Origin of the sequence: Nocardia sp. NPDC051981, from assembly GCF_040680715.1 — a bacterium.
Classification (GTDB): Bacteria; Actinomycetota; Actinomycetes; order Mycobacteriales; family Mycobacteriaceae; genus Nocardia.
In genome coordinates, this window is sequence record NZ_JBFAXK010000006.1 from 283,683 (window position 1) to 339,052 (window position 55,370).

Genomic DNA, 55,370 nt, shown 5'->3' on the forward strand with positions numbered 1-55,370 from the left:
CGGACGCGGCGGCGCGCCTGAAGGCCGCCGACTACTATCGGTTCGCGGTGGCGAACAAGCCCTCCTGGCAGAGCTTCTGAACCCTACGCGCCCTGCTGCATGGCGGCGAACGGGGCCATGTCGAAGTAGTCGCGCCACGCGGCGATCCGGCCGTCGCGGACCTCGAACACCCCGGTCACCGGCAGCGCGATGTGCTTGTCGCCGAGGGTGAATCGGTCGGTGCGCTCGTTGAGCACGACAGTGCCGGTGACGGCCTGGTGGTGGATGGTGAAGTCGATGCCGCCGAACGCGCCGATGAAGCCGCGCAGGAACTGCAGGATCGCGGCCTTGCCGACGAACGGCTGCATCGGAATGTTGTGGTAGACGGCGTCCTCGGTGAAGAACTCGGCGATGGATTCCGGTGTGCCGGTGCGCCATTCGGCGCACAGTGCGGTGACGACCTCGGCGGGGGACAGGGTCGTGTGGTCGATGCTCACTGCGGTGGGAGACCTTTCGTGCGGGTGACCTGAACAGCAGGGGTCAAATTTCCCGGCGGCCACGACGGTGTCAAGGGTGGTCTCGCAGTGAGACTTTCACCCGTCCGTGTCTCGGTGTTTCAGGACGTCAGGGCGCCACCCAGGATCGCGGTCACCATGGCGTGCACAGCCTCGGTCTCGGGCCGGGGCGCGGTGCGGTCGGCGAAGAGCAGGTGTCCCGATCCGATCAGCGTGCGAGCGAGTAGATCGGTGTCGCAGGTGGCCGCGAGGCGGCCGGTGTCGACCTCGGCGGCGAGGTATCCGGCGATCAGCTCGGTGGCCTCGGTCAGGACGGGGACACCGACCGGCCGGCGCTGCCGCAGCCGGGCGCGCAGCTCGTCCCGATAGGTGACCAGGCTGACGATGGCCACCGCCACCGTCTCGAACACGGCGGTCAGCGCCTCGGTGAGGTTGCCCGGTACCGTGGCCTCCCCGGCCCGGTCGCGCAGTGCGGCGCCGAGCCGCTCCACCCGGACGATCCGGTCCTCGACCAGTTCGGCGAGGAACCCGTCGAAGTCGGCGAAATGCCGGTGCAGCACGCCTTTCGCGCACCCGGCCTCGGCGGTGACGGACCGGCTAGTCAGCCCGCTCGGCCCGTCCCGCAACAGAATCCGCTCGGCCGCGTCGAACAACTGCTCCCGTACATCCCGAATGGCCACCCCGGTGGGCACCCCGCACTCCTTCACGTCGGCCGGACCCAATCCATTTGCGGAGTGGGCAAGTGCCCACTTAAAGTGGGCGCATGGTCACTCTACCGCCCTCGGGCCCCGAACCCGCAGACCAGAGCCCTCATCGAGCCCGGCACATCGCGGAGTCGTTCGGTATCGACGCCGCCCGCTATGACCGCACCCGCCCGGCGTATCCCACCGCCATGATCGAGCGCATCCTCGCGGCGAGCCCCGGCAAGGACGTCCTCGACGTCGGCTGCGGAACCGGTATCGCGACCAGGCAGTTCCGCGATGCCGGATGCACGGTGCTCGGCGTCGAACCCGATGCCCGCATGGCCGATTTCGCTCGCGGAACCGGCGTCGACGTGGAGGTCGGCACCTTCGAGGAGTGGGATCCGGCCGGCCGCACCTTCGACGCGGTGATCGCCGGAACCGCTTGGCACTGGGTCGATCCGGTGCGGGGCACGGCCCGGGCGGCGCAGGTCTTGCGCCCCGGCGGCCGGCTCGCCGCCTTCTGGCCCCTCGCCCAGCTGCCGCCCGACGCGGCCGCGGCCTTCGCCGCGGTCTATCGCCGCCTGCTGCCGGACACACCCGTCGCGAAGGTCGCGGACCGCCCGGCCCTCGAGATCTACCAGCCGATACTCGACACGGTGGCCAAGGGAATCCGCGAATCCGGGGCCTTCACCGAACCCCAGCAGTGGCAGTTCGATTGGCGCCACACCTACACCCGCGACGAATGGCTCGACCAGATCCCCACCCACGGCACTCTCACCCAGGCCCCACCCGACACGCTCACCGCCGTCCTCGACGGCATCGGCGCGGCCATCGACGCCCTGGGCGGTACCGTCACCGCCTCCTACGCCACGGTCGTCGTGACAGCCGCACTGCGACCCGGCCGATCCGCCCCGACCGCACCCAGCTGATCCGGAAAAGCCTGCGCGAGTTCGTGATCGAGCAGCTCGACGCAGTCCGGTCACATGCTCGGATGTGCGGTGCGACCCCTGCGGCCTGCGTCCGGGAGCGTCGGCCTTGCCGGATCCGTGCTCACCGCGCCCGTGTGCGTGCCCCCGGTGCGGTGACTGTCCGGCGTGCCATCAGGTGATCCGGGATAGCTTGTGCGGGTTCTTCGTCGACAGCCCGCTCTGGCGCGAATCCCGGATCGACCCGGCGGCGGGCGAACGGGGGCCGCAGCGCCGATAATGAACCGGTGACCGAGCGTGCAGCGAGCCGGACCGCGGTCCTGGTTTGCCAGGGCCGCGCCGTGGCGAACGGGCGCATGGGCGTCGGGCGGTTCTCCGACCCGGTCGCGGTCGAATTATTGGTCGACGGCGAACGCGAACTGGTCGATCTCGTGCGCGCGGGCGCGGTGCCGAAGGGGTTCGGCGCGCGGCTGGAGTACGAATTGCTCTCCGCCACTTCGGAAGTGCTGGCGGCCCGCACGGTCGCCATCGACGAGGCGGTGCGGGAGAGCGCGCATCCGCAGCTGGTGATTCTGGGCGCGGGGCTCGACGCGCGCGCTTGGCGTATGCCCGAACTGGCGGGAGTCGCCGTGTTCGAGGTGGATCATCCGGCGTCCCAGACCGAGAAGCGGGACCGGCTGGGGGAGCGGGAAGCCCTGGCGGACGTCCATTTCGTCCCGGTCGATTTCGGTAGGGACTCCCTCGGGGCCGCCCTCACCACGGCCGGCCACGACGAGACCGGGTGCACCACCTGGATCTGGGAGGGCGTCGTCCCTTACCTGACGCCCGCCGAGGTCGCCGAGACCGTCACCGAGGTGGCTAGGCGCAGTGCGCCCGGCAGCCGCTTGATCATCACCTACCCGACCCCCAATCGGGTGTACCACTACGGCCGCAGAGCCATGGAGCTGTTGCTGTCCGTCTCCGGGCACACCAATCCCATGGCCGGTGAACCGCAGCGTTCGAGCTGGACTCCAGAGGCGATAGCCGCATTGCTCGCCGAGCGCGGCTTCTCCGTCACCGCCGACCGCGACCTGCAATCGGTCGCGGTCGAGGCGGGAATCGAAGGCAAACGCACCTCGGTCCGCGCCGACGGTCACATCGTCATCGCCGATCGGCGTTGACCGGGGTCAGTTCAGCGTGACGACCCAGGAGCCGTTGCAGCCGCGGTTGGTGTCGCGGTTCGGGTCGTAGTTCCACACCGCCTGCAGGTCCGAGTCCTTCTGAATGTCGAAGTCACCCGTCGGCGACTGCACCGGCTCATCGTTGTACAGCAGCAGGCTCAGGTCGTTCGGGTAGATCGTCCAGGACCCGCTGTAGCCCGCCGGGTAGTTCATGGTCACCGTGGTGGTGCGGCCGGCGTGGTTCTGCACCACGATGCACGAATTCGGATGATTGGCCTGAGCCTGGGCCGGTGCCGCGGCCAGCACGATGGCCCCCACCCCGACCGCAGCCGCGGCCGCCGGTGCCGCTGCCTTCGCCACCAGACCACGCCCGCCGTTGGGAACGTTCCACATGATGCCTGACCTCGGTTTGAATTCCACCGCCCGAATGGCTGATTGGATGAGACGAAGTTATCCACCGCACCCAGCGGGTCTCTTATGAAATCCTTGTCGCCGCGACCCGGCGATTGTCGTCCCCTTCCATCGGATCCGCAGCGATCAGACCCAGCCGTTCCCGCACCGCGGGCACCGAGATATCCACGTGCCCAATCGCGATCTCGCGAGTCCGTTCTTCACAATCCGTGAGGCATTCGACGCCCCGACCGCGCGGGAATTCGGCCGAGCGGCGGCTCAACGCCTCGGCACACCGGATCCGGAGATAGGAATGGACAGTGGAGTCGAAGATCGCCTCGACGACAGGGACAGCGGGCACATAGTCGAGCCGGGCCAGAGCATCGACCAGACTGCACTGGCAATAGATGTAGTCGTTGCCGCCGCTATGGGCGGCCTCCAGATAACCGAACAACCTTGGTACATCTGACTTTTCGCCGATATCTGTGAGCACTGAAAGCGCTGCGCCACCGATCGAGCTGTCCAGGTCTGCGCGTGCCCGGGCACTCCAACGCCCGAGGTGACCGCAGCCGCCGCAACTGCCGGCGCATCGCGACCCGCACAGCCGGCGTGGCGGCCCCTCCGCGAGCACCGTGGGTGCGACGTCCCAGAGCACCTCTTCACGCGAGTTAGGGTCTGGACCGTGGGCGACGACTTCCCGCAGGAGAAGGAGTTCTTCGTCCGCGTCCTGGACCGCGCAATCCACCGAACAGGATGGGGCGCACTGCACTACCGTCCCGCCATCGACGACAATCTCGACGCCTTCACCCGGATGTTCACGGCCTTCGTCCCCGCCGCAAAGACGAACTCGCCGTTCGGCGACTGGACCACCCTGCCGCCGCCGTTCCACCTCGACCTGTGCGCCCGTCACGGCGTTTTCCATGGTGAGTTCCAATGCCGCCTGTGCGACACCGCGATTCAACCCTGCGACGCGCCCACCGTCTGGGAGCGCTCCGCGTTGCACTCCGACGGCGCGACGACTGTCGGTCGAGAGATACACGAGATTCCCGAGGACGTTGCCGCGCGGATACTAGCCGTCACCAGGCGCCCCGGAAACTGCGGGGGCGGCAACTCGAATCGAATCGCACGATCTCGCTCGAGTGTCGGCCATCGTGGGCACACGTCTCGATTCGAGCACCCGTCATTGGCTCTACGAGGCGATAGCCTGACCGTCATCGACCGATCGGCTGTCTGGTGAACGGGGAGATGTCGATTCATCAGACGGGGATCGTTCGGCGGGGCCGGAGGGGTGTGCGGTCGCGGAATGCTTCTATTGCCGCGGCGACTTCGAATGGTGTTGTGGCGTGCGCGATGTCGTCGCGGTAGAGCACCCGCTCGGCGACGGTGTCCAGGTCGAATCCCCAGACCATCGACATGAGGGGATTGATGAAGAGTTCGGCACTTTGGGCGCGGGTGCGGGCCAGGGAGTGGTGATCACCGAATTCGCCGCGGGCGGCGTCGCTGATCGACGCGCAGACGATGCTCTCCTTACCCGGGGTGTGCTGCTGAACCCAGTCGACGGCCGCCAGCCAGGCATCGACGGCCGCGATGCCTGGTGTGAGAGCGAAGACGCCGTGATATGCGCCGAGTCCGGCAAGTGCGGCAACGTTCTCCAGGAAATGCGCGTGGCAGACACCGTGGTGGGCATCGACGCCGAACCCGACACATATGGCCAGCTTGACGGGAAGGTCGAGCGCCTGCGCAGCCAACAGGCTGGTCGCATCCTCGACCGGCGTACCCAATCCGGCCTCATCACCGGTCATCAGGAGATCCGTACCCCCATCGACCAACACCACCCCGTCGAGCCGGAGTTCGCGAGCCAACCACGCGTAGGCCGCCCGGACATCGGCGGGCCCACCCTTGCGAATCAGGAACACCCGATCCGGAAAGCCGTGGTCGCGCAACCACACCGCGAGGTGCTTCTCCGGAAAGTACGCGTTCGCACCCTCGGTTTCCGCATCGATTTCGAACAGCCCGGGCGCGACCTGCCGGGCCGTGGTCCGCGTGACCGGTGTGAACGTGAGATTCGCGAGCACCACCGACTTGCCCTGCTCCTGCAGTGCGAACGCCACCGGCAGGCCACTGAGCACGTCGAACCCGCCCCCAGCGCCAGCGACCAGGACCCGCTCGCAATCCCGCAGTCGATGCAGTGCCAGTGTGTCGAACAGCGAGAGCGCACCCATCTGTCAAAGTATTCAGCACCTTCGCCGTCCGTGCCCGATCTCGCGGGGTGGATCAGCCGACCGCCGTACCCGAATTCGACTGTGCGACTCCGCTACTCACCCGTCGGCTCGTATGCGGACAACGGATTCGACACCGGGGGATCGATGACACCGGCGATTTCGCTGCGGTTGCAGGCGTGCTTATTGGCCGCCGAGGTGGTCGCAGCAGCCTCCGAACTCGACAGCGCCCTCACTGAACTTGCCGCAGACGCCCAGAATCGCCAATTCACTGTCTCCACTGGGCAACAGCGCGAGTCTAACCGCGCACAGCCTTCGAGGGCTTGATCCACTCCGCACGCCGCGAACTCTCCCCGCCCGCCGTATCCGCGACTCTCATCATCGACGACTGACAGAGCGCACCGGCAAGATCAGCGAGTCTCTACCGTGGCACTCCGGACAAAATTCCGCGCTGAGAGCTCCCTGATCTTGATGGGTGCCGCACCTCATTTCGTCGACGGGCTGGCTCCCGGTGTCGCGTATGCGGATTCGATGAATGGGCGGACGACGTCCAGGAACTGCTCGGGGGCGGTGGAGAAGGGCAGGTGGCCGGTGGGGAGGACCCGGAGTTCGGAGCCGGGGATCAGGGCGTGGGCTTTCCTGCCGTAGCGGAGGGGGAGGACCGGGTCGCGGCGGCCCCATACGATCAGGGTCGGTGCAGCGATTTCGGTTGCGCGGCCGGTGAGGTCGTAGCGGGGATCGTTGAAGCTGTGCCACAGGGCGGAGTAGGTGGCACGGCCGATGTCGTTGCCCGCCACGCGGATCGCACGCTCTACGACGGCCTCGTCATGTGGGGTCACGGGTTTCATGTAGTTGCGGATGCTGCGCGGGAGCCGGAGCCGAACCTCTGATCGTTGACGAGGTGACGGCTCGCAACACCCACAACGCCGCGCTGATCGAACCCGATTTCGAGGTCCTGGGCTGGCAGCACCCGGAGGCAGGCGCCCGGTTGTGGGTCGGCTTGGTGGCCGAAGCCGCCCTGCTGGAGTTGCGGGCCGGCCACGAGCAGGGTTCGGTGCGAAACGCCCTGTGGCAGTTTCTCCCCGCCTGAGCCCCGCCCGGCCCCGGTCTCGCCCTCGCCGCGGTAGTCTGGCCGGCACTAGCAAACTCTCTGCAATCCTGGGTGCGGCTCTGGCGCTGCGCGGCGCGCGGCCGATCGGCGCGGGGCTCAGTCGGCTGCGCAGAGCGCGGTGTCGAACGCGTTCTGGAGAGCAGCGGTGACGGTGGGATCCGAGGGCCGGAGATTGGCGATGAGGGTGACCGTGCGGCCCTCCGGGGTGACGGCGTTGAAGGTTCGGAACCCAGGGATGGAACCGCCGTGCCCCCACACCTGGATGCCGCACGGTGCGGTGGCGGTGGTCAATCCGAGGCCGTACGAGTAACCCGGGCGGTTGGTCAGCGGTTTCGGATCGGTCCGCATGGCGGCCACCTGGGCCGGGGGCAGCAGGTTCCCGGTGAGGAGCGCACTGAAGAACCGATTCGCGTCGGAGCCGGTGGAGATCAGCGCGCCGGCACTGCCCGCCCACGACGGATCGAAACGGGTGACGTCGGTCGGCTTCCCGTCGACCGCCTCGTAGCCCTCCGGATGGGGACTGCGGAGGTCGGTGTCGCCGGCGGCCGGGAAGTAGGTGTCGCGCAGCCCCAGCCGGTCGATGACGCGGTGCGTGACTTCCTCGCCCACCGGGTGCCCGGTCACGCGTTCTACGATCATGCCGACGATGAGGTAATTGGTATTGCTGTATTCGGCTTTCGCGCCCGGCTCGAAGTGCGCGGGCAGGGTCATGGCGCGACGGACCAGGTCCGCCGTGTCGAAGTGCATGGTCAGCAGATCGGGCGAATCACCTTGCAGCTCGGGCAGTTCCAGATACTCGGGCAGACCGCTGGTGTGCTGCATGAGATTCCGGACCGTGATCCGGCTGCCGTCGATGCCCGTGCCTTGGACGACGCCGGGCAGATAGCGCTCGACAGGTGCGCCCAGATCCACCGCACCCTCCTCGACGAGCTGCATCATGACGGTCGCGACGAACGTCTTGGTATTGCTGCCGACGCGCACATGCGCGCCCCCCGGAAAGGCCGCGCCGGTAGCGACGTCACCGACACCCGAGGTCGCACTCCACTCTCGGCCGTGCTCGGTCACGACCACCTGCACCCCGGGAACTCCCGCCGCGACGGCGGCGTCCAGGGCGCGCCCGACCTCCGTACGCGCATCGGCCGACAACGGCCCTCCCGGCTGTCGCGCCGCATCATCACCGCAGGCCCCAAGCGCGCAGACCACTCCGGCGACCGCGACCGCAGCGGCAATCCGGCGAACGAGCCTCATATGGTCTCCTTCTGGCGTAGTGGCCGCGAGCGCTCGGCCGGAATGCGCTGCTGCGCAGCCGGGTTCGCGCCTCACGGAAGTCAATAACCGGATGGTAGCTCCGAGCCGCGTTCCGGGCATCAGCCGCAGCGCTCACCCGAGCTCATCCCTGAGGCGTAGGGCTGGTCAGGGAAAACCCGCGGTCCCATCCTGCGCGAGCGAGCTTCGATCGGTGCACCGTCAGAGCCGGTAATGAGAGGCGACGGCGTCTCGGCCGGTGTAGTTCGGGCCGACGTGGGCATCGGCTCCGGCGTAGGTGAATTCCCAGCGTGGGAGGGCCCGGCCGCTGCGGGTGAGGCGGCGACTTCGCGCCGTGGACAGCGTTTGCGTTTCGTCCGACTCGAAGAGGGCGTGGGCGCTGCCACATCCGACATCCAGCCAGTGCTGGGGTGCGGGATGGGCCGCCAGCCAGGCAACGGGTCGAAGCCGAGTTCGCGACGGTAGGCGGGCGGACAGTCGGCGGTCGCGGTTCATGGCGGAGTTCGCCACTACCGCAGTCTGTTCCAGGTGGGCGTTGTCGAGTAGCTCGGGCACACAGGACATCCTGCCCGGTGCGGTCGACGGCGGTGCGGAGCCGCCGCCGACCGATTCAGGCGGCGGCCTTGTCCACGGGCGCCGGAGCCGAGGTGGGGAGGGTTTCGCGGGTGCGCATGGCGGCCCAGAGGGCGGCGGTGGCGGCGGTGCAGGCGGCGGCCCCGCCGACGTGGACGGCGACCAGGGCGGCGGGGACGTGGGTGAAGTACTGGACGATGCCGACCAGGGCCTGCGAGCACACCAGCGCGATCACCAGGACGAGGCGGTTGCGGATGGTCTTGTTCATGCCGACCGCGGCCAGGCCGCAGGCGAGGCCGACGAGCAGGGCCAGGTAGGCGACCAGGAGTTCGGCATGCAGGTGGACCAGGGTGACGATCTCGACCTGCAGGCGTTCGACCGGCTTCTCGACGCTCTTGTCACCCGCGTGCGGACCCGCGCCGGTGACCAGGGTGCCCGCGATCAGCGTTCCGGTGAGGGCCAGACCGGACAGGGCGGTGAGCAGCCGCAGCGGCTTGGGAACCTGAACCGTGTCGATGCCTTCGTCGGGTTCCCCGACCTTGGCCCACAGCAGCGTCGCCAGCCACACCATCAACATGGACGCGAGCAGGTGCACCGCGACCGTCCACCACAGCAGCCCGGTGCGCACGGTGATACCGCCGATCACCGCCTGCAGCACGGTGCCGCCGGGCATCAGCCACGCGTACACCTGGACTTCGCGCCGCCGCCGCGCCCGGGTGACCGCGAGCACGATGGCCGCCGCGGCCAGCGACACCACGAAAGTGAGCATGCGGTTGCTGAATTCGACCACCTGGTGCACCACCGGCACCTCGGCCACCGCGGTCGGCACGAAGCTGCCGGGGAAGCACTGCGGCCAGGTGGGGCAGCCCAGGCCCGACGCTGTGACGCGGACGACCGCGCCGGTTACCGAGATTCCGGCCTGGGACAGGATGACCAGGAAGGCGAGGAGTCGCTGCACCCGCAGGGAAGGCATCGGGAACAGGTCGGCAAGTCGCTGGAAGGCGCGAGACAGCACGCACCGATGGTAGCGGGGCCGCATTTCGCCCCGTCACCGGCCCTACTACAACGTGTCGTTAAACACCCGGGCGGGCGCGAACTTTCGAGGTGGCCGCGGCCCGGACGGCCTCAATCGAACTTGAAGAACCGGGTGGCCAGCCACCCCGCGAGCCCGCCCCAGCCGGCCAGCACCGCGAGCCCGTACCAGTCGATGCTGATGCGCATCGCCTGCTCCAGGCACTCCGACAGCGCCCCGGACGGAATGATGCGCGCGATCAGGCTCACCGCGTGCGGCAGGTCGTCGGACATGAAGACCAGGCTCGCGGTCCCCAGCATGACGAACCACAGAATGTTGGCGAGCGCCAGCACCACCTCGGCCTTGAGCGTCCCGCCCAGCAGCAGCCCCAGCGCCGCGAAGGTCGCGGTCCCGAGCGCGATCACCACCGCGCCCAGCACCAGCCCGGTCAGTGACGGCCGCCAGCCGAGCGCGAACCCGATGGCCCCCAGCAGGATCGACTGCAGCACCACCACGATCAGCACCGCCGAGCACTTGCCCGCGACAATGCCCCACCGCGGCAGCGGCGTCGCCCCGAGCCGCTTCAATGCCCCGTACCGCCGATCGAAGCCGACGGCGATGGCCTGCCCGGTGAACGCGGTCGACATGATCGCCACCATCATCACCGCGGGCACCACCCGGTCCACCCGGTGCTCACCGAGCCCGCTCATCGGCAGCAGGGTCAGTCCGATCAGCAGCGTGATCGGAATGAACATGGTCAGCAGCAGCTGTTCCCCGTTGCGCAGCAACAGGATCAGCTCCATGCGCGTCTGCGCCGCCAGCATCTTGGCCCGCGTGGTCGGCTGCGGCGCGGGGGAGAAGGTGCCCGCCGCGAATCGGTTCACGGTCTCGGTCATCCGCGCAGCTCCCGCCCGGTCAGTTCGAGGAACACGTCTTCCAGCCGGCGCTGGTCGATGCGAATGTCGGTGGGCAGCACGTCGATTCGCGCGCACCAGGCGGTCATGGTGGCCAGCACCTGCGGGGTGATGTCGCCCTGCAGCAGGTACGACCCGGGCGTGGTTTCGCGCGGGGTGAACCCTTCCGGCAGTGCGGCTTCCAGCAGCGACAGGTCGAGTTTGGGTGGTGCGGTGAACGCCAGCCGCCCTTCGGCCCCGTGCGAGGTGACCTCGGCGGGCGTGCCCTGCGCGACGATCTGTCCGTGGTCGATGATCACCAGCTGATCGGCCAGTTGCTCGGCCTCGTCCATCATGTGCGTGGTCAGCAGCACACTGACCCCGTCGCGGCGCAGCGCGTCGATGAGTTCCCACACCAGATGCCGTGCCTGCGCGTCCAATCCGGCGGTCGGCTCGTCGAGGAACACGATCTCCGGCCGCCCGACCAGCGCGCACGCCAGCGCGAGCCGCTGCTGCTGCCCGCCCGAGAGCCGCCGATACGGCGTTCGCCGAGCGTCTTTCAGTCCGAGCGTGTCCAGCAGCCAGGCCGGGTCCAGCGGATTCGCCGAATACGAGGCGACGAGATCGAGCATCTCCCCGGCCTTGGACCCCGGATACGCACCACCGCCCTGCAGCATCACGCCGATGCGCGGTCGGAGCTGATCGGAGTCGGCGATCGGGTCCAGGCCCAGCACCCGCACGGTCCCGGCGTCGGGAGTCACGAAGCCTTCGCACATCTCGGTGGTGGTGGTCTTGCCGGCGCCATTGGGTCCGAGCAGGGCCAGCACCTGTGCGCGTTCGATATCGAAGCTGATGCCGTCGACCGCGATGGTCTCGCCGTAGCGTTTCACGACGCCGTCGACGCGTACGGCGGGTCCGGAAGCTGCGGTCACGATGAGACACCGTAAGGCGTGGGCTGCTGTGACCGAGCCGACACCCCCGGCTGATTGCGCCACGGCAGCACATTTCGGGTGAGGAAGATCAGCGACAGGCCCACGATCACGGTGGCGATGGCGGATTCGACGATCTGGAAGACGTAGAAGTCCGCGCCGCGCGGCATGACCATCACCGACACCACGACCGACAGCACCACCGCCGGCACCCGGAACGCGGGCCGGTTGGCCCAGGCGGCGAGGGGCACGATCGCCCACAGCAGGTACCAGGGTTGCACCACCGGGAAGAGCAGCACGATCGCGCCGAGCGAAACCCCCAGCGCGCCGATCGCATTCAAGCGCCCGGTCCAGGCGGCGATGAGCATGCGCAGGGTCACGAAGCCCGCGATGAGTTCCGCGATGGGCCGGGTGATGTCGAGCAGGGCGGTGGTGTGGTCGCCGAGTCCGAGCAGCACGCCGCCGAACCCGGTGATGATCCCGACCGCGGTCGGTAGTGAGAGGTAGCTGCGCACAGAGGTGGCGGTGCCGACGGTATTGACCCAGCCGAATCCGAGTCCGCTGGCATAGCTCACCGAAAGTGTCGTGACCACGGCGATGACACCGAGTACACCGCCGGCGACGAGTACCGGTTTGAGCCCGCCCCCCCACCGCCGCGCCAGCGCCATGCCCACGAATCCGAGGCTCACCAGGGAGATGATCTTCACCGACGAGGACAGTGTGATCAGCACGGCACCGAAAACCAGCAGCGCCCAAGCCCTTTGATTGAACTGCGGGCAATCGTCGATGGCGCGCAGGCAGAATTCCATTCCCGCCAGCATCAGCCCGAGCATGAGCGCGTCATTGTGCACCCCGCCGACCAGGTGGAACAGCACCAGCGGGTTGGCCGCGCCCAGCCACAGCGCGCTCACCCCCGCGATTCCGCAGCGTCGCGACAGCCGCGGCAGCGCCCAAACCATCAGTGCCACGCCCGCCAATGCCAGCAACCGATGCAGCCACACCCCGAGAAGGATGTTGTCGCCGGTGATCTGCGCGATGCCGCGTCCCACCCACAGGAACAGCGGCCCGTAGGGCGCGGAGGTGTCCCGCCAGATGGTGGGGACATTGTTGGTGAGCACGTTGTTGAGCCCGAGCCCGGCCACCGGGCCGACCGAATACGGGTCCATGCCCCGGGCCGCGATCTCGCTCTGTGCCAGGTACGAATAGACGTCGTTGCTGAACATGGGCGGCGCGACGCTGAGCGGAATGATCCACAGCAGCAGCGTTCGATCCATCTGCGAGCGGCTGAGCCGGTGGCGTGGATCCCCGCCCCACCCGCCGACGGCGAAGCGGCCCAGCAGCAGCCACGCCATGATCACCAGGATGGTGCCGATCATGCACATGGCCAGCGTCGAGGTGCCGGCCCGCGCGAAGAACCCGAGCACCCGCATGCCGGAGATCGGATTCTGGTGCACCGGTTGGGCTCCGACACCCAGCGCGGACACCGCCATGATCACGGCCCCGGTCGCGCCGAGCAGCCGGATCCGCATCAATTGCAGGGTTTCGCGCCGGTCAAGGCCGGGCCGGTCGGCGTCGACTCCGTGCAGGACAGCGACGGTGTGATCGGCGGCGGGAACGTCCAGGCCCAGGGCCCGGCGTCCGATATCGATGACTCTGCGCCGCGCGCCTTCCACTACCGCCACAGCTGCGAAGCCTAGTCCGGAGCCGCGGGTCGGACGCCGATCGCATGGCCGTAGCGCGGGTTCGCCCGGTGTGCTCGTGAGTTGCCGATCGGCACCCACACTTGCGTTTGATACCCCGGGGGGTATAGTCGTGACATACCCCAGGGGGTATGGAAGGAAGTCAGATGCGAAGTACCACAGTCGGCGTCGCCGACGCTTCTCCGATCACGACCGCCCCCGGCGGTCTGCTGGGCCGCCTCGGGGCCCGCATGGCCGATCACGCCCGCTGGGTGTTCGGCTTCTGGTTGATCCTGTCGGTCGCCCTCGGCGCGGCCGCGCCCACGGTGTTCGACTCGCTCGCGGGGGCGGGCTGGCAGGCCAATGGATCCGAGTCCGTGCGTGTCCGCGAACTCGCGCAAGAGCACTTCGGTGGCAACTCGGCCGCGGCGGTGCAGGTGGTGATCCATTCGGACACCGCGACCATGGACAGTCCGCAGGCGCACCGCCTGGTGGGGGATCTCACCGGAATCCTGCAGGCCGACAGCCGATTCGGCGCGATCGTCGCACCCGTGCCGGGCCAGTCGGTCAGCCGCGACGGCCACACCGGCATCCTGCTGGCGGGCGCGAACGCGAACACCGACGAGATGGTTGCCGCCGTCACCGACGTCGGCCCGAAACTGCAGGCCCTCTCATCCGACGGCTTCGAGATCTATCCGACCGGCGCCTCGGCGCTGTGGAGCGACTTCAACAAGGCCAATCACGAGGCCATGATGAAGGCCGAGATGTTCTCGTGGCCGGTCACATTGGCGATCATGGTGCTGGCCTTCGGCTCGCTGGTGGCGGCCGGACTGCCGCTGCTGCTGACGCTCACCGGCCTCATCGCCTCGGCGGGTGGTCTGGTGTTGCTGAACCATGTGACGCCGATCTCGGTGTGGGCCATGAACTTCGCCATGATGTTCGCGCTGGCGCTGGGTATCGACTACGCGCTGTTCCTGGTCTCCCGCTTCCGCGACGCTGTTCGCGGTGACACGCCACCGCGCACCGCCGTCGCCGTCACCATGGCGACCGCCGGCAAAGCGGTGCTGCTCTCGGGCCTGACCGTGCTGGTGAGCCTGTCGGCCGTGCTCGTGGTGCCCGCGCCAGCGGTGCGGACCATGGCGGTCGGCATCATGTTCGCGGTCTCGTTCGTGCTGCTGGCCACGCTGACCCTGCTGCCCGCCGTGCTCGGCGCGCTGGGCCGGCGCGTGAACGCGGGCTCGCTGCCGTACGTAGCCCGGCAGCAGCATCGTTCGCCGGTCTTCGCGAAGTGGGGACAACTGCTGCACCGCCGCCCGTGGCCGTTCGCCATCGGCTCCCTGCTGGTGCTGGTCGCGCTCGCGATTCCGGTGACGAGCCTGAAGGTGGCCATGCCGTCCATCCAGGTGGTGCCCGCGGACGCGTCCGTGCGTCAGGGCTACGAGCTGGTCCAGCGCGAATTCGGCCCGGGTGCGCCCGGCATGCTGCAAATCGTGGCCCCCGCCTCCGACGGCGCGGATGTCCAGCGAATCGCGGCCTCGGACAATCGGATTGCGATGGTCACCCCGCCGCAGCCCGCCGCCGACGACAGCGGCCTGGTCATGCTCCAGGCGACCCCGACGGTCGACCCCTCGGATCCGGCCATGGGCGATATCGTCCATTCGCTGCGCGCCGCGCTCCCCGCGGGTGCGCTGGTCGGCGGGGCGGTTGCCGAGAACCTGGACCTCCAGCAGGCCTTGAACGACTACTTGCCCCTGGTGGTCGGCATCATCCTGGTGCTGGGCTTCCTGCTCCTGCTGGTCGCCCTGCGCGCCCCGCTGATCGCCCTGCTCGGAGCGGGTGTCAGCCTACTGTCGACCGCGGCGGCGTTCGGTGTGGCGAAGCTGGTCTTCCAGGACGGCCACGGTGCGGGCCTGCTCGGTTTCACGCCGCAGGGCTTCCTGGACGGCTGGGGTCCGGTGTTCTTCTTCGCCATGATCTTCGCCATCGCCATGGACTACACGGTCTTCCTGCTGGCCACGGCGAAGGAGCACTACGAGCGCTCGGGTGATCCGGAGGTGGCCCACATCGACGGCATCGCCCACTCGGGCCGGGTGATCGCGGCCGCGGCGGCGGTGATGGTGGCGGTGTTCTTCACCTTCGCCCTGGCCGATCCGCTGCCGCCGAAGGAGATGGGCATCATTCTCGGTGTCGCCGTCCTGCTGGACGCCGTGCTGATCCGCCTGATCCTGCTGCCGGTGCTGCTGCGCCTGACCGGGCACGCCGCGTGGTGGTCGCCGCGCTGGCTGCGCAAGGTGCTGCCGGACATCAGCTTCGCGCACTGACGGGTGGGGTCGTGGGAAAGGGTGAGCCCTCTCTCATGACCCTCCCATACCCCTAGGGGTATACTGAAGTCATCGGACTCAGGGAAGGAAACCCCCAATGATCGGCGACGAAGACAGCATCGCACTGGTCCTCAACCGGCTGCGCCGCGCACACGGACAGCTTGCGGGCGTCATCTCCATGATCGAGCAGGGCCGCGACTGCAAGGACGTGGTCACCCAGCTCGCCGCGGTCTCTCGCGCTCTCGACCGTGCCGGATTCAAGATCGTCGCCACCGGTCTGCGGGACTGCCTGACCGGGGAGCGGGCCGAGAACTCCGAGCCGATGACAGTTGAGGAACTGGAAAAACTCTTCCTGGCGCTGGCCTGAAGCTCTTCCGGGCGACCCCTGCCGAGCGATCGCCCAGCGCCGGGAGTGAAAGGAACTCGAGATGACCGCGATCCGACACTGGTCCATCGACCGCATCGTGCCGGGCCTGGCCGGCACCGTGGTGCTGCTCAGCCTCGCGCTGGTGCTCGCGTTCTCGCCCTGGTGGCTGCTGCTGACCGCCTTGGTGGCGGCCAACCTGGTGCTCTTCGGGGTCGTCGGCTGGTGCCCGATGACCCTGCTCCTGCAACGCCTGGGCGTGCCCCGAACCGGCAGCCCCGCAACGGAAAGGAATGCGTGATGACCCTCGCCCTCTCGGCCACCCTGCGCACCGATTTCGCCGATGCGGTGCAACGCACCCGGAAGGCCCTGTCCGAGCAGGGCTTCGGCGTGCTCACCGAGATCGACGTGACCGCGACCATGAAGCAGAAGCTGGACGCGGACATGGAGAACTACCTCATCCTGGGCGCGTGCAATCCGTCGCTGGCGCACACCGCCCTCGGTGTGGACCGTCAGATCGGCCTGCTGCTGCCGTGCAATGTGGTTGTGCGCGCGGATCGTTCGGACGCCGGCACCATGATCGTGGAGGCCATGAATCCGGAGGTGATGGTGCAGGTCGCGGGCGATCCGGCGCTGCAAGAGGTCGCCGACTGCGCCACGGCGATGCTGAGCGCGGCCATCGCGTCCCTCGGTTGATCCGCTGCCCGAACACGATTCGCGCTGCCCCTGTCGGACCCCGCTCATACTCTGGATGAATGGTGTCCGATTCGAAACGGCGAATCGAGGTGGCTGCGGCCGGGCTGCTCGCCCGCCACGGCTATCACGGATTCGGGTTGAAGAAGTTGAGCGAGGCGGCGGGGCTGCCGTATGGGTCGATCTATCACCACTTCCCGGGTGGGAAGGAGGAGATCGCCGTCTCGGCCATCACTGGCACGGGCGTGCTGGTGGGGCGCATGATCCGGCAGGCCCCGGGCGATGTGTTCGGCACCACGGCAACGCTGTTCGACTTCATGGCCACCAAACTGGCCGAGACCGACTGGGCCGCGGGCTGCCCGGTCGGGACCCCCGCCCTGGACGGCGGCAGTGATGTCGACTCCGTCCGCTCCGCGTGCGTGTCGGCCTTCGACGCCATGACACACGGTTTCGCCGAACTGCTCACCGAGCTGGGCCTGGCGCCGGGGGAGGCGCGTGATCTGGCCACCACGGTGGTCGCGGCCTACGAGGGCGCGACCGTCCTGGCCCGGGTGCGCCGCACCGATGAGCCGCTGCACACGGTTTCGGTGGCCATGGCCCGGTTGATCCGGCTGAGTCTCGCGGAAGTCGCTGCTGCCGAGGCGAATTCATCCTAGGGGGTTGACTGGAAAGAACGTTCTAGCGACGATCTATCCATGAAGCGACTCGTGCTCGACGGCCCGCACGCACTGCGCTGGGAAGACGCCGCCGAACCCACCCTCGATGCCCCCGATCAGGCCCTGGTCCGCCCCACCGCCGTGGCCACCTGCGATATCGACCCCGCGATCCTGCAGGGCCGGTTCCCACTGGCGGGCCCCTACCCCTTCGGCCACGAAGGGGTAGGGGAGGTGGTGGCCGTCGGCGACGACGTCACCACCGTCCGCCCTGGCGACAAGGTGGTGATCCCGTTCCAGATCTCCTGTGGCGCCTGCGATTCCTGCCGCCGCGGCCATACCGGCAACTGCACCACCCATCCGTTCATGTCCAGCTATGGCCTCGGCCCGATGGGCGGGCTGAGCTGGGGCGGGCTGTGGTCGGACCTGGTCGCCGTCCCGCACGCCGACGCCATGCTGGTCCCGCTGCCCGCCGGCGTGGATCCGGCGGCGGTCGCCAGTGCCAGCGACAATATCGCCGACGCCTACCGATCGGTCGTCCCGCAACTCGCCGCCCGCCCCGGCGCCGAAGTCCTGGTCCTGAGCGGTCCGGCCGCACCGTCCATCGGCCTGTATGCGGCCGGTCTCGCGGTGGCGCTCGGCTCCGCCCGGGCCGTCTACCTCGATACCGACCCCGAAAGGCTCGCCATCGCAGCCGAACTCGGCGCGGAGCCCGTCGAGGGCAGGCCGACCGACCGGGTCGGCCGGTTCCCGGTCACCGTCGAAGCCGCGGGCGGCTCCCAAGCCCTGGTGGCCGCCATCCGTGCCACGGCCAATGATGGCTTCTGCACCAGCGTCAGCGTCCAGACCCAGGATGTCGCCCTGCCCATGCTCGAAATGTATTCGCGCTGCTGCACTTTCCACACCGGCCGGGCGCACGCTCGCCCGTCGATCCCGCACATTCTGGATCTGGTGGCGGCTGGGCGTTTCGATCCGAGTGTGGTGACCACCCGCACCGTGGCCTGGGAGGATTCGATCGACGCGCTGCTCGAGGCGCCGGTCAAACTCGTCGCTACACGCTGAAGCCGGATACCGAGAGTGGTAGTCGCGCCAGCGTTTCCGGGTCGGCGAGCACGTCGATCCGGACGATCCGCTCGCCCTCGACGGTGAACGCCATGACCGCCGGTGGCTCGTCGCGGCCGGCCACCAGTGCCCCCGTCCACCAGCGGTCCGGGCACGACGTCGCCGAGCGGACGTTCGGGGTCCGCGGTCGATATCGCCGTCAATGGCGATGGCCCGCAGCAACCTGCGCAATATTCCGCGGCCGTAGCGGGTCGCGAATTCCCGCTGCTGGACCCCAGCGGAAACCGGTCGGCCGGCTTCTGGAAGAAATAGGGGCATGGCTGTTCGACCGATCCTCATCGCCGGTGACCCCAGACTGTCCACCCCGGCCGTGCCCGTCACCGAATTCGACGCGGAACTGGCCGCTTTCGTCGAGGACCTGTTCGAGACGAACACCGCGGCCCGGGGCGCGGGCCTGGCGGCCAATCAGATCGGCGATCCCCGTGCGGTTTTCGTGTACGACCTGATGACAGCCGACGGCCGCCGGCGTGGGTACGTCATCAATCCGAGCATCGAGACCTCCGAGATCCCGGAGACCATGCCCCACCCCGACGACGATGCCGAAGGCTGCCTCTCGGTGCCCGGCGAGTGGTTCCCGACCGGGCGTGCCGACTGGGCCGAGGTATCGGGCGTCGACATCCACAACCAGCCGGTCATCGTCTCCGGCACCGGCTACCTGGCCCGCTGCCTGCAGCACGAGACCGACCACCTGCTCGGCCACCTGTACCTGGACCGCCTCATCGGCCGAAATCAGCGCGCCGCCAAGAAGATGATCAAGGCCAATGGCTGGACCGAAGCGGGCCGCTCCTGGCTGCCCGGCCAGGACGCCGACCCGTTCCACGACTAGGTTCCGGTCTCCCGACCGGGTGAATGCATCGGCCTCGACACCCAGGGGCGATCCCGGTGATCGCCGACAGCGCGAATCCGGCCAGGGCGGTGGGGAATACGCGCGCGGCCGAGCGCGCGGGCCGGATGGTCGGCGAAGCGTGAACGAGGCAGCGAAGACGACGACGTAGCGGCTCATCCCCAGGCGATCAGGGTGAAATTGGCGAGATCGAACCGCCGGACGCGACGAACCCGATCACGCGATGGCCACGCGCCGTCTGTGGCGCGGATCCGCCCGGAGCGCAGGCCCGCTGCGTGCGCAGGCTCTTCAGTACCGGGACGATCGCGAAGACAGCGTTGTCCGGCGCCACGACCGAGAGGGAACACTCGGCGGCGCCGAATCGAACCCTGTTGCGTCGCAGGAGTAAATGGGGGCTCGCGGTCGGGGGGTCCTGTCACTACGGTCAGGCGGGCAATCGAAACCCGGGACCATGGGGGTGCGCATGCCGTTGCCGGCCACCGATCAGGCGACGGCCGCGAATCAGGCTGCGCCGCAGCGGCACTCGATTCCCCTGGTTGTGGTGTGGCCGGTGGCGGTGCTGGGTGCGCTGGCCGGGGCGTATTGGCTCCATCTGGCGATCGTGGCACCGCGGATGGCGCTGCACCTGGTCGATCTCGACGCCTATCGGATTGCGGCCGACCGGGTGGTGCACGGTGTTTCGGTGTACGACACACCGCTGCACGGCCATACACGCGGGGTCTGGGAGTTCGTCTACACACCGTTCGCGGCGCTGATGTTCGTGCCCCTGGCGGCACTGCACGGAGCGGCATTCACCTGGGTCGGCGGGCTCGCGAATTTCCTCATGCTCACCGGATCGGTGTGGGCAGCCCTGTCGGTGCTGGGCTATCGCCGCGATCGTCGCATGCTGATCGTGGGACCGACCGCTGCCGGGCTGCTGCTGTTGTGCGAGCCGATCCGCGAGACCATGGCGTTCGGCCAGGTCAACATGTTGTTGCTGCTCCTCGTCCTGGCCGATATGGCCTTGCCCGATTCGTCACGCGTGAAAGGCGTACTGACCGGCATCGCGGCCGGTATCAAGCTGACTCCGGCGTTCTTCATTCTCTACCTGCTGGTGACCCGACGATTCCGGGCCGCCGCCACCGCGACCGGCGCTCTGGTGACCACGATGGTGATCGGTCTGGCTGTGCTGCCGAAGGATTCACTGACCTTCTGGAGCGGCGGGTTCGCCGACGCCTCCCGCGTCGGCGCCCCCGAGAATCCGGACAACGAATCGCTGCGCGGCATGCTCGCCCGCTCGCTGGGTTCGGGTGGTGGCAGCCAATTGCTGTGGCTCGCAGCGGCTCTCGTCATCACCGCCGTCTGCCTTGTGCTGGCCCGCCGGCTCTCCGGGACCGGCCGCGAACTTCCGGCCGTGGTCCTGTGCGGCCTGACCAGCACCGTCGTCTCCCCGTACAGCTGGATCCACCACTGGGTCTGGCTCGCGCCCCTGCTGATCTACCTGGCCCATCTGGCGAATCGCCACCGCTCCGTCCCCACCGTCGCGGGTCTACTCGCCGTCTTCCTCGTCTGTTCAGGCGGTCTGTTCATCCTGTTCGGCGTCCATCGCGAGAGCGTCTTCGACTTCCCGAACCGGGGCCCTTTCGCCTTCTTCGACCACAATGCCTTTATCTGGCTCGCCCTGGTCCTTTTCGCTGTCACCGCCGTCGCTCTCGGGCGAAATACACCGGCGAAGAGCGACGGGTCGGCATAGAGGTCGGCTGATGTCCTTCAGCGGGTGACGGATTCGCGTGCGTCCATCGCCGCGCCGGTCAGCTCGATCGAACGCACCCGGTCGTCGATGTTCTGGGCGTGATGCGCCGTGATGAGTTCGTCGGCCTGGATGCCGGCCGCGAAGTCCTCCAGGTACGCGACGACGTCGGCGGGTGTGCCGACGGCCGTGTACGTGGTCATCCTGGCCAGGTGACGGCCGTTGGGCGAGGCCAGGAAGGCGTCGATCTCCTCGTCGGAGAAGTCCATGCCCGCCGCGCCGCGCTTGATGAACGCGCGGGTGCGCGCCCGGTAGGAGATGGTCTTCTGCTCCTCGGCCTGCGCGCGGTCCTCGGCCGCGAACACATTGACCCCGGCCATGACATACGGCTCGGCCAGTTGTTCGGAGGGCCGGAACCGGTCGCGGTATTCGCGGACGGCCTCGTGCAGGGAGTCGGGCGCGAAGTGCGAGGCGAAGGCGTAGGGCAGGCCCAGGTGTGCAGCGAGCTGCGCGCCGAACAGCGACGACCCCAGAATGTAGAGCGGCACAACGCCTTCCGCGCGCGGCACCGCCTGAATGCCCGGAATCCGCGAGTTCCCGGTCAGGTACCCCTGCAACTCCAGCACATCCTGCGGGAAGGTGTCCGCCGAGGACGGGTTACGCCGCAGCGCCCGCATGGTTTCCTGATCGCTGCCCGGCGCGCGACCCAGCCCGAGGTCGATGCGACCCGGGTACAGCGATTCGAGGGTGCCGAACTGCTCGGCGATCACCAGCGGCGAGTGGTTCGGCAGCATGATTCCGCCCGCGCCGAGCCGGATGGTCTCGGTATGCCCGGCCACGTGCCCGATGAGCACGCTGGTCGCGCTGGAGGCGATCGACTTCATATTGTGGTGCTCGGCATACCAGACCCGACGGTACCCACTGCGTTCCGCCGCCTGTGCCAGCGCGACGCTGTTCTGGAAGCTGTCACGCGCGGTCTGACCGGGCGCGATCACCGCCAGGTCGAGGAGGGACAGTGCGATGGGCATGCTGGCACCGGCTTTCGTGGATGTCGTCGTCTGGACGGCGGGCGCTCTTGTGCCCGCACCCCAGTGATAATTCGATTGTCATCGAACTTATGCCCGCGCCGCACTGAGCCGACATCGGGCGACCGGTCGGCTACCGGAATTTCTCCACATGCTCCGCGGCCCAGTCCCGGACATCCCGCGCCGGCCGCCCGGTGAGGTCGGCCACCGTTGTCGTGACCAGATCCGAGCGTGGCCGGAATTCGGCCATCGACAGCAGTGATTCGATGAGCCGGCCCGGCAGTCCGGCCCCGGTCATCGACTCCCGCGCCACCTCCAGCGGCAGCGCTTCGAACCGGAGCGAACGGCCCAGCGCCTCGCCGATCGCCGCGACCTGATCCGCCCGCCCGACCACCCGCGGCCCGGTCACCAGGTATTTCCGCCAGGTGTGCGAGTGATCGGTGAGCAGTCGCGCCGCCACGGCCGCGATATCGCCCTCGTGCACCACCGCGCTCGGTGCGACCTCGGTCCCGCGCACCACGTCACCGGCGCGAATCTGCCCCGCCCAGCCCAGCGCGTTGGAGGCGAGGGTGTCCGCGCGCAGCACGGTCCACGGCAGCCCCGAGGCCTCGATGAGCCCCTCCATCTCGGCATGCAACCGCGGAATCAGATCCGATTGCGGCCCTTGGTCGTTCACCGTCGTGGATGACAGATACACGACGCGCTGAGCGTGCTCGGCGAGCACCTTCAGCACCTGCGCCGCGCCCTCCGTCCCATGGAACGGCCACACCAGGAACACCGAGTCGACCCCGTCCGCGGCCGCGCCCAGCGATTCCGGCTCGGCCAGATCCCCGCCCACCACCTCGACTCCGGGCGGCAGGCCGGCGGTCCCCGGATCGCGAGCCAGCGCTCGTGCCCGGATCCCCGCCGCGACCAGTTGGGCAATTACCTGCCGGCCGACGTTTCCCGTCGCACCCACCACGAGCACACTGTTCACGTCTTCGGAAACCCACCGTGACCGGGTCGAATTTCCTGAATGCCCGGATATGTATGGTGGCCCGAATCACACCCGAACCCATCGCCCCAGGTCGCGAAGATCAGGTCAGGTGACCCTTACTGGAACAAGGGATGGAATTCCGTCACACTGATGTTGTGAAAACCGTGGGTTTGCGGAACGCGGAACAGGCCGGGCACCAACACGAGGGTGCCCGGTCCGTTGTCGTGCCCGTGCCGGCGGGTGAGGGCCATACCAGGGAAGCCGTCATCAAGCTGCTGCTGGAGGAGGGCCCGATCACCGCGACCGCCATCGGCGAACGCCTGGGCCTGAGCCCGGCGGGCGTGCGCCGGCACCTGGACGCGCTCATCGAATCGGGCGAGGCCCGCGCCATGCGGTCGGCGCCGTGGCAGCAGAAGGGCCGCGGTCGTCCCGCCAAGCAGTTCCAGCTGACGGCCACCGGCCGTGGCCGCCTCGGGCACGCCTACGATGACCTCGCCGGAGCCGCCATGCGGCAGCTGCGGGAGATCGGCGGGGACCAGGCCATCGCGGAGTTCGCGCGCAAGCGGGTGGCGACCATCGTGTCCGGGGTCGACGAGCTCGCCGGGCACACTCCGGCCGAGACCGAGGCCAAGGCGGAGGAGATCGCGGACGCGTTCACCGACGCCGGATTCGCTGCCTCGACCCGGAAGGTCGGTGCGGGCGTGCAGATCTGCCAGCACCACTGCCCGGTCTCGCATGTCGCCGAGGAGTTCCCGGAGCTGTGCGCGGCCGAGCTCGAAGCCTTCCGGGAGATTCTCGGTACGCACGTGCAGCGCCTGGCGACCATCGCCAATGGCGACTGCGCCTGCACCACGCACGTCCCGCTCGTCGCAGTGCCCCCTATATCGAATACCGCCCAAAAGAATTCCGCATCGACCCCCGTTGCGCAGCCCGCAACGACTTCTACACATGACTCCGGAAGGAGTGCCGAATGACGACGACCACCGACCAGGTGCAGCCGCTGTCCCAGGAAGAGACCATCGCGTCCCTGGGCACCTACGAGTACGGCTGGGCCGACGAGGATGTCGCCGGTGCCAGTGCCAAGCGCGGCCTGTCCGAGGACGTCGTACGCGACATCTCGGCGAAGAAGAACGAGCCCGAATGGATGCTCGACTTCCGTCTCAAGGCGCTGCGCATCTTCGACAAGAAGCCCATGCCGAGCTGGGGCTCCAACCTCGAGGGCATCGACTTCGACAACATCAAGTACTTCGTGCGCTCGAGCGAGAAGCAGGCCGCGTCCTGGGAAGAGCTGCCCGAAGACATCAAGAACACCTACGACAAGCTGGGCATCCCGGAGGCGGAGAAGCAGCGGCTGGTCGCGGGTGTCGCCGCGCAGTACGAGTCCGAGGTCGTCTACCACTCCATCCGTGAGGACCTGGAAAAGCAGGGCGTCATCTTCCTCGACACCGACACCGGTCTCCGGGAGCATCCGGAGATCTTCCAGAAGTACTTCGGCTCGGTCATCCCGTCGGGTGACAACAAGTTCTCCGCGCTGAATTCGGCGGTGTGGTCGGGTGGTTCGTTCATCTACGTGCCGCCGGGCGTGCACGTGGACATCCCGCTGCAGGCGTACTTCCGCATCAACACCGAGAACATGGGTCAGTTCGAGCGGACGCTGATCATCGTCGACGAGGACGCCTACGTCCACTACGTCGAGGGCTGCACCGCGCCGATCTACTCCTCGGATTCGCTGCACTCCGCGGTGGTCGAGATCATCGTGAAGAAGGGCGGCCGCTGCCGCTACACCACCATCCAGAACTGGTCGAACAACGTCTACAACCTGGTGACCAAGCGCGCCAAGGCCGAGGCGGGCGCGACCATGGAGTGGGTCGACGGCAATATCGGCTCCAAGGTGACCATGAAGTACCCGGCCGTGTGGATGACCGGTGAGTACGCCAAGGGTGAGGTGCTCTCCATCGCGTTCGCCGGTCCGGACCAGCACCAGGACACCGGCGCGAAGATGCTGCACCTGGCGCCGCACACCTCCTCGACCATCATTTCCAAGTCGGTGGCGCGTGGCGGCGGTCGTGCCTCCTACCGCGGCCTGGTTCAGGTGAACAAGGGTGCGCACGGTTCGAAGTCGACCGTGAAGTGCGATGCGCTGCTGGTGGACAACGTCTCTCGCTCCGACACCTACCCCTACGTCGACATCCGCGAGGACGACGTGACCATGGGCCACGAGGCCACGGTGTCGAAGGTGTCCGAGGACCAGCTGTTCTACCTGATGAGCCGCGGCCTCACCGAGGACGAGGCCATGGCCATGATCGTGCGCGGCTTTGTCGAGCCGATCGCCAAGGAGCTCCCGATGGAGTACGCCCTGGAGCTGAACCGCCTGATCGAACTGCAGATGGAAGGAGCCGTCGGCTGATGACGGTCGAGAATGTTGCCGTTGCCGCCGAGGGCCGTGTGCCGGCGATCAACAAGGGCGAGGTTTTTGCGTCCTTCGACGTGAACGCCTTCGAGGTGCCGTCCGCGCATGACGAGGCGTGGCGCTTCACCCCGTTGCGTCGCCTGCGTGGTCTGCACGACGGCACCGCCGTTCCGGACGGCCGGACCGTCGTGGAGGCGAACGCTGTCGAGGGCGTGACGGTGGAGACCGTCGGCCGTGACGACGCTCGCCTGGGTGTCGCCGGTACCCCCACCGATCGCGTTGCCGCGCAGGCGTACTCGGGTTTCGAGCACGCGACCATCGTGTCGATCGGTGCGGAAACCGAAGTGGCCGAGGCGGTCGTCATCACCATCACCGGTCCGGGAGAGGGCAAGACCGCCTACGGGCACACTCAGATCCGACTGGGCAACTTCGCTCACGCGAACGTGGTCCTCGACCAGCGCGGCAGCGGAACCTACGCGGAGAACGTGGAATTCGTGCTCGGCGACAGCGCCAAGCTGAATGTCATCGTCATTCAGGACTGGGCCGACGACGCCGTGCACGCGACCGCGCACCACGGCAAGCTGGGCCGGGACGCCACCCTGCGGCACACCAATGTCACCCTCGGTGGCGATCTGGTGCGCCTGACCGCGACTGTGCGCTACGACGGTCCGGGCGGCGACGCCGAGCTGCTCGGCGTGTACTTCGCCGATGACGGCCAGCACTTCGAACAGCGCCTGCTGATCGATCACGGGGTGCCCCACTGCAAGTCGAACGTGCTGTACAAGGGTGCGCTGCAGGGCGATCCGTCCTCCAGCAAGCCGGACGCGCGCACCGTGTGGGTGGGCGACGTGCTCATTCGCGCGGCAGCCGAGGGCACCGACACCTACGAGGCCAACCGCAACCTGGTGCTCACCGATGGTGCGCGCGCCGACTCGGTGCCGAACCTGGAGATCGAGACCGGCGAGATCGTCGGCGCCGGACATGCTTCGGCCACTGGGCGTTTCGATGACGAGCAGCTGTTCTACCTGCGCTCGCGCGGTATCACCGAGGAGGCGGCGCGGCGTCTGGTCGTGCGCGGTTTCTTCTTCGAGATCATTCAGAAGATCACGGTCCCCGAGGTCCGGGAGCGGCTCGAGGCGGCCATCGAGGCCGAGCTCGCCGCTGTCGGCGCCTGACACCAACTTCCCATCCCCGCAAAGGAATTCGAATTCGATGACCACCCTGGAAATCAAGGACCTGCACGTCGAGGTCGCCAACCCGGACGAGAACGCCGAGCCCATCAAGATCCTCAAGGGCGTCAACCTGACCGTGAAGTCCGGTGAGACCCACGCGATCATGGGCCCCAACGGCTCCGGCAAGTCGACCCTGTCCTACGCCATCGCCGGGCACCCCAAGTACACCGTCACCCAGGGCACCATCACCCTCGACGGCGAGAACGTGCTGGAGATGTCGGTCGACGAGCGGGCGCGGGCGGGCCTGTTCCTGGCCATGCAGTACCCCGTCGAGGTCCCGGGCGTCTCGGTCTCGAACTTCCTGCGCACCGCCGCCACCGCCGTCCGCGGCGAGGCCCCGAAGCTGCGCACCTGGGTGAAGGAAGTCAAGGAGGGCATGTCCGAGCTGGACATCGATCCGGCCTTCGGCGACCGCTCGGTCAACGAGGGTTTCTCCGGCGGTGAGAAGAAGCGCCAGGAGATCCTGCAGCTGAGCCTGCTCAAGCCGAAGATCGCCATCCTCGACGAGACCGACTCGGGCCTGGACGTGGACGCGCTGCGGATTGTTTCCGAGGGTGTGAACCGTTACAAGGAGCGGGAGACCGGCGGCATCCTGCTGATCACCCACTACACCCGCATCCTGCGCTACATCCAGCCGGACTTCGTTCACGTGTTCGTGGGCGGTCGCATCGTGGCCGAGGGCGGCCCCGAGCTGGCCGAGGAACTCGACGCGAATGGCTACGTGCGCTTCACCTCATCCGCGGCGAGCCGCGAATCAGATTCTGTCGTAGGAGCCTAAATGACAAGCACCGTGGGGACTCTCGACATCGCCAGGGTCCGGGCCGACTTCCCGATCCTGAGCCGGACCGTGCGCGACGGAAAACCGTTGGCGTACTTGGATTCCGGTGCGACGTCGCAACGTCCGCTGCAGGTGCTCGACGCCGAGCGGGAATTCCTGCTCGAACACAACGCGGCCGTGCATCGCAGCGCGCACCAGCTCGCCGAGGAGGCCAATGAGGCCTACGAGGCGGCGCGCGCGGCGATCGCGGCGTTCGTCGGCGTCGGCGCGGACGAGATCGTGTACACCAAGAACGCGACCGAGTCGCTGAACGTGGTGGCCTACGCCTTCTCCGACGACCGATTCCCGTACCGCGTCGGGCCCGGCGACGAGATCGTCATCACCGAGCTCGAACATCACGCGAATCTCGTGCCGTGGCAGGAGCTCGCGCGCCGGACCGGTGCGACGCTGAAGTGGTACGGCGTCACCGACGAGGGTCGCATCGACCTGGACTCGCTGGAGCTGTCGCCGGCCACCAAGGTGGTCGCCTTCACCCACCAGTCGAACGTGACCGGCGCGGTCGCGGATGTCGCCGAATTGGTGCGCCGCGCAAAGGAAGTCGGCGCGATCGTGGTGCTGGACGCCTGCCAGTCGGTGCCGCACATGGCGGTGGACTTCAAGGCGCTGGGCGTCGACTTCGCCGCCTTCTCCGGCCACAAGATGCTGGGCCCCTCGGGAGTCGGCATCCTGTACGGCCGCCGCGAGCTGCTCGAGGACACCCCGCCGTTCATCACCGGTGGTTCCATGATCGAGACCGTGTTCATGGATCATTCGACCTTCGCCCCGCCGCCGCAGCGGTTCGAGGCGGGCTCGCAGATGATCTCGCAGGTCGTCGGATTGGGCGCGGCTGTCCGGTATCTGAGCAATGTCGGCATGGAAGCCGTTGCAGCGCATGAGCACTCGCTCATCGGCGCGGCGCTCGAGGGCCTGGGCGAGATCGACGGCGTCCGCATCATCGGCCCGACCGAGAACGTGAACCGCGGTGGCGCGGTGTCGTTCCTGGTGGACGGTATTCACGCCCACGACGTCGGCCAGATCCTCGACGACCAGGGTGTCGCCGTCCGGGTGGGTCACCACTGCGCGTGGCCGCTGCACCGGCACTTCGGTATCGCCGCGACCGCGCGGGCCTCGTTCGCGGTGTACAACACCCTCGACGAGGTCGATCAGCTGGTGGCCGCGGTGCGGAAGGCCCAGAGCTTCTTCGGAGTTGCATAGAACATGCGCATGGAGCAGATGTACCAGGAAGTCATCCTGGACCACTACAAGCACCCGCACCACCGAGGGCTGCGCGAGCCCTTCGGCGCCGAGGTGCACCACGTCAACCCCACCTGCGGTGACGAGGTGACGCTGCGTGTGCACATCGACGACAACGGCGACGTCAAGGACGTGTCGTACGACGGCCAGGGTTGCTCGATCAGCCAGGCGTCCACCTCGGTGCTCACCGACCAGGTCATCGGCCTGCCGGTGCAGCAGGCGCTGAAGGTGGTCGAGGCGTTCGACGAGATGGTCACCAGCCGTGGCACCGTCGAGGGCGACGAAGAGGTGATCGGCGACGGCATCGCGTTCGTCGGCGTCGCCAAGTACCCCGCCCGCGTGAAGTGCGCGCTGTTGGGCTGGATGGCGTTCAAGGATGCCGTGGTGCGGATAGCCTCGGCCGAGGAAGCCAAGAAGACGATGGGCAACGGGGAGTAGAGATGAGCGAAACCGACCAGCAGGCCATGGAACTCACCCCCGAGGAGATCCAGCACCTCGAGGACATGGAGGAGGCGATGCGCGACGTCGTCGACCCCGAGCTGGGCATCAATGTCGTCGACCTCGGCCTGGTCTACGGCATGACCTTCGAGGACGGCATCGCCAAACTCGACATGACCCTGACCTCCCCGGCCTGCCCGCTGACCGACGTCATCGAAGACCAGTCCCGCAACGCCCTCGTGCGTTCCGGCCTGGCCGAAGACCTCCAGATCAACTGGGTCTGGATGCCCCCGTGGGGCCCCGACAAGATCACCGACGACGGCCGCGAACAGCTGCGCGCCCTCGGCTTCACGGTCTAGCGGGGCCGGTAACACCGCCGACGATGCGGACCGATCCGATGCGGATCGGCCCGCATCGTCGTTTTCGGCTCGGGCCGTTGATCACTCGGCTGAACCCGGCCAACTTGACTGTGCTGTCCGCTGGGTAGGTCTCGGCGGCGCCACACCGAAAAATGCGTCGGCCCAGCGCGTTACGGTGATCGACGGATCTGGAAGGGATTCGGGAATCAGCCGGCGAGATCGGCCCGCCGGTCAGGCAGAGAGGTCGCTGTCGAGGGGGTAGCGGTCGGCCAGGGCCGTGCGATCGTTGTAGAAGAAGTTGAGGACGAGATCGTCGGCGACTCGGAACAATTCGTCGCGACCCTCGACGGCGGCCACCCATTCCATGGGCAAGGTTTCGAGGCCGTGGATGGCGCCGATGAGGTTGCCTGCCACCGCACCCGTCGAGTCCGAGTCGCCGGAGTGGTTGACCGACAGCAGGAGCCCGGCGCGAATGTCGCCGGTGCGGTAGGTGTGCAGTGCGCAGTACACGGCGATGGCCAGGCACTCCTCGGCGCACCACCCCGCGCCGATTCGCTCCAGCCGCTCCGGGGTAGGGTCACCAAGGTGCGCGGTGGTGAGGGCGGCGGCCAGCGCGGTGATCGTTTCGGCGCTCGCGGGCATCGGGGCGAGCCGGGAGATGGTGTCCTGCACCGCGATCGGCAGTTCGGTTCCGGACAGGACGCTGTCGATCAAGATTGCGAGGGCGCCCGCCGCGAGGTAGCCGGTCGGGTGGCCGTGGGTGAGCTGGGCGCATCGCATGGCGGTATAGAACGCGCGGTCGGCACCGAATCCGGCCAGCCCGAACGGCGCCGACCGCATCACGGTCCCGCACCCCTTCGACTTCGGATTCACCGGCCCCGGCTCCCCGAACTCCAACGGCGGCACGAACCCTTCGGCCTGCCGCCGCAGCCCGGTCAGGCAGGCATTGCCCGGAGACCGCATGGCATACAGGAATCGGTGCCCCGCCAGCCACCCGTCCACATCGGCCGCAGGTTTTTCTTGCTGCTGAGTATCCCGCCACCGCAGGTAGGCGCGGCGCAGCGCCGGCGCGGGGTCCGCACCCGGCGGACAGCGCAGCAGCCCCTCGGCGGTGAACAGCGTCATCTGAGTGTCGTCGGTGATCTGCTGTGGCGCGGCCGGATCCGGGCCGGGCAGGAATCCGGTAACCCCCGCCGCCCCGTACCGGCCCCGGATCTGCTGCAGCGACAGAAACTCGATCGGCCACCCCAGCGCGTCCCCGATCGCTCCGCCCAGCAGCGCCCCGCGCACCCGGTCGAACAGCCTCTCGTGATCTTGCACGCCACCCACCCTATGCGCGTCGCCCGCAGAGCCGTCAGGATGCGCCGCATCCGTCGTGACATGGCCGGGAGTGACGCAGCCGTCGTCGCCGGAGTGACGCAGCCTGTTGTGACCCTGAGTGACACGGCCGGTCGTGGCCGGGAACGGCCGGTTCGGACCGTAGGATTCTCCGGTGACCTATGACGACTTCGACGGGTTCGAGCATCTCGATACCTCCACATTGCCGGAGCGGCAGCAGCGGATTCTGTGCAGTATTCGCGATTGGGTGCAGCGGCACGGGTATTCGCCGAGTACGCGGGAGATCGGCGATGCGGTCGGGTTGAAGTCGGCTTCGTCTGTTTCGCGGCATTTACGCGAATTGGAGGAGCGAGGATTTCTCAAGCGCAGTGAATCGGTGACCCGGCCCATGGATGTGCGGCTGTTCCTGCGGGCGGCGGGGCCGCAGCGGCAGCAGGACGAGAATTCGGTGCCGGTGCCCGTGGTGGGCGATATCGCGGCCGGTACGCCGATTCTGGCCGAGGAGCACACCGACGACGTGCTGTCCCTGCCGCGCGAGCTGGTGGGCCGTGGCACCGTCTTCGGCCTGCGGGTTCGCGGTGACTCCATGGTCGACGCCGCCATCTGCGACGGCGACATCGTGGTGGTGCGCAAGCAGCAGGAGGCGCACACCGGCGAGATCGTGGCCGCCATGATCGACGGCGAGGCCACCGTCAAGGTCTACCGCCGCGCCAATGGGCATGTGTATCTGGAGCCGCGCAATGCGGCCTACCCGGTGATCGATGGCGACCACGCCCAGGTGCTGGGTAAGGTTGTCTCGGTCATGCGCAGGGTCTGAGCGTCTGGCATGATGACGGCCGTTATTACCTTCCATCCCCGGGGAGTATCGAATGTCGTTGCTGCGCAAGGCCGGTGTAGGCCTCGCCGTTACGTCGATGGCCGCGATCGGCACCGTGGCCGCCGGAACCGCCTCCGCGGCGGACAGTGAACCGGTCTTCGTCGCCACCTCCGGTGACCTTTACGGCGCGCTCGCGCTGTCCAAGAGCACCGGAAACGTCGCCTATGCCGTGAACTACGGCAGCTGGGACAGCGCGGACAGTACCGCAGTGGACAAGTGCGGCGGCGGCGACTGTGCGGTCGTCGTGCACTTCGCCAATGCCTGCGGCGCGGTCGCACAGGGCGCCGACACCCGCTTCGGCTGGGCGTGGGCTCCGTCCAAGGTGGAGGCCGAGTCGGCCGCCATCAACGTCCTCGGCAAGAGCGCCCCGGGTTTCCCGGACACGGGGTCGTCCTCGCCGCGCCAGGCCAAGGTCATCCTGTCGGCGTGCACCGACAACGCGAGCTGACCGATCGCGAATCACCCAGGCGCCACACCGGATTCGTCCGGTGTGGCGCTGTTTTGTTTGCCAGAGTCCATTTTCCAGCAACACTCCCAGCCGGACGGAGATGATTTCCCGGTGAAGGACATCACCTACGAGGACACTCGGTTCGCAATGCACGCGGCGGCCGAGCTGCTGATCGCCGGCCCGCAGTACCGCCGATTCGGCAGCATCCGCATGCGTATCGTGCTGGGCGGCTTCACCGGCATCAAGTGGCCGGTGTCGGTGACGGGCACCGATCTGGTGTGGCCACAGGGCCGCATCCGCCTGCACGGCACCTACGGTGACCTCGCTTCGACCGCCGGATTCGCGGCCGATGCCCCGCCCGCGGGCCTGTATGCCGATGGCACCCGCATGGATCCGGACGAATCCTTCAGTGTCGACGCCGGCGCCGCCACCACGGTGCACGACTGGTTCGCGGTGGGAGACACCGCATTACGGCGCTTCGCCGGGGTACAACCGGTGCTGTGGCCCGAGCACTTCGATCTGTCCGTCGCTGTCGACGAGGTGAATTACGGCGTCTCCCCAGGGGATTGGGACAACCCGCAGCCCTACGCGTATGTCGGTCCGTGGACCCGGCGCGAGGGCGAGTTCTGGAACACGTCCTTCGGGGCGATGCGCCCGCGCGCCGAGGTGACGACGGTCGAGGGCCTGATGGAGTTCTTCCGGGAGGGCAGAGCCCGTGCCGCGCAGGACAATTGACGTCAGGGCAGGTGCGCCTTCAGTACATCGCCGCCCTCGGTGCCGAGGATGAAGGTGTGGTCGTCGGACGGGTTGACGGCCACGGAGGTCAGCGGCTGTCCCGACAGCAGCGTGCAGCTGGTGTGGGTGACCGGATCGGCCCGCACGAATTGCCCACTGCCGGTAGCGATATAGAGCAATCCATCCGCAGCTATCGCCAGATCGTCGGGGAGCAGCGGTGCGGTGAGCGGCGCGGGCGCCAGATCGACGGCGACGCCGGCCCGGTCCGGATCGTCGATGGGCAGCGCGACGATGCGCGCCGTGGGGCTCTCCAGCAGGGTCACATAGAGGATGTTCCCGGCCGCGGCGATCCCGTCGGCTCCGGATCCCTTGGCCGCCAGCGCGTTCCGGGCCCGCTCGGTCCACTCGGTGTCGAGTGTCCCGTCCGGCCGGATCCGCTCCACGGTATTGGCGGTGGTGTCGGCGACGAACAGATTCCCGGCCGCATCGAAGGCGGCCCCATTGGCCTGGCCGAGCCCGGAGACGAAGACCTCGGGCCGCGGAACGGTCGCGGCGGGATCGAATCGGAGCACGCCGCCCTGCCCGGCGAGCCCGGCGAAGGGTGAATTGCCGAATGTCACGTACATCAGCCCGTCCGGGCCGAGCCGGACCGCGCCCGGGCTCGATACCGGCACGCTGACGACGATGTGACCGTCCCGGTCATACCGCTCCACCGCATTGCGGTAGGTGCGCGCGACCCAGACGTCCCCGGTCGCGTCGAATCCCAGATTCTCCGACCAGTCGCCCACCGGCGTGCGGGTGGGCAGGCCCATCGCCAGTTCGGCGGGGGAGCAGGAAACCGGCGTGGCCGTGCCGGGTACATCGGCGGCGGCCGGACCGGCCATCGCGACGGGTCCGCTCGCGGCGACGGCCAGCAGGAGGATCACGCCCAGTCCGGCGCGTCGCACCCTGGGATCCGCTTGCGGCGCAGCTACTTCCGATCGCGGCTCCGGCATCGAGGCGCTCCCTTCGCTGGGCGGTGGTCGCGGCCAGCGTATATCGCCTGGTCCGGCCCGGCAATGATCATCGGGCCGACATTCTCGAAGGTCAGGCGACCGTTACGACGCGGCGGGGTGCGTGGGTAGCTGCTCGGTGGAGCGTTCCGCCAGTGCCGCTTCGACATTCGCGATGCCGGCCCGCACTCCGAGCCCGTAGCCGTCCTCGCCGAGGGCGTCGAGCCGGTCGCGGGCGTCGTCGAGGTGGCGCTGGGCGGTGTCGAACGCGCCCAGGCGGCGGTAATTGTCGGCGAGATTCAGGTGCAACGACGGGTAGAAGCCCCGGACACTCAACCCCGCATGGTGGGCCTGGGCCCGCTCGTCGGTCAGTGCGTCGGCGGCATCGAGGGCCCGGATGTCCCAGGTGAGCGCATCGGCCGCATGCGCCTGGAGGTCGGCCAGGAAATGGGCGAGCGAGACCCGGTGCAGCGGGTCGCCGCCCGCGCCGATGGTGTCCCACAGCGCGGTCAGCTGCTTCCGCGCCGTCGCCGCATCACCTTGGCGGCCAAGGGTTACGGCGTCGTTGATGGCGGTCATGGTCTCGTCGACGGCGGTCATGCCCGCGACCGTAGCGTCAGGGTCCGACAACTAGCGGGCGGGCCGCCCGTGCCGCCCGTCCCCGGTGATCCGGCCGCGCCGGATGAGATCGCGCTTGGTGCCGGGTCCGAGGGTGACCTGCTCGTCGGCCCCGGCCACGGCCTCGTCCGGATTGGGCCGCACGAACAGTGTGACCGTGGTGCCCTCGGTGAACCCGTTCCTGCGCATCATGGACGCCGAGGCCGTGTTGTGGTTCTCCACGTCGGTCACGATGCGGGCCGCACCGTGCTGGAACAGCAGATCGCAGCACGCGGTCATGAGCCGGCCCGCGACACCGCGCCCCTGCATCTCGGGCGCCACGGCGATCCACTCCAGGTACGCCCAATCCTCGCGCAGCTCGAATTCCATGGAGGCCAGCACGAATCCGACGACCCGATCCGAATCCACCGCCACCCAGCAGGACCGGCCGGCACTGTCGAGGTGCTCGGCCACCGAGGTTAGCGACCATGAGGTGTAGGGCTTGGCCTGGGTGTCGAACACCTGGTAGCCGAGGTCGATGACCTGACGCAGATGTCCGAGCCCCATGGGCACGACGGCGATGTCCGGATGGCTGGATATGTCGGAATCCATGCCCGACAGTTTGCCAGGTGGGTGCTGGCTACGCGGGCGCCCGCCGGGTGGCGAGGCCGTGCGGGTGGCGTGCTATCAGGCGCCCTTGCGGGTCTGCTTGGCCGGAGCCTTCTTCGCGGCTTTCTTGGCGGGCTTCTTCTCCGCGGTCGCCTTCGCGGCCTTGGTGGCCTTGGCCGGCGCGGTACCCGTCTTGCGTCCGGAGGCTTCGAGACTGCGCTGCAGGGCCGCGACCAGGTCCACGACCTCGGCATCCATTGCCGGGGCCGCTGCCTCGGGCGCCCGGGTGACCTTGCTGGAACCGCTGGCGATCGCCTCGTCGAGCAGTTTCTTCAATTCGATCTGATACTCGTCCACGTACAGGCCGGGATCGAAATCGTCGGACAGGGTGTCGACGAGCGTCTCGGCCATCTGCAATTCCTGGGACTTGGGCTCGGTCACGTCCTCGAGCTTGTCGAACGCCACCGCCCGCACCTCGTCCGGCCACAGCAGCGTCTGCAGTACCAGCACCCCGTCACGCACCCGCAGTGCGCCGAGCCGGGTCTTCTGGCGCAGCGTGAAATGCACAAGCGCCACCCGGTCCACCCGTTCGAGGGTCTTCGCCAGCAGCACATAGGCTTTCGGCGTGTTCGAATCGGGTTCCAGGTAGTAGCTCTTGTCGAAGAGAATCGGATCGATCTGCTCCGACGGCACGAATTGCAACACTGGAATTTCGTGTTTCTCGGCCGCCGGAAGTTTGGCGAAGTCCTCGTCGGTGAGAATCACCCGATCCCCGTCGGGTGATTCGTAGGCCCGGTCGATATCGGAATACTGCACCGGCTGCCCGTCCACCGTGCACAACCGCTCGTAGCGAATGCGCCCGCCATCGGCGGCGTGCACCTGGTGGAACTTGATGTCGTGGTCCTCCGTGGCGGTGTAGACCTTCACGGGGACATTCACCAGTCCGAACGCGATGGAGCCCTTCCAAATGGACCGCATTTGGCCAGCGTACGTCGTCCCAGGTCAGCGTTCTACCGCACCGCACCGGGACCTGCGGATTTGCCCTGGTCGTTGGTGGTCGTCGGTGACTGTTGGTGAGCGTCTGACGGCTTGTAGGCGGCTTGGGCTCGCGGGCCCGATGGCAGGCGCCGCTGCAACGTGCCGTCCGGCCTACGCGCTCGCAGGCCCTCGAGAACGGCTAGGAACCCGGTCCACTCGTGCGGTCATGCACTGGTTGCCGCTCGAGACGCGACGCGCTACATCCTGTACGAGAAATGTGCGACTTCGGCCGTTTCCATCAGCAACAGGAATTCGCGCTGCACCATATGGATGAGCGCCTCGTGATCGCCGGACTCGAAATAGACCTCCGGCTCCAGCGCCAGATCCTGCTCGAGGAACGTCTGCATACCGTAGGCCATGCAGATCGGCGGCAACGCGCCCGTATCGCAGTCCGTGAACAGCTTCCGCAGCTCGACTTCCTTCGCGAGCACCAGATGCCGGCCGGTCCGCGCCCAGAGATCGTCCAGCCGCACCGCTTGCGTCGCCGGCAACACGGCTGCGACATAGCCGTTGTCGTCCTCGAGCAGTACGGTTTTCGCGAGGCGATCGGCGGGGATGTGCGCCGCCGCGGCCGTCTGCATGCTCGTATCGCTATGAGGGTGGTTCACGACTTCGTACCGCGAGGATTTCTGACGCAGGCAATCCTGCAGGGTGGGAGACATGGACATGGCACACCTCGTCTCAACGTCTCGGGTGAATATTGTGTTTGTGCCGGTGTCGTTCAGCATAGATCGCATTCGCGCGGATGGAATCACGTTGCACCCTTTGCCTTAACGTCGGCCCAAAGCCTGGCAATCAACCCCGACGCCTGGATTATCGAGGGCGGCCAGCAGCGTTGCTCGAGCCTGCGACCCCGCTCACCCCGAATCTGCCTCGGATCGCATCGAGCCCTTCGTCCGGAGAATCGAGAGGCGATGAATCGTGTATGTCGTGTGCGCATTTCGCCTCGAAAGCGAGTCGTGTGCGATTGGCCGTCGTATGGTCTCGGTGACGCGCGGGGAAGCGCGTTGACGAGGCATCTTGCAAATCTGCTTATAGGTAGCTGACCTTGCCTGATTGACGTTAATTCATATCAGGACGCCTATGTCCATAGGGAATGCTGCGAATGGCACGAATCAGCATATTTTAGCGGGGCTAATGTTTCTGCACCCCGAGCTCGCCCGCTACACCGCCGCCGAACTCATGGCCGCGGCAAGCCCGCTGGTACCGCGAGCAGGCATACAGCTTCATCGACTACCTCCGCCGCCACGACCGTCCCTTCACCGCACATTGGCGGCGACTCGTTGTCGTGGCCTCCGTCGGTGAGGGTCAGGGCTGCGATGGTGACGATGCGTTCGTCGTTCATGGGCGGCCGGGGCGATTACCGAAGCTCCTTTCATGGTGGACGCCGAGGCCCCTACGCACCAGCAATCTGGAATATCGGAACGCCTCTATGGCCTTTGAGCTGTTTGTTTGCCGGTCCTGGTGTGGGCCTTCGGTATTCGCGATTTCCCGCTACCGAAAGCCCTTCCAAATGGATTGCATTTTCCGATCGTACGTCGAACGGGTGATTCCGGTGGGTATCCCCCCGGGGTCAGGCGGCCCGGCGCTCGGGCTCGCTGCGGTAGCGGGATTGGTCGCCGTCGATGTGCAGGAGCTTCCACAGCCGTTTGGTGACCGGGTTCATCAGGCCCAGGTCGCCGGCGAGGGAGCGCATGTCGCCGAAGTATCCGGAGAGGATTTTCGACGCGGTGGGGGAGCGCCAGAACGCTTCCTTGATGACCTCGCGAGGGATGTCGAAGGTGCGCGCGAATTCCGGTGGGGGAGCCATGATCTCACCGGCCAGCCACCGCATGGCGAGCGGGAAGGCGATACCGCAGACATTGCGATACAGCGGATTGAAACCCGGCACATGCTCTTTCAGGAACTCATTGGCAAAGGAGATGTGCCGGGCCTCCTCGGCGATATGGATCTCCATGCAGCGCACCACCGCGGGCGGCAGCTTCGCGCCATTGCGGATGACCGCCTTCTGATAGTGGTCGATCGGTTCCTCGCCGCCGAGAATGCCGATGAACAGAATCGGCCAGGCATAACCGCCGGCCACGCCGATGAACGGCGATAGCCTCCGGAAGAGGGGCCGCATCCCCGGGACGTCCACGCCGATCCGGTTGACCAGCTCCTGGAACATCTGGATGTGGTTGCACTCCTCGGTCATCTCGTGGAGGCAGTAGCGGAACTCCGGCGACCCGTTGGGCAGCTTCATGATGTACTGCATCATGCCGCGGATCAGGATGCTCTCGAAGGCCGCGCCGACCTTGATGGCATTGGCGATCCGCCACCGCCCGATCTCGATCTGCCGTTCCAGGGGCAGGTTCTGATACCACTGCGTCGCGCCGAGCGGATCGATGTCCGGTTGCAGCACCCAGCGCGGGTCCTGGGGGTCGATCGCGAATTCGGGTGAGTCCCAGGCGATATCGAGATACGGATCGAATCGGCGGTGCACCGATCCCTCCGACAGGGTGTGCAGCACATCCGCGTAGTCTCGTGCCGCCGGAACGGAGCCCGACATCGTCGTCAGAGCCATCATTGCCTCCTCGTCTCTGTGCCGCGCCGCCCGGAAGCCGAAGCCGAGGCCGCTCCTGTGCGGTGCAACACACTCCAAGGTAAGTGCTAACTAGGGTTACAGACAACCCTGAAATGCCCGCGTGCCCCAGGATTCGCCCGGTGCCTCGCCCGTCACCAGTGCTGCCAGTGCAGGACCCGGTCGCGGGGGACGCGGACAGCGGGCTTGAACTCGGTGCCGAGCGTGTAGGCCAGCGGCAGGAACGCGGCGAGCATGACCTCGTCGTAGGGCACGCCCAGGATTGCCGACAGCACGGTCCCGAGGCCGCGGGCGCGGGCGGCGAGCATGAAGCTCCAGACCGCGGGAAGGATCGATCCCCAGGTGCCGGACTGGATCTGGACCGAGGCGGCGTCGGTGCGGCCCTCGACGGCGGGGATCACGAACGCGGGCACGCGGTGGATGTTGTCGGCCAGATGGCGCACGCCGTCGAACACCCGCGCCATGCTGCCCGGCCGGACGTGCATGCGCGCCAGGTCGTCCCGCGACAGCGGCGCGGCCTCGCTGAGCGCGAGCGCTCGGCGGAAGATCTCGGCCACCTCCCGGCGCTGCGCGGCCTCGGTGACGACCAGGAAGTGCCAGCGCTGGCGGTTGCGCCCGGTGGGCGCCTGGGTGGCGAGATCGACGCACTCCTCGATGAGGTCGCGCGGCACCGGCCGGTCGAAGTCCAGGCGGCGACGCACGGCCCGGGTGGTCGACAGCAGTTCATCGGGGGAGAGGTCAAGCGTCATGGCGGCTCCTGTGGCCCAACGGGTTCCGAGATCGTCTGCGCGAAAATCATCTGCGCCCAGACGATTGGACCGTAGGCGTGGCAATCATCTGCTGTCAAACGATTTGTGTGCAGATGGTTTTGGTAGGCTGGCCGTGATCGAACGAGGAGATCATGCCTGCCGCCAGACCGTCCTATTTCCAGGCTCTCGCCGCCGAACGCCCCGATATCGCCCTCTGCCGCGCCTCGGCCGTGGTGGCCAAGGCCGGTGAAGCCCATGCCGCCGCAACGGAACTGGGGGTCGGACAGCATTTGGTGCTGAAGATGCTGGACGCGGTCGGCGACTGTGCCCAGCAGACGCTGGCCGCCGAACTCCGCATCGATCGCAGCGTCATGGTGACCGTCTGCGACGACCTGGAACGATCGGGCTACATTCGCCGGGAACGCAACCCGAAGGACCGGCGCTCGTACGCGGTCACCATCACCGCGGCCGGACGGGAGCGGTTGCGGACCGCCGAGGTCGCGATCCCGGGCTTCCTGGCCGGCGCCTTCGCCGCGCTCACTCCCGAGGAACGGGTCCAGCTGACGACCTTGCTCGGGAAGCTCCTCGCTACCGGAGGGGCGTCCGAGTAGCAAACGTCCCAGCGCTGCGCGTGCGTGATTCGCGTGTGATGGGAATCCGTCGAACCGGGTTGCCGGAGCCGCTGAATTTCCCTGCTCCGGACCGTCTTACGAGGTAGGTGGCGCGAACACCGTGCCCTCGGAACAGGAGCAAGCCGGCCATGTCGATCCGGAAATCGTTGCAGCAAGCACGGCGCGTGCACTCGAAACTGGTGCAGGCCCATCGGGGTCAGGATGACGAGCGCAGCGCCCTGCACCGCCGTCGGGTGGCGCAGGACGCGTGGCGTGGCGCTCGGTGAGAGGGGGCCGGTCGGCTCAGTTCTGACCGGCGGCCGCGAGGCTCGGCTCGGGCTCCGGGGTGGCCGGTGTGGGGCGGGGTCGCAGGGTGAAGGCCAGGACGACGGCTCCCGCGAGCGCGAAGATCATGGTCCACACACCGCCGACGTGCATGGCATGGATGAAGGCGTCGTCGGCGGCGTGGGACAGGTCGGGGCGGTTGATGGCGGCGGCCACATGGCGCGCCTGTTCGGCGGATACCTGGGCGGGTTCCCGGGCGACGTCGGGCAGGCCGGTGAGCGCGGCCTGGATGCCGGTCCGGTAGGTGATGGCCATGATGGTGCCGCCGAGCGCGATACCCAGGACGCTGCCGGTCTGCCGGACGGTATTGGTGACGGCCGAGCCCGCGCCGGCGCGGTCGAGTGGGAGTGTGCTCATCAGGGCACTGGTGACCGAACCGATCACCATGCCGATCGAGAAGCCCTGTGCCGCAGCCAGTGTCACGTTCCAGATGATGGGCGTGTGCAGTCCGAAGAAGACCGCGCTGCCCATGCAGAGCGCGCCGACGGTGAGGGCGGTCGCGGTCACCGCGCGCAGGGAGAAGCGGCGGACCAGGCGGACGCCGAGCGGGCCGCCGATGATGACGCCGACGGCGGCGGGGGAGTTGATCAGACCCGCGGCGAGCGGTGAGAAGCCGCGGGCGCCCTGGAGGTAGAACGCGCCGTAGAAGCCGGCCGCGGTCATGGCCAGGAATAGCAGGCCCAGGGCCGCGTTGCCGCCGCCGAAGACCCGCTGCGCCAGCAGTCGTGGATCGAAACTCGGCTGCCCGGAACGCAATTCGACGATTACGAACGCGGCCAGCAGGGCCAGCCCGGCGGCGATGGGTGCCCACACCTGGACCGGTGTCCACGCGGCGACCTGGCCCGCCCGGATGAGCCCGTAGGCGAGGGCCGCCAATCCGCTCACTGACAGCGCCAGTCCGCCGAGGTCCAGCGGCCGCGGCGTCGGGCTGCGGAAATTCGGGACCAGTACCGCGATCCCGATCAGTGCGACCGCGACGACGGGCACGTTCACGAGAAACACCGAGCCCCACCAGAAGTGGTCGAGTAGCACCCCGGCCAGCAGCGGCCCGGCCGCCAGCCCGACCCCGGCGGAGGTCGAGAACAGCCCGATGGCCGATGCCCGCGCCGGACCGGTGAACGTCCAGGTCACCGTCGCCATGGTGGCGGGCATGATGAGCGCGCTGCCCACGCCCATGACCGCACGGGCGGCGATGAGCCCGGCGGGATCACCGGCGTAGGCCGCCCAGACCGAGGCGGCGGCGAAGACGATCAATCCGGTGACGAGCACGGTCCGGTGCCCGTAGCGGTCGCCCAGCGCCCCGGCGGTGAACATGAGCGCGGCGAACACGAGTGTGTAGGACCCCGAGGCCCATTGCAGCTGAGCGGGATTCGCGCCCAGCCCGCGCACCGGATCGGCGAGGGTCTCGAGCGCGGTGGCGAGGATGGTGTTGTCCAGCCAGATCAGCAGGGAGGACAGCAGGAGGACGGCGAGGATGAGCCGCTGCCGGGATCTCGGCAGCGTCGCGGGCACGGTCATGGATGCCTTCGATAAGATTGGTAGGAACCTGACGATTGCCAGTGTGCGTGATTGTCAGGAACCTGTCAATCTTGGGAAAGGGTTGTCGCCGTGAGCTGTTCCGGATCGCAGGATGGATCCCTGACCTTCATGGTCCGCACGGTGTGGTTGAGCATGCGTTCCGCCATCGGTGAGGAACTCAAGGATTTCGGCCTCACGACCTCGCAGTACGCGACGCTGATGATGACGCAGAAGCAGCCCGGGAAGTCGGTCACCGATATTGCCCGCGATGTCGGCAGCACCCGGCAGGCCGCGAACGAGATGCTGGGCGGCCTGGAGAAGGCGGGCCTGATCGAGCGCCGCCCGCACCCCACCGACCGCCGGACCCACCAGATCTACGTAACCGACGCGGGCCGCGCCATCTACACCGAGGCCCACGCCGCGGTCGGCCGCCGCGAAGCCGAACTGGAAGCCGGATTCACCCCCGAGCAGCGCGCCGCGGTGCGGGAATGGCTCAGCGGCATGGCCGAAGCCTGCCGCTGACCCGCGCCGATCCCGCCCCGAGAAGCAAGCGGATTTCCACGATATGGAAAATTTCGCCGCCAAAGGATCGTGCTGATTCGAACCCTTCGGCGAGTACGACCGGCCGCCTTACCGTTCCGGACACCAACTCTCCCGGGAGGAACGTGCCGATGAGCGAACCATGGCAGATCAGTACCGACGTGCTGGTGATCGGCGGCGGGCCCGCCGCGTGCTGGGCGGCGGTGCACGCCCGGGAAGCGGGCGCGGAGGTGGTGCTGGTGGACAAGGGCTACTGCGGAACCAGCGGCGCCACAGCGCCTTCCGGCACAGGCGTCTGGTACGTCGCGCCCGAGACCGCAGCCCGCGCCAATGCCAAGACCGCCCGGGAGGCGCTGGGCGGGCATCTGGCCGACCACTACTGGATGGACCGGGTCCTCGACCAGACCTACGCGAACATGAACCGGCTGGCCGTCGAGGGCCGGTACCCGTTCCCGGTGGATCCCGGCACCGGTGAGCCGGTGCGCACCGGTGTGCAGGGGCCCGAATACATGCGCCGGATGCGGGCGTGGGTGAAACGGCTCGGCGTGCGGATCCTCGACCATTCGCCCGCACTGGAACTCCTCGTCGATGCCGAGGGGGTGGTGCGCGGGGCGGCCGGCTATCGGCGGCAGGCCGAGCAGGACTACCGGATCATCGCCGGTGCGGTGGTGCTGGCCACGGGCGGGTGCGCCTTCCTCTCGCGGGCGCTGGGCACCAATGTCGACACGGGTGACGGCGCGCTCATGGCGGCCGAGGCCGGCGCGCGGTTCTCGGGCATGGAGTTCTCCAACGCCTACGCCATCGTGCCCAAGGGCTCGACCATCACCAAGACCGCCTACTACGGCTACGCCACCTTCTTCCACGCCGACGGCCGGGTGCTGGAGGGTGCGGGCTCCGCCAAGGGCCGGTCGGTCATCGCGCGAACCCTGTTGTCGGAGCCCGTGTTCGCGCAGCTGGACCGCGCCGACGCCGAGGTGCAGGCGCGGATGCGGCTGGGTCAGCCCAACTTCTTCCTCCAGTTCGACCGGCGCGGGATCGACCCGTTCACCGACCGCTTCGAGGTGGATCTGCTCGCCGAGGGCACGGTGCGCGGAACCGGGGGCATCGATATCGTCGACGACGACTGTGCGACAACGGTTCCCGGTCTCTACGCGGCGGGCGACGCCGCGACCAGGGAACGGATCTGCGGTGGATTCACCGGCGGCGGCAGCCACAATTCGGCCTGGGCCATGTCCTCCGGAAGCTGGGCGGGCCGGGGCGCGGCGGCCTTCGCCCGGCGAGCGGGGCGCGTCGATCCCTCCGCTGTCCACGGAGCCGGGCGGGTCGGATTGCGGCCGGAGACAACGGAATCGGTGTCCGCCGACGAGGTCGTGTCGGCCGCGCAGCGCGAACTCATCCCGTTCGAGAAGAACTATCTGCGTCACGGTGACCGCATCCGCCCCGCCCTGGCCGAACTGGACGAGCTCTGGGAGCGGGCCGCGCGCGGGCTCGGCGGCGGAACCGGTGCCGAGCGGATCCGGGCCCGGCAGGCCGCCGCCATCACCGCGGTCGGCCGGCTGATGTACCGATCCACGCTGGCGCGCAAGGAAACTCGCGGCATGAGCAAGCGTGCCGACCACCCGGACCTGGATCCGGCGCAGCACCACCACATCCTGTCCGGCGGCCTGGACCGGGTATGGACCTCGACCGCCGCGGCCACCGGTCTCACCTCGGCGGTGGCGTCGTGATCGAACTGGTCCGCGCCGACGACTGCATCGCCTGCGACAAGTGCGTCGACGTCTGCCCGACCGACGTCTTCGACCGCACCGACAGCGGAATACCGCTCATCGCAAGGCAATCCGATTGCCAGACCTGCTTCATGTGCGAGGCGTACTGCCCGGCCGACGCCCTCTACGTCTCACCCGAGGCCGCGCCGCTCGTGGACCGCAGCGCGATCCCTGAATCCCACATCGGCCGCTACCGTGAGCAACTCGGCTGGGGGAAGGGCCGCGCGCCGGGCAGTCTCGTCGCGATCGGCCCGGCCCTGCCGCATGGCGCTCTGCCACCGCGGCTGATCGAGCCCGGTCGGCTGGTTCGATGAGTGACCGCCGCGCATACTCGACGCGCTGCGGCCCGTACCCATCTCCGGCCGAGATGTACCCAGCCGAGCTGGTGTGTCGATTACGGTGTCCGGCGAAGTAATTGGCGATCGCGCCCGTCGATCCGGGCGCGCGCTCATCGTAGGGCGAGCGCGAGGAAGAAGTCGACGCGGTCCTCGAGCCGGGACAGGTCGCGGTTGGTGAGTTCCTCGATGCGCTGAATGCGGTATCGCAGCGTATTCACGTGCAGGTGCAGCAGATCCGCGCACTTGGTCCAGGACCCGGACACCTCGAGGAAGGTCTCGAGGGTGTGCACGAGATCGGCGCGATTGTCCTGGTCGTAAACGCGCAACGGATCCAGCAGCCGCACCCGGAACATGCGCCGGACCTCGTCGGGGACGCTGGCCAGCAGCAGCATGTGGGTGGCGAGTTCGTCGTGGCGGACCACGCTGGTGGGTTGCTGCCGTTCGGCGGCCATGCGCCGCGCGTAGCGGGCCTCCTCGACCGCGCCGCGCAACCCCTCGCCGTCGACCGCGCCGCTGATGCCGACCGAGAGCCGGCTCAGTTGCAGCCCGGGTTCGAGAGCTTCGATGGCCCGGTGGATGCGATCGTCGAGGGCCTTGTCGTCGCCGAGGGCGACCAGCAGGATGACCTCGCCGTCGACCACACCGACGGCAGGGCTTCGGCCGTAAAGGATTTCGCGCAACACGGCGCGCAACTCACCGGGCCGCACGGCCCCGGAGTCCGTGGTCGCGGCGACCGCGAGGTAACGGTCGGACAGTCCCAGCCCGGTCAACTCCAGCCGGGAGATGATGTCGGCGGATTTGGCGTCGGACATGATCAGCTCGATCAGTTCCTGGGCCAGCCGCCCCTCGGCGCTGTGCCGATCGTCCTGCCTGGCTCGCTCGAGGGACACCACCGCGGCCAGTTCCCCAATGAGGGCCCGCCGCTCCTCGGGCCAATCCTTGTAGTCGCTCTCGAACACCAGGAACCAGTCCGCGATGCGCGAGGTTCCGTCGGCGTCCACCGCGAACAGCGAGTACCGCACCTGATTGTGGGAAAGCACATGCGGCAGCCGCCGCGCGCCCAGGAACGCCGACCGAATCTGTTCGGGGAGGTCCCGGGTCGGCCCGGCCACCACGCGGCCGAGGGCCGACACCACCCAGCAGCGCGTGCCCAGCGTGCGATGCACCAGGTCGAGCACCGAATCCAGTCCGCCGCCGGACACCAGCTGCCGGTGCCGGTCCAGGATCGCGCTCAGGTCGGCGGCCCGTCCGGACGACAGTTTCCGGTTGATCTGCTCGGTGACGGTGGCGAAGGCGATCCGCTCCTCGACCCGGAACAGCGGGATTCGGTGTTTCTTACAAGCCGCGACGAGATCGTCGGGCGCTTCGCCGTACAGCGCGTCACCCGCGGCGAGCGCGGCCACCCGGGCGCGGGCGAGCGCGCTCACGAAGGTCTCGCTGTCCTCGGGGGAATGCCGCCATTGCAGCCCGGTCAGGACGAATTCGCCGCCGGAGAGATATCGACTGGGATCGAGCATGTCGGTGGTTACCACCCAGCGCACGAAGCGGTCCAGCTCGTCCTCTCCGGTGACGAGCCGCAAGCCCAGATCGTGCATGGTGAGCAAGGAACGTAACCGCATGATGCCCGAGGCTAACAGTCGGTGACGGCCCGGTTACCGAACTTGGATGTAACTACGAACGCGCCCCTGTGAAGCAGGACACAGGTTCGGAGGTCTCGTCCTTTCGAGCATGACCGCCCGCCGGGTTAAGTGGTTGACACACGCCAATGACGGATGGAGGTCGGATGTCGAGTCGCCTGGAATGGCTCGGTTCGCTGCCCTTGGAAGAGGCCGAGACGCACCTGCTGACCTGCAATGCGTCGCGGACCTGGGCACGCAAGATGGTGGCGAACAGGCCGTACGCGGACGAGTCGAGTCTGATCGCCGCGGCGGTGACCGGGGTCACCGAGCTGAGTTGGACCGATGTCGAGGAGGCGCTGTCGGCGCACCCCCGCATCGGCGAGCGCACGGCCGCCGCCCACCAGTCCGAGCGTGAGGCGAAGTGGTCCGCCGACGAACAGTCCGGAGCCTCCGACGCCGACGATCAGGTGAAGGCCGACCTGGCCTCCTGGAACGTGATCTACGAGGAACACTTCGGCCACGTCTTCCTGATCCGGGCCGCCGGGCGCAGTGCCACCGAGATGCTCTCGGAGCTCCAGCGCCGTCTCGGCAACTCGGTGGCCGACGAGCAGCTGACAGTCCGCCGCGAGCTCGCCGACATCACCGGTCTGCGGATCCGGAAACTCCTGGAGGACAAGTGAGCCTGTCCACGCACGTGCTCAATGCCGCGACCGGACGCCCGGCCGCGGGCATGGCGGTGCGGCTGGAGAACGCGGCGGGGGAGATCCTCGCCGAGCACCACACCGATGACGACGGCCGGGTCAAGGATCTGCCCGCCCCGAGTGCCGGTGCCCACCGCCTGATCTTCGACACCTCCGGTGTCAGCCCGTTCTATCCCACGGTGACCATCGATTTCCTGGTCACCGATCCGGATGAGCACTACCACGTACCCCTGCTGTTGAGCCCCTACTCCTTCTCTACGTACCGGGGCAGCTGAGTGCTGTCGTACCTGCGTCGAACCGATATCTAGAGGATTGCAATGGATTTCCTACAACCGGGAAGCTGGGCCGAAGCGCTCCAGCTGAAAGCGGAACGCCCCGAGGCGGTTCCGATTCAAGGCGGCACCGACGTGATGGTCGAGCTGAACTTCGACCGGCACCGTCCGGCCGCCATTCTGGACCTGAACCCGTGCCGTGAGGTCTTCACCGTCGACGAGCAGGAGGACGGCCGGATCCGGCTGGGCTCCGGCGTCCCGTTCGTGAAGATCATCAACCGGTATCAGGACCGCCTGCCCGGTCTGGCCCAGGCGTCGCGCACCGTGGGTTCTCCGCAGATCCGCAATCGCGGCACCGTCGGCGGCAATCTGGGCGGCGCCTCGCCCGCCGGTGACGCCCACCCGGCCCTGCTGGCCGGCAATGCCGTGGTCGAGGTCGAGTCGGCCGCCCGCGGCACCCGCATGATCGACATCGACGACTTCTACGTCTGGGTCAAGAAGAACGCGCTCGAGCCGGACGAGCTGATTCGCGCCGTGTGGCTGAAGCCCGCCGGCGGCCCGCAGTACTTTTCGAAGGTCGGCACCCGCAACGCCATGGTGATCGCGGTGTGCTCGTTCTCCGTTGCGCTGCACGTGGATTCGCGGACCGTCGGCGCGGGCATCGGCTCGGCCGGTCCGACCCCGATCCGTCCGGTGGAGGCGCAGGACTTCCTGGCCGCCAACCTGGACTGGGACAACGCCGGCGCGCTGAACGACGAGCTGGCCCGCGAGTTCGGCCGTCTGGTCGGCGCCGCGGCCAAGCCCATCGACGATGTGCGCGGCACCGCCGACTACCGCCGGCACGCGCTGTCGGTGATGGCCCGCCGGACCCTCGGCTGGGCGTGGAACGACTACACCGCGGAGAGGAGGGCGGCCTGATGCGTATCAACTTCACCGTCAACGGATCCCAGGAAACCGCCGACGACGTCTGGGAAGGCGAGAGCCTGCTGTACCTGCTGCGTGAGCGCGTCGGCCTCCCCGGTTCCAAGAACGCTTGCGAGCAGGGTGAATGTGGTTCCTGCACCGTCTATCTGGACGGCACCCCGGTCTGCTCGTGCCTGGTGGCCGCCGGTCAGGTGGAGGGTCGTTCGGTCCGCACCGTCGAGGGCCTGGCCGACGGCGACAGGCTGGACCCCATGCAGCAGGCCTTCGTGGAGGCCGGCGCGGTCCAGTGTGGTTTCTGCACACCGGGTCTGATCGTGCAGGCGCACGACCTGATCGATCGGGTGCCGAACCCGTCCGACGTCGAGATCCGTGAGGCGCTGGCCGGAAACCTGTGCCGCTGTACGGGTTACGAGAAGATTCTGGATGCCGTTCGCCTGGCGGCCGAGCGGAAGGCTGCGGCCAAGTGACCAAACTCGTCATCGAAAACGCTTATATCGCACCGGTTGTCGGTGCGGAGATCCCGAACGGCTACCTGGTCGTCGGCGACGACGGGCGGATCGAAGCTCTCGGTGCAGGACCTGCGCCGATGGTGGTGGGTGCTGAACGCCTCTCCGGCACCGGCTGCCTGGTGACCCCGGGCCTGGTGAATACCCACCACCACCTCTACCAGTGGGCCACCCAGGGCCTGTTCCAGGACGCCACCCTGTTCGAGTGGCTGACCGGCCTGTACCGCCTGTGGGCCACCATGGACGCCGAGATCGTCTACGGCGCGGCGTCGGCCGGCCTGGGCTGGCTCGCGCTGACCGGCACCACCACCTCCACCGATCACCACTACGTGTTCCCCAAGGGCCGTGGCGATCTGTTCGAGGCCGAGGTGCGTGCCGCGCGCGAGCTGGGCATCCGCTTCCACCCCTGCCGCGGGTCCATGGACCGCGGTCAGTCGCACGGTGGCCTGCCGCCGGACGAGGTGGTCGAGAACCGCGAAGAGATCCTCCTCAACACCGAGGAGATCATCCGCACGTACCACGACCCGTCCTTCGACTCCATGCTGCGCGTGGCCGTCGCCCCCTGCTCGCCGTTCTCGGTGTCCGAGGGCCTGATGGTCGATTCGGCCGCGCTGGCCCGCCGGCACGGCGTGCGCCTGCACACCCACCTCGCCGAGACCCTCGACGAGGAAGAGCACTGCATCGAGCAGATGGGTTGCACCCCGGTCGAATACATGGAGAAGCTGGGCTGGCTCGGCGACGACGTGTGGTTCGCCCACGCGGTGCACCTGCACGACAAGGACATCGCGGCGTTCGCCAAGACCGGCACCGGTTCCGCGCACTGCCCGACCTCCAATGCCCGGCTGGGCGCGGGCATCGCGCGAGTGATGGACCTGCTGGCCGCCGGTGCGCCCGTCGGTCTCGGCGTGGACGGCGCGGCCTCCTCCGAGCTCACCTCCATGGCCGGGGAGATGCGGCAGGCCATGCTGTTCCAGCGCGCCGTGCACGGCCCCCGCGCCATGACCGCGCGGCAGGCCCTCGAGGTCGGCACCCTGGGCGGCGCCCGGAACCTGGGCCGCCAGAACGAGATCGGTTCCCTCGAGGTCGGCAAGCTCGCCGATATCGCGGTCTGGAAGGTGGACGGCTTCCGTGCCGCCATCGAGGACCCGGTGTGCTCGCTGGTGTTCGGCCCGCAGCCGCCGCTGGCGCGCCTGCTGGTGGGGGGCAACACCGTCGTCGAGAACGACGAGCTCAAGACCATGCCGCACGACGCCGTCGGCCAGGCCGGCGTCGCCGCACGGCAGCGAATCATGAAGCAGGAGAACCGATGACCATCACACGCACCACTCGGTTCCCCACGGATGTGGCGGTCCCGGGCAAGGGCGGGATCGGCGAGAGCCCGCTCCGCCCGGACGGCACCCTCAAGGTGAAGGGCGAATTCGCCTACTCCTCCGACCTGTGGATGGACGGCATGCTGTGGGGCGCGACCCTGCGCAGCCCGCACGCCCGCGCCAAACTCGTCAGCGTCGACACCAGCAAGGCCCTCGCCATGACCGGCGTGCACGCCGTGCTTACCCACGAGGACGTGCCGGGCCGCAAGGTCTACGGCCTCGACCACACCTGGGACCAGCCGGTACTGGCCTTCGACGAGGTGCGCCATCACGGCGAGGCCATTGCCCTGGTCGCCGCCGACCACCCCGAGATCGCCCGGCGCGCCGTCGCCGCCGTCGAGGTGGAATACGAAGTGCTGGAACCGATCACGGACCCGATGGCCGTGGTCGAGGACCCGGTCGGGCTGGCCGTGCAGTCGCGCGGCGGCATCGCGCGCTACCAGCCGGTGCGCTCCGGCGACATCGAGATCGGCAAGGCCCTCGCCACCGTCGTGGTCTCCGAGGAGTTCGAGGTCGGCATGCAGGACCAGGCCTTCCTGGGCCCGGAATCCGGCATGGTCATCCCGAACGAGGACGGCTCGCTCGACTTCTATGTCGCGACGCAGTGGCTGCACTGGGACCTCACCCAGATCGGCCCGTGCCTGGGTCTGGACGAGGACCGGATCCGCATGACCATGTCCGGCGTCGGGGGCGCGTTCGGCGGCCGCGAGGACCTGTCCATGCAGATCCACGCCGGCATGCTGGCCATGCGCACCGGCAAGCCGATCAAGATGATGTACAACCGCGAGGAGTCGTTCTTCGGGCACGTGCATCGCCACCCGGCGAAGATGCGCTACGAATTCGGCGCCACCGCGACCGGAAAGATCACCTACGCCAAGGTTCTCATCGTTCTCGACGGCGGCGCGTACACCTCGGCCACCCAGAACGTGATCGGCAATGCCGCCTCGCTGGCGCTGGGCCCCTACGAGGTCCCGCACCTGGAGATCGACGCCTACGGTGTCTACACCAACAACCCGGTCTGCGGCGCCATGCGCGGATTCGGTGTCGTGCAGGCGTGTTTCGCCCACGAGTCCATGATGGACAAGCTCGCCGAGGCCCTCGACATGGATCCGGTCACGGTCCGTCAGGTCAATGCCGTCTCCCAGGGCTCCACGCTCGCCACCGGCCAGGTCGTGCACGCGCCGACCCCGCTGAAGGAGATGCTCGACAGCCTGCGCGACATGGAACTGCCGGAGTCCGTGGACACCTCGGACATCCGCAACCTGCCCGGCGGTGCGTCGCAGACCACCCACGGCGAAGGCGTATACCGCGGCGTCGGCTACGGCGTCGGCATCAAGAACATCTGCTTCTCCGAGGGTTTCGACGACTACTCGACCGCCCGGGTGCGCCTGGAGGTGATCGGCGGCGAGCCGGTCGCGCTGGTACACACCGCCGGCGCGGAGGTCGGCCAGGGTCTGATCACCCTCGAGGCACAGATCGCGCGCACCGAGCTCGCCATCGAGCGGGTGGTCAGCCACCCCTCGGACAACAATGTCGGCAGCTCGGGTTCCTCGTCCGCGTCGCGTCAGTCGTACATGACCGGCGGCGCGGTGATGACCGCCTGCCGCGCGGTGGCCGACGAGCTGTTCGTGCTGGCGCGCAAGAAGTTCGACGTGCACGGCTTCATGCGGCTGGAGTGCGGCAAGGTCGTCAAGAACAACGGTGAAGTGGTCGCGACCATCGAGGATGTGCTCGGCGACGACGTCATCGATCTGACCCGTGAATACCACCACCAGCCGACCACCGGTATGGACAAGGTGACCGGGCAGGGCTCCAGCCACACCCAGCTCGCGGTCTGCGTGCACCGGGCCGTGGTGGATGTCGACACCGAACTCGGACTGGTCAAAGTCGTTGCCCTGGACGCCGTTCAGGACGTCGGCAAGATCATGAACCGGCTTTCGCTGGAAGGCCAGATCCACGGCGGCTCCATTCAGGGCCTGGGTCTGGCGGTTATGGAGGAAATTCAGGTCACCAACGGCAAGGTGCGGAACCCGTCCTTCACGGACTATCTGATTCCCACCATTCTCGATACACCCCCGCAGAAGCTGGAGATCCTGGAGAACCCGGACCCGCACGCCCCCTACGGCCTGCGCGGCGCGGGTGAACCGCCCACTCTCTCCTCCACGCCTGCGATCGCCGCAGCGATTCGCGATGCCTGCCGCAAGCGGGGCGGCACCGGAAATATCAACCGCGTGCCCGTGCGTCCGGAAGACATCATCCGGAACAGTTGATTAACAGGGGCAGATCGCGCTGCTCGAAATGATGGAGCGCGATAGGGACCCCACAACAAGCATCACCGAATCCGCGGCCCGGGATACCCCAGCACCCCGGGCCGCTGGTCGGCTACGCCCATAGGAGGGCAGCCATGACCCAGACTCAGTCACCGATCACCGCCCCGGAAACGCGGGGTTCCGCGCTCGAAAAGTTCTTCAGGCTATCGGAGCGCAAGACCACCATATCGCGTGAAATCCGTGGCGGTATCACCACATTCGTCGCTATGGCGTATGTCATATTGCTGGTTCCGCTAATTCTCGGCGGCGTCACCGACGCGGACGGGGACAAGCTCAGTATCCCTCAGCTGACCACCACGACCGCCTTCTCCGCCGGCCTGACCACCGTCCTCATGGGCGTGGTCGGCAATGTGCCCCTCGCATTGGCCGCCGGCCTCGGTCTGGTCCCCGTCGTCGCCTATCAGGCCGCACCCCATATGACCTGGCCGCAGGCCATGGGTCTGGTGGTGCTGATGGGCATCGTCATCGTCATCCTGGCCGCCACCGGCCTGCGGACGATGATCATCAATGCCATTCCGCTGGCCATGAAGAACGCCATCGGCGTCGGCATCGGCATGTTCATCGCCATGATCGGCCTGGTCTCCTCCGGCGTGGTGGGACACGGAGCGCCCGGCGGGCCACCGGTAACACTGGGTGTCGAAGGCCATCTGGCCGGTTGGCCCACGGTGATCTTCGCGGTCGGCCTGCTGCTGATGCTCGCCCTGTTCATCCGCAAGGTGCCGGGCGCGATCCTGATCAGCATCGCCATCTCGACCGTGCTGGCGATCATCGTCAACGCCATGGCGACCATCGACCCCAAAGCGTGGGGCACCGTCGTGCCCGAGAAGCCGAAATCGCTGTTCGCTTCCCCGGATTTCGGTCTGATCGGTCACATCGACCTGTTCGGCGGCTTCGCCACCGCGGGTGCGGTGACCGCCACGGTGGTGCTGTTCACCCTGGTGCTGACCGGCTTCTTCGACGCCATGGGAACGGTTTTCGGCGTCTGTGACGAGGCGGGCCTGGTGGACGAGAAGGGGCAGGTGCCCGGCATGGGCAAGATCCTCACCACCGACGGTGTCGCCCAGATCGTCGGCGGCCTGTCCGGCGGCGCGGGATCCACGGTGTACGTCGAGTCGGCGACGGGCGTCGGTGAGGGCGCCCGTACCGGTCTGGCCAGCGTCATCTCCGGCGGATTGTTCTGTGCCGCTATCTTCTTCACCCCGATCGCGGCCGTGGTGCCGATTCAGGCCGCCGCTCCCGCCCTGGTGCTGGTCGGCGCGCTCATGATGACGCAGGCTCGCAAGATCGACTGGAACGATCTCGAGGTCGCCGTGCCGGCCTTCATCACGATCGTGCTCATGCCCTTCACCTACTCGATCACGAACGGTGTCGGTGCGGGCCTGATCGCCTACACGGTGATCAAGCTCGCTCGCGGTAAGTACCGCGAAATCCATTGGCTGGTGGCCGTGGTGAGCGTCGTCTTCGGCGCCTACTTCGGTATCAACGGCATCGAATTGGCCCTGGGAGGCTAGTCATGCGCGACATCGCGGCACAACTCCTGGAATGGCATGCGGCGGGCAAGGATTACGCCGTGGCCTCCATCATCGGGATCGGCGGCTCCGCGCCCCGTCCGATCGGCGCGGCCCTGGCCGTGGATGCCGACGGCACCGTCATCGGAAGCATTTCCGGCGGCTGTGTCGAGGGTGCGGTCTACGAGTTGTGCCGCGAGTCGCTGCGAACGGGAGAACCGCTCCGGGAGACCTTCGGCTACAGCGATACCGACGCCTTCGCGGTCGGATTGACCTGTGGCGGAACGATTCAGGTGTTCGTCCAGTCGGTGACCGAGTCCAATCGCGATGCGGTGGAGAAGGTCCTGCGAGCTGAGGGGGAGGCCGTGGCCATGGTCCGCGACCTCGACAGCGGCGCCGTGATGGCGCTGGGCACCTGGTGGACCTCCGGAGCCGAATTCGACGAACGGGTGGTGGCCGAAGCCCAGGCCATGCTCGACGCCGGCACCACCGCGGTGCGCACCATCGGGTGCGGCGACGCCGAGGTCACGGTGTTCGTGGAATCCCATGTGCCGCCGCCGCGGATGATCGTCTTCGGGGCGATCGATTTCGCGGCCGCGGTCGCCAGAATCGGCAAGTTCCTCGGCTATCACGTCACCGTCTGCGACGCGCGGGAGGTCTTCGCCACCCGCGCCCGCTTCCCCGACGCGGATGAGGTGGTCGCGGAATGGCCGAACAGGTATTTGGCGCGGACCCGGGTGGATGCCCGGACCGTGCTGTGTGTGCTCACTCACGACGCCAAATTCGACGTGCCGCTACTGGAGGTGGCGCTTCGTCTGCCGGTGGCGTTCGTGGGTGCGATGGGATCCCGGCGGACGCACGAGGACCGTCTCCAGCGGCTTCGTGCGGTCGGGATGACGAATGCCGAACTGGCGCGGCTGAAGTCGCCTATCGGACTCGATCTCGGCGGTCGGACTCCGGAGGAGACAGCCGTCTCCATCGCCGCCGAAATCGTGGCGGTCCGCCGTGGGGGCACCGGAATGCCTCTGGGCACCTATGGCGGACCGATCCATCGCGATGCGATCGCGGTGCCGGAGGTGAGCGTCCCGGACTCGCCGGACGCCCTCCGGCTCACCGCCTGACTTCTGTCGAACGAAAAGAGAACCACGGCAATGCCTTTGATCTTCCTGAACGGGGGTGCCATGCGCGGCGGACCCCTGAACCACCTGCTCGAGGGCGCGCCCTGCACCGGGGCGGTCGGGACCGCGCCGCACTACCGGTTCTATTCGGTCGGCGACCGCTTCCCCGGCCTGCACCCGGTGGCCTACGGCGGCGCGCCCATCGCGGGCGAGCTGTTCGAGGTGCCGATGCAGGTGCTGCGCACCCGCCTGCTCCCGGCCGAGCCGCCGGAGCTCGAACTGGGTGTGATTGCGTTGGACGACAACCGCTCGGTGCTGTCCATGCTGTTGCGCCGCCCGATCATTTCCTGCCCGCAGCTCATCGACAT

The 55,370-nt window shown here is 67.9% G+C and carries 61 protein-coding genes (2 of these 61 cut by a window edge); 36 read left to right on the plus strand and 25 right to left on the minus strand.

The window, feature by feature from the left end:
• Positions 1-80: the 3' portion of a glucosamine-6-phosphate deaminase gene (gene nagB / locus AB0L60_RS14625; protein ID WP_364612784.1), read on the plus strand. 703 nt of this gene lie to the left of the window's left edge; only the last 80 of its 783 coding nucleotides appear in the window; its start codon lies beyond the left edge, outside the window; its stop codon occupies positions 78-80.
• Between the two features lie 3 nt (positions 81-83).
• Here the strand turns inward: nagB and AB0L60_RS14630 are convergent, their stop codons facing one another.
• Positions 84-455, minus strand: a complete 372-nt coding sequence (locus AB0L60_RS14630; protein WP_364613111.1) for a limonene-1,2-epoxide hydrolase family protein — start codon at positions 453-455, stop codon at positions 84-86.
• 140 nt (positions 456-595) lie between these two features.
• The gene (locus tag AB0L60_RS14635; protein ID WP_364612787.1) at positions 596-1,186 is read right to left on the minus strand and encodes a TetR/AcrR family transcriptional regulator; all 591 of its coding nucleotides are present in this window, start codon (positions 1,184-1,186) and stop codon (positions 596-598) included.
• Between the two features lie 71 nt (positions 1,187-1,257).
• Here AB0L60_RS14635 and AB0L60_RS14640 point away from each other — a divergent pair, with 71 nt between their 5' ends.
• On the plus strand, positions 1,258-2,106 hold the full coding sequence (locus AB0L60_RS14640) for a class I SAM-dependent methyltransferase (RefSeq protein WP_364612790.1): 849 nt from the start codon (positions 1,258-1,260) through the stop codon (positions 2,104-2,106).
• A gap of 284 nt (positions 2,107-2,390) precedes the next feature.
• Positions 2,391-3,263 (plus strand): class I SAM-dependent methyltransferase, encoded by an 873-nt coding sequence (locus tag AB0L60_RS14645; RefSeq protein WP_364612793.1) that lies wholly within the window; start codon positions 2,391-2,393, stop codon positions 3,261-3,263.
• 6 nt (positions 3,264-3,269) lie between these two features.
• On the opposite strand, the gene AB0L60_RS14650 is transcribed toward AB0L60_RS14645, so the two are convergent.
• Entirely contained in the window at positions 3,270-3,656 is a 387-nt protein-coding gene (locus AB0L60_RS14650) for a hypothetical protein (protein WP_364612796.1), read from the minus strand.
• A gap of 82 nt (positions 3,657-3,738) precedes the next feature.
• The gene (locus tag AB0L60_RS14655; RefSeq protein ID WP_364612799.1) at positions 3,739-4,308 is read right to left on the minus strand and encodes a hypothetical protein; all 570 of its coding nucleotides are present in this window, start codon (positions 4,306-4,308) and stop codon (positions 3,739-3,741) included.
• Between the two features lie 27 nt (positions 4,309-4,335).
• On the opposite strand from AB0L60_RS14655, the gene AB0L60_RS14660 reads away from it, so the two are divergent.
• The gene (locus tag AB0L60_RS14660; protein ID WP_364612802.1) at positions 4,336-4,890 is read left to right on the plus strand and encodes a hypothetical protein; all 555 of its coding nucleotides are present in this window, start codon (positions 4,336-4,338) and stop codon (positions 4,888-4,890) included.
• A gap of 19 nt (positions 4,891-4,909) precedes the next feature.
• Here AB0L60_RS14660 and AB0L60_RS14665 read toward each other — a convergent pair whose 3' ends face one another.
• Together AB0L60_RS14665 and AB0L60_RS14670 are read right to left on the minus strand one after the other, a co-directional pair.
• Positions 4,910-5,875 carry a DUF1152 domain-containing protein gene (locus tag AB0L60_RS14665; protein WP_364612805.1) on the minus strand — a complete coding sequence of 322 codons (966 nt, stop codon included), beginning with the start codon at positions 5,873-5,875 and terminating at the stop codon, positions 4,910-4,912.
• A gap of 482 nt (positions 5,876-6,357) precedes the next feature.
• On the minus strand, positions 6,358-6,711 hold the full coding sequence (locus AB0L60_RS14670; protein ID WP_364612808.1) for an alpha/beta fold hydrolase: 354 nt from the start codon (positions 6,709-6,711) through the stop codon (positions 6,358-6,360).
• A 62-nt stretch (positions 6,712-6,773) separates the two neighbouring features.
• Between AB0L60_RS14670 and AB0L60_RS14675 the strand changes: the two genes are divergently transcribed.
• A complete protein-coding gene (locus AB0L60_RS14675; RefSeq protein ID WP_364612811.1) occupies positions 6,774-6,962 on the plus strand; it encodes a hypothetical protein in 189 nt (62 codons plus the stop codon).
• A gap of 117 nt (positions 6,963-7,079) precedes the next feature.
• Here the strand turns inward: AB0L60_RS14675 and AB0L60_RS14680 are convergent, their stop codons facing one another.
• The 6 genes from AB0L60_RS14680 to mptB form a co-directional block, all read right to left on the minus strand.
• Positions 7,080-8,231: a serine hydrolase domain-containing protein gene (locus AB0L60_RS14680; protein ID WP_364612814.1), complete on the minus strand. Its 1,152-nt coding sequence runs from the start codon at positions 8,229-8,231 to the stop codon at positions 7,080-7,082.
• 219 nt (positions 8,232-8,450) lie between these two features.
• A complete protein-coding gene (locus AB0L60_RS14685) occupies positions 8,451-8,804 on the minus strand; it encodes a hypothetical protein (RefSeq protein ID WP_364612817.1) in 354 nt (117 codons plus the stop codon).
• Between the two features lie 55 nt (positions 8,805-8,859).
• Positions 8,860-9,837: a heme A synthase gene (locus AB0L60_RS14690; RefSeq protein ID WP_364612820.1), complete on the minus strand. Its 978-nt coding sequence runs from the start codon at positions 9,835-9,837 to the stop codon at positions 8,860-8,862.
• A gap of 110 nt (positions 9,838-9,947) precedes the next feature.
• Entirely contained in the window at positions 9,948-10,730 is a 783-nt protein-coding gene (locus AB0L60_RS14695) for an ABC transporter permease (RefSeq protein ID WP_364612823.1), read from the minus strand.
• Positions 10,727-11,659 carry an ABC transporter ATP-binding protein gene (locus tag AB0L60_RS14700; RefSeq protein WP_364612826.1) on the minus strand — a complete coding sequence of 311 codons (933 nt, stop codon included), beginning with the start codon at positions 11,657-11,659 and terminating at the stop codon, positions 10,727-10,729. Before AB0L60_RS14700 ends, AB0L60_RS14695 begins: the two co-directional genes overlap by 4 nt.
• A complete protein-coding gene (mptB, locus tag AB0L60_RS14705) occupies positions 11,656-13,338 on the minus strand; it encodes a polyprenol phosphomannose-dependent alpha 1,6 mannosyltransferase MptB (RefSeq protein WP_364612829.1) in 1,683 nt (560 codons plus the stop codon). Before mptB ends, AB0L60_RS14700 begins: the two co-directional genes overlap by 4 nt.
• Positions 13,339-13,502: 164 nt before the next feature.
• Between mptB and AB0L60_RS14710 the strand changes: the two genes are divergently transcribed.
• From AB0L60_RS14710 to AB0L60_RS14735, 6 genes are all read left to right on the plus strand, one after another.
• A complete protein-coding gene (locus tag AB0L60_RS14710) occupies positions 13,503-15,656 on the plus strand; it encodes an MMPL family transporter (RefSeq protein WP_364612832.1) in 2,154 nt (717 codons plus the stop codon).
• Positions 15,657-15,753: 97 nt separating this feature from the next.
• Complete coding sequence (locus AB0L60_RS14715; protein ID WP_354846695.1) at positions 15,754-16,023, plus strand: metal-sensitive transcriptional regulator; 270 nt, start codon at positions 15,754-15,756, stop codon at positions 16,021-16,023.
• A 61-nt stretch (positions 16,024-16,084) separates the two neighbouring features.
• The gene (locus AB0L60_RS14720) at positions 16,085-16,321 is read left to right on the plus strand and encodes a DUF2892 domain-containing protein (RefSeq protein WP_364612836.1); all 237 of its coding nucleotides are present in this window, start codon (positions 16,085-16,087) and stop codon (positions 16,319-16,321) included.
• On the plus strand, positions 16,321-16,716 hold the full coding sequence (locus AB0L60_RS14725) for a DUF302 domain-containing protein (RefSeq protein WP_364612839.1): 396 nt from the start codon (positions 16,321-16,323) through the stop codon (positions 16,714-16,716). Before AB0L60_RS14720 ends, AB0L60_RS14725 begins: the two co-directional genes overlap by 1 nt.
• Positions 16,717-16,775: 59 nt before the next feature.
• Entirely contained in the window at positions 16,776-17,369 is a 594-nt protein-coding gene (locus tag AB0L60_RS14730) for a TetR/AcrR family transcriptional regulator (RefSeq protein ID WP_364612842.1), read from the plus strand.
• 39 nt (positions 17,370-17,408) lie between these two features.
• The gene (locus AB0L60_RS14735; RefSeq protein WP_364612845.1) at positions 17,409-18,428 is read left to right on the plus strand and encodes an alcohol dehydrogenase catalytic domain-containing protein; all 1,020 of its coding nucleotides are present in this window, start codon (positions 17,409-17,411) and stop codon (positions 18,426-18,428) included.
• On the opposite strand, the gene AB0L60_RS14740 is transcribed toward AB0L60_RS14735, so the two are convergent.
• The gene (locus AB0L60_RS14740; protein ID WP_364612848.1) at positions 18,418-18,552 is read right to left on the minus strand and encodes a hypothetical protein; all 135 of its coding nucleotides are present in this window, start codon (positions 18,550-18,552) and stop codon (positions 18,418-18,420) included. The two genes, AB0L60_RS14735 and AB0L60_RS14740, sit on opposite strands and share 11 nt — an antisense overlap.
• Before the next feature lie 192 nt (positions 18,553-18,744).
• On the opposite strand from AB0L60_RS14740, the gene AB0L60_RS14745 reads away from it, so the two are divergent.
• Positions 18,745-19,314: a peptide deformylase gene (locus AB0L60_RS14745; RefSeq protein ID WP_364612851.1), complete on the plus strand. Its 570-nt coding sequence runs from the start codon at positions 18,745-18,747 to the stop codon at positions 19,312-19,314.
• 481 nt (positions 19,315-19,795) lie between these two features.
• Positions 19,796-21,064 (plus strand): glycosyltransferase 87 family protein, encoded by a 1,269-nt coding sequence (locus AB0L60_RS14750; protein ID WP_364612854.1) that lies wholly within the window; start codon positions 19,796-19,798, stop codon positions 21,062-21,064.
• Positions 21,065-21,081: 17 nt separating this feature from the next.
• Here the strand turns inward: AB0L60_RS14750 and AB0L60_RS14755 are convergent, their stop codons facing one another.
• Together AB0L60_RS14755 and AB0L60_RS14760 are read right to left on the minus strand one after the other, a co-directional pair.
• Complete coding sequence (locus tag AB0L60_RS14755; RefSeq protein ID WP_364612857.1) at positions 21,082-22,089, minus strand: LLM class flavin-dependent oxidoreductase; 1,008 nt, start codon at positions 22,087-22,089, stop codon at positions 21,082-21,084.
• Positions 22,090-22,219: 130 nt separating this feature from the next.
• Positions 22,220-23,062, minus strand: a complete 843-nt coding sequence (locus AB0L60_RS14760) for an NAD(P)H-binding protein (RefSeq protein WP_364612860.1) — start codon at positions 23,060-23,062, stop codon at positions 22,220-22,222.
• A gap of 131 nt (positions 23,063-23,193) precedes the next feature.
• Between AB0L60_RS14760 and AB0L60_RS14765 the strand changes: the two genes are divergently transcribed.
• Genes AB0L60_RS14765 through AB0L60_RS14795 form a run of 7 tightly spaced genes read left to right on the plus strand, consistent with a single transcriptional unit; the run spans position 23,194 to position 29,572 of the window.
• Positions 23,194-24,036 carry a metalloregulator ArsR/SmtB family transcription factor gene (locus AB0L60_RS14765; protein WP_364612863.1) on the plus strand — a complete coding sequence of 281 codons (843 nt, stop codon included), beginning with the start codon at positions 23,194-23,196 and terminating at the stop codon, positions 24,034-24,036.
• Positions 24,033-25,469: a Fe-S cluster assembly protein SufB gene (sufB, locus tag AB0L60_RS14770; protein WP_364612866.1), complete on the plus strand. Its 1,437-nt coding sequence runs from the start codon at positions 24,033-24,035 to the stop codon at positions 25,467-25,469. Before AB0L60_RS14765 ends, sufB begins: the two co-directional genes overlap by 4 nt.
• Positions 25,469-26,647 carry a Fe-S cluster assembly protein SufD gene (gene sufD, locus AB0L60_RS14775; protein ID WP_364612869.1) on the plus strand — a complete coding sequence of 393 codons (1,179 nt, stop codon included), beginning with the start codon at positions 25,469-25,471 and terminating at the stop codon, positions 26,645-26,647. The genes sufB and sufD overlap by 1 nt, the downstream gene beginning before the upstream one ends.
• Positions 26,648-26,684: 37 nt before the next feature.
• Positions 26,685-27,482, plus strand: a complete 798-nt coding sequence (gene sufC, locus AB0L60_RS14780) for a Fe-S cluster assembly ATPase SufC (RefSeq protein ID WP_364612872.1) — start codon at positions 26,685-26,687, stop codon at positions 27,480-27,482.
• Complete coding sequence (locus AB0L60_RS14785; protein ID WP_364612875.1) at positions 27,483-28,736, plus strand: cysteine desulfurase; 1,254 nt, start codon at positions 27,483-27,485, stop codon at positions 28,734-28,736.
• A gap of 3 nt (positions 28,737-28,739) precedes the next feature.
• The gene (sufU, locus tag AB0L60_RS14790) at positions 28,740-29,213 is read left to right on the plus strand and encodes a Fe-S cluster assembly sulfur transfer protein SufU (protein WP_364612878.1); all 474 of its coding nucleotides are present in this window, start codon (positions 28,740-28,742) and stop codon (positions 29,211-29,213) included.
• A gap of 2 nt (positions 29,214-29,215) precedes the next feature.
• A complete protein-coding gene (locus AB0L60_RS14795) occupies positions 29,216-29,572 on the plus strand; it encodes a metal-sulfur cluster assembly factor (protein ID WP_364612881.1) in 357 nt (118 codons plus the stop codon).
• Between the two features lie 231 nt (positions 29,573-29,803).
• On the opposite strand, the gene AB0L60_RS14800 is transcribed toward AB0L60_RS14795, so the two are convergent.
• On the minus strand, positions 29,804-30,892 hold the full coding sequence (locus AB0L60_RS14800) for an ADP-ribosylglycohydrolase family protein (RefSeq protein WP_364612884.1): 1,089 nt from the start codon (positions 30,890-30,892) through the stop codon (positions 29,804-29,806).
• A gap of 172 nt (positions 30,893-31,064) precedes the next feature.
• On the opposite strand from AB0L60_RS14800, the gene lexA reads away from it, so the two are divergent.
• The 3 genes from lexA (at position 31,065) to AB0L60_RS14815 (ending at position 32,970) form a co-directional block, all read left to right on the plus strand.
• Positions 31,065-31,727 (plus strand): transcriptional repressor LexA, encoded by a 663-nt coding sequence (lexA, locus tag AB0L60_RS14805; RefSeq protein WP_364612887.1) that lies wholly within the window; start codon positions 31,065-31,067, stop codon positions 31,725-31,727.
• A gap of 52 nt (positions 31,728-31,779) precedes the next feature.
• A complete protein-coding gene (locus tag AB0L60_RS14810) occupies positions 31,780-32,235 on the plus strand; it encodes a DUF4189 domain-containing protein (RefSeq protein WP_354846753.1) in 456 nt (151 codons plus the stop codon).
• A 111-nt stretch (positions 32,236-32,346) separates the two neighbouring features.
• Positions 32,347-32,970 (plus strand): hypothetical protein, encoded by a 624-nt coding sequence (locus AB0L60_RS14815; RefSeq protein WP_364612891.1) that lies wholly within the window; start codon positions 32,347-32,349, stop codon positions 32,968-32,970.
• A 2-nt stretch (positions 32,971-32,972) separates the two neighbouring features.
• Here AB0L60_RS14815 and AB0L60_RS14820 read toward each other — a convergent pair whose 3' ends face one another.
• From AB0L60_RS14820 to AB0L60_RS14850, 7 genes are all read right to left on the minus strand, one after another.
• Entirely contained in the window at positions 32,973-33,917 is a 945-nt protein-coding gene (locus AB0L60_RS14820; protein ID WP_364612894.1) for a hypothetical protein, read from the minus strand.
• Between the two features lie 150 nt (positions 33,918-34,067).
• Positions 34,068-34,562: a hypothetical protein gene (locus tag AB0L60_RS14825; protein ID WP_364612897.1), complete on the minus strand. Its 495-nt coding sequence runs from the start codon at positions 34,560-34,562 to the stop codon at positions 34,068-34,070.
• Between the two features lie 30 nt (positions 34,563-34,592).
• Positions 34,593-35,171: a GNAT family N-acetyltransferase gene (locus tag AB0L60_RS14830; protein WP_364612900.1), complete on the minus strand. Its 579-nt coding sequence runs from the start codon at positions 35,169-35,171 to the stop codon at positions 34,593-34,595.
• 75 nt (positions 35,172-35,246) lie between these two features.
• The gene (locus AB0L60_RS14835) at positions 35,247-36,146 is read right to left on the minus strand and encodes a Ku protein (RefSeq protein ID WP_364612903.1); all 900 of its coding nucleotides are present in this window, start codon (positions 36,144-36,146) and stop codon (positions 35,247-35,249) included.
• 257 nt (positions 36,147-36,403) lie between these two features.
• A complete protein-coding gene (locus AB0L60_RS14840) occupies positions 36,404-36,868 on the minus strand; it encodes a YbaK/EbsC family protein (protein WP_364612906.1) in 465 nt (154 codons plus the stop codon).
• A gap of 911 nt (positions 36,869-37,779) precedes the next feature.
• Entirely contained in the window at positions 37,780-38,769 is a 990-nt protein-coding gene (locus AB0L60_RS14845) for a diiron oxygenase (RefSeq protein ID WP_364612909.1), read from the minus strand.
• A gap of 152 nt (positions 38,770-38,921) precedes the next feature.
• Positions 38,922-39,536: a nitroreductase family protein gene (locus AB0L60_RS14850; protein WP_364612912.1), complete on the minus strand. Its 615-nt coding sequence runs from the start codon at positions 39,534-39,536 to the stop codon at positions 38,922-38,924.
• 152 nt (positions 39,537-39,688) lie between these two features.
• Here AB0L60_RS14850 and AB0L60_RS14855 point away from each other — a divergent pair, with 152 nt between their 5' ends.
• Positions 39,689-40,147 carry a MarR family winged helix-turn-helix transcriptional regulator gene (locus tag AB0L60_RS14855; protein WP_364612915.1) on the plus strand — a complete coding sequence of 153 codons (459 nt, stop codon included), beginning with the start codon at positions 39,689-39,691 and terminating at the stop codon, positions 40,145-40,147.
• 303 nt (positions 40,148-40,450) lie between these two features.
• Here AB0L60_RS14855 and AB0L60_RS14860 read toward each other — a convergent pair whose 3' ends face one another.
• Positions 40,451-42,010 carry an MFS transporter gene (locus tag AB0L60_RS14860; protein WP_364612918.1) on the minus strand — a complete coding sequence of 520 codons (1,560 nt, stop codon included), beginning with the start codon at positions 42,008-42,010 and terminating at the stop codon, positions 40,451-40,453.
• Between the two features lie 90 nt (positions 42,011-42,100).
• On the opposite strand from AB0L60_RS14860, the gene AB0L60_RS14865 reads away from it, so the two are divergent.
• The 3 genes from AB0L60_RS14865 (at position 42,101) to AB0L60_RS14875 (ending at position 44,630) form a co-directional block, all read left to right on the plus strand.
• On the plus strand, positions 42,101-42,532 hold the full coding sequence (locus AB0L60_RS14865; protein WP_364612921.1) for a MarR family transcriptional regulator: 432 nt from the start codon (positions 42,101-42,103) through the stop codon (positions 42,530-42,532).
• A gap of 149 nt (positions 42,533-42,681) precedes the next feature.
• Positions 42,682-44,277 carry an FAD-binding protein gene (locus AB0L60_RS14870; RefSeq protein WP_364612924.1) on the plus strand — a complete coding sequence of 532 codons (1,596 nt, stop codon included), beginning with the start codon at positions 42,682-42,684 and terminating at the stop codon, positions 44,275-44,277.
• Positions 44,274-44,630 (plus strand): ferredoxin family protein, encoded by a 357-nt coding sequence (locus tag AB0L60_RS14875; RefSeq protein ID WP_364612927.1) that lies wholly within the window; start codon positions 44,274-44,276, stop codon positions 44,628-44,630. The genes AB0L60_RS14870 and AB0L60_RS14875 overlap by 4 nt, the downstream gene beginning before the upstream one ends.
• Positions 44,631-44,764: 134 nt before the next feature.
• On the opposite strand, the gene AB0L60_RS14880 is transcribed toward AB0L60_RS14875, so the two are convergent.
• A complete protein-coding gene (locus tag AB0L60_RS14880) occupies positions 44,765-46,273 on the minus strand; it encodes a PucR family transcriptional regulator ligand-binding domain-containing protein (protein WP_364612930.1) in 1,509 nt (502 codons plus the stop codon).
• Between the two features lie 164 nt (positions 46,274-46,437).
• Here AB0L60_RS14880 and uraD point away from each other — a divergent pair, with 164 nt between their 5' ends.
• The 9 genes from uraD to AB0L60_RS14925 all read left to right on the plus strand — a co-directional run.
• Positions 46,438-46,953 (plus strand): 2-oxo-4-hydroxy-4-carboxy-5-ureidoimidazoline decarboxylase, encoded by a 516-nt coding sequence (uraD, locus tag AB0L60_RS14885; protein WP_364612933.1) that lies wholly within the window; start codon positions 46,438-46,440, stop codon positions 46,951-46,953.
• Positions 46,950-47,249, plus strand: a complete 300-nt coding sequence (uraH, locus tag AB0L60_RS14890; RefSeq protein WP_364612936.1) for a hydroxyisourate hydrolase — start codon at positions 46,950-46,952, stop codon at positions 47,247-47,249. The genes uraD and uraH overlap by 4 nt, the downstream gene beginning before the upstream one ends.
• A gap of 42 nt (positions 47,250-47,291) precedes the next feature.
• Positions 47,292-48,164, plus strand: a complete 873-nt coding sequence (locus tag AB0L60_RS14895) for an FAD binding domain-containing protein (protein WP_364612939.1) — start codon at positions 47,292-47,294, stop codon at positions 48,162-48,164.
• On the plus strand, positions 48,164-48,637 hold the full coding sequence (locus AB0L60_RS14900) for a (2Fe-2S)-binding protein (protein WP_364612942.1): 474 nt from the start codon (positions 48,164-48,166) through the stop codon (positions 48,635-48,637). Before AB0L60_RS14895 ends, AB0L60_RS14900 begins: the two co-directional genes overlap by 1 nt.
• Positions 48,634-49,986 carry an 8-oxoguanine deaminase gene (locus AB0L60_RS14905; RefSeq protein ID WP_364612945.1) on the plus strand — a complete coding sequence of 451 codons (1,353 nt, stop codon included), beginning with the start codon at positions 48,634-48,636 and terminating at the stop codon, positions 49,984-49,986. Before AB0L60_RS14900 ends, AB0L60_RS14905 begins: the two co-directional genes overlap by 4 nt.
• Entirely contained in the window at positions 49,983-52,316 is a 2,334-nt protein-coding gene (locus AB0L60_RS14910) for a molybdopterin cofactor-binding domain-containing protein (protein WP_364612948.1), read from the plus strand. Before AB0L60_RS14905 ends, AB0L60_RS14910 begins: the two co-directional genes overlap by 4 nt.
• A 134-nt stretch (positions 52,317-52,450) precedes the next feature.
• Entirely contained in the window at positions 52,451-53,887 is a 1,437-nt protein-coding gene (locus AB0L60_RS14915; protein WP_364612951.1) for an NCS2 family permease, read from the plus strand.
• A 2-nt stretch (positions 53,888-53,889) separates the two neighbouring features.
• On the plus strand, positions 53,890-55,005 hold the full coding sequence (locus AB0L60_RS14920; protein ID WP_364612954.1) for an XdhC/CoxI family protein: 1,116 nt from the start codon (positions 53,890-53,892) through the stop codon (positions 55,003-55,005).
• A 30-nt stretch (positions 55,006-55,035) separates the two neighbouring features.
• Positions 55,036-55,370: the 5' portion of a gamma-glutamylcyclotransferase gene (locus tag AB0L60_RS14925; protein WP_364612957.1), read on the plus strand. The gene runs 49 nt beyond the window's last position; the window shows 335 of its 384 coding nt (coding positions 1-335); it begins with the start codon at positions 55,036-55,038; the stop codon falls past the right edge of the window.

Bases quoted from the DNA above. Each gene is read 5' to 3' on its own strand.
- sufU (WP_364612878.1), top strand. From the start codon at position 28,740: ATGCGCATGGAGCAGATGTACCAGGAAGTCATCCTGGACCACTACAAG.
- AB0L60_RS14910 (WP_364612948.1), top strand. From the start codon at position 49,983: ATGACCATCACACGCACCACTCGGTTCCCCACGGATGTGGCGGTCCCG.
- AB0L60_RS14895 (WP_364612939.1), top strand. From the start codon at position 47,292: ATGGATTTCCTACAACCGGGAAGCTGGGCCGAAGCGCTCCAGCTGAAA.
- AB0L60_RS14795 (WP_364612881.1), top strand. From the start codon at position 29,216: ATGAGCGAAACCGACCAGCAGGCCATGGAACTCACCCCCGAGGAGATC.
- AB0L60_RS14665 (WP_364612805.1), bottom strand. From the start codon at position 5,875: ATGGGTGCGCTCTCGCTGTTCGACACACTGGCACTGCATCGACTGCGG.
- AB0L60_RS14835 (WP_364612903.1), bottom strand. From the start codon at position 36,146: ATGCGGTCCATTTGGAAGGGCTCCATCGCGTTCGGACTGGTGAATGTC.
- AB0L60_RS14745 (WP_364612851.1), top strand. From the start codon at position 18,745: ATGGCTGTTCGACCGATCCTCATCGCCGGTGACCCCAGACTGTCCACC.
- AB0L60_RS14765 (WP_364612863.1), top strand. From the start codon at position 23,194: ATGGAATTCCGTCACACTGATGTTGTGAAAACCGTGGGTTTGCGGAAC.
- AB0L60_RS14695 (WP_364612823.1), bottom strand. From the start codon at position 10,730: ATGACCGAGACCGTGAACCGATTCGCGGCGGGCACCTTCTCCCCCGCG.
- AB0L60_RS14880 (WP_364612930.1), bottom strand. From the start codon at position 46,273: ATGCGGTTACGTTCCTTGCTCACCATGCACGATCTGGGCTTGCGGCTC.
- AB0L60_RS14715 (WP_354846695.1), top strand. From the start codon at position 15,754: ATGATCGGCGACGAAGACAGCATCGCACTGGTCCTCAACCGGCTGCGC.
- AB0L60_RS14750 (WP_364612854.1), top strand. From the start codon at position 19,796: ATGCCGTTGCCGGCCACCGATCAGGCGACGGCCGCGAATCAGGCTGCG.
- AB0L60_RS14650 (WP_364612796.1), bottom strand. From the start codon at position 3,656: ATGTGGAACGTTCCCAACGGCGGGCGTGGTCTGGTGGCGAAGGCAGCG.
- sufD (WP_364612869.1), top strand. From the start codon at position 25,469: ATGACGGTCGAGAATGTTGCCGTTGCCGCCGAGGGCCGTGTGCCGGCG.
- AB0L60_RS14860 (WP_364612918.1), bottom strand. From the start codon at position 42,010: ATGACCGTGCCCGCGACGCTGCCGAGATCCCGGCAGCGGCTCATCCTC.
- AB0L60_RS14720 (WP_364612836.1), top strand. From the start codon at position 16,085: ATGACCGCGATCCGACACTGGTCCATCGACCGCATCGTGCCGGGCCTG.
- AB0L60_RS14725 (WP_364612839.1), top strand. From the start codon at position 16,321: ATGACCCTCGCCCTCTCGGCCACCCTGCGCACCGATTTCGCCGATGCG.
- AB0L60_RS14830 (WP_364612900.1), bottom strand. From the start codon at position 35,171: ATGGATTCCGACATATCCAGCCATCCGGACATCGCCGTCGTGCCCATG.
- AB0L60_RS14850 (WP_364612912.1), bottom strand. From the start codon at position 39,536: ATGACGCTTGACCTCTCCCCCGATGAACTGCTGTCGACCACCCGGGCC.
- AB0L60_RS14900 (WP_364612942.1), top strand. From the start codon at position 48,164: ATGCGTATCAACTTCACCGTCAACGGATCCCAGGAAACCGCCGACGAC.
- AB0L60_RS14710 (WP_364612832.1), top strand. From the start codon at position 13,503: ATGCGAAGTACCACAGTCGGCGTCGCCGACGCTTCTCCGATCACGACC.
- AB0L60_RS14920 (WP_364612954.1), top strand. From the start codon at position 53,890: ATGCGCGACATCGCGGCACAACTCCTGGAATGGCATGCGGCGGGCAAG.
- AB0L60_RS14730 (WP_364612842.1), top strand. From the start codon at position 16,776: ATGGTGTCCGATTCGAAACGGCGAATCGAGGTGGCTGCGGCCGGGCTG.
- AB0L60_RS14870 (WP_364612924.1), top strand. From the start codon at position 42,682: ATGAGCGAACCATGGCAGATCAGTACCGACGTGCTGGTGATCGGCGGC.
- AB0L60_RS14915 (WP_364612951.1), top strand. From the start codon at position 52,451: ATGACCCAGACTCAGTCACCGATCACCGCCCCGGAAACGCGGGGTTCC.
- AB0L60_RS14735 (WP_364612845.1), top strand. From the start codon at position 17,409: ATGAAGCGACTCGTGCTCGACGGCCCGCACGCACTGCGCTGGGAAGAC.
- AB0L60_RS14755 (WP_364612857.1), bottom strand. From the start codon at position 22,089: ATGCCCATCGCACTGTCCCTCCTCGACCTGGCGGTGATCGCGCCCGGT.
- AB0L60_RS14855 (WP_364612915.1), top strand. From the start codon at position 39,689: ATGCCTGCCGCCAGACCGTCCTATTTCCAGGCTCTCGCCGCCGAACGC.
- AB0L60_RS14640 (WP_364612790.1), top strand. From the start codon at position 1,258: ATGGTCACTCTACCGCCCTCGGGCCCCGAACCCGCAGACCAGAGCCCT.
- sufC (WP_364612872.1), top strand. From the start codon at position 26,685: ATGACCACCCTGGAAATCAAGGACCTGCACGTCGAGGTCGCCAACCCG.
- AB0L60_RS14680 (WP_364612814.1), bottom strand. From the start codon at position 8,231: ATGAGGCTCGTTCGCCGGATTGCCGCTGCGGTCGCGGTCGCCGGAGTG.
- AB0L60_RS14845 (WP_364612909.1), bottom strand. From the start codon at position 38,769: ATGGCTCTGACGACGATGTCGGGCTCCGTTCCGGCGGCACGAGACTAC.
- AB0L60_RS14825 (WP_364612897.1), bottom strand. From the start codon at position 34,562: ATGACCGCCGTCGACGAGACCATGACCGCCATCAACGACGCCGTAACC.
- AB0L60_RS14785 (WP_364612875.1), top strand. From the start codon at position 27,483: ATGACAAGCACCGTGGGGACTCTCGACATCGCCAGGGTCCGGGCCGAC.
- uraD (WP_364612933.1), top strand. From the start codon at position 46,438: ATGTCGAGTCGCCTGGAATGGCTCGGTTCGCTGCCCTTGGAAGAGGCC.
- sufB (WP_364612866.1), top strand. From the start codon at position 24,033: ATGACGACGACCACCGACCAGGTGCAGCCGCTGTCCCAGGAAGAGACC.
- AB0L60_RS14840 (WP_364612906.1), bottom strand. From the start codon at position 36,868: ATGTCTCCCACCCTGCAGGATTGCCTGCGTCAGAAATCCTCGCGGTAC.
- AB0L60_RS14810 (WP_354846753.1), top strand. From the start codon at position 31,780: ATGTCGTTGCTGCGCAAGGCCGGTGTAGGCCTCGCCGTTACGTCGATG.